General features: G+C 62.6%; 54 protein-coding genes and 2 tRNA genes. 30 read left to right on the top strand and 26 right to left on the bottom strand.

Annotated features, from left to right (window positions below):
• The first annotated feature begins 88 nt into the window (after positions 1 to 88).
• A complete protein-coding gene (locus FQ755_RS37040) occupies positions 89 to 769 on the top strand; it encodes a TetR/AcrR family transcriptional regulator (RefSeq protein ID WP_144163177.1) in 681 nt (226 codons plus the stop codon).
• Positions 770 to 774: 5 nt separating this feature from the next.
• On the opposite strand, the gene FQ755_RS37035 is transcribed toward FQ755_RS37040, so the two are convergent.
• Together FQ755_RS37035 and FQ755_RS37030 are read right to left on the bottom strand one after the other, a co-directional pair.
• Positions 775 to 1860, bottom strand: a complete 1086-nt coding sequence (locus FQ755_RS37035; protein WP_186308764.1) for an aspartyl protease family protein — start codon at positions 1858 to 1860, stop codon at positions 775 to 777.
• A gap of 253 nt (positions 1861 to 2113) precedes the next feature.
• Positions 2114 to 3175: an acyltransferase family protein gene (locus FQ755_RS37030; RefSeq protein WP_144163173.1), complete on the bottom strand. Its 1062-nt coding sequence runs from the start codon at positions 3173 to 3175 to the stop codon at positions 2114 to 2116.
• A 232-nt stretch (positions 3176 to 3407) separates the two neighbouring features.
• Between FQ755_RS37030 and FQ755_RS37025 the strand changes: the two genes are divergently transcribed.
• The 3 genes from FQ755_RS37025 (at position 3408) to FQ755_RS37015 (ending at position 5521) form a co-directional block, all read left to right on the top strand.
• Positions 3408 to 4412, top strand: coding sequence for a TraB/GumN family protein (locus tag FQ755_RS37025; protein ID WP_144163171.1), 1005 nt, complete (start codon positions 3408 to 3410; stop codon positions 4410 to 4412).
• Positions 4413 to 4551: 139 nt separating this feature from the next.
• Positions 4552 to 4839: a hypothetical protein gene (locus FQ755_RS37760; RefSeq protein ID WP_186308763.1), complete on the top strand. Its 288-nt coding sequence runs from the start codon at positions 4552 to 4554 to the stop codon at positions 4837 to 4839.
• Positions 4840 to 5008: 169 nt separating this feature from the next.
• Positions 5009 to 5521, top strand: a complete 513-nt coding sequence (locus tag FQ755_RS37015; RefSeq protein ID WP_144163167.1) for a cupin domain-containing protein — start codon at positions 5009 to 5011, stop codon at positions 5519 to 5521.
• Positions 5522 to 5679: 158 nt separating this feature from the next.
• On the opposite strand, the gene FQ755_RS37010 is transcribed toward FQ755_RS37015, so the two are convergent.
• Positions 5680 to 6447: a tetratricopeptide repeat protein gene (locus tag FQ755_RS37010; RefSeq protein ID WP_144163197.1), complete on the bottom strand. Its 768-nt coding sequence runs from the start codon at positions 6445 to 6447 to the stop codon at positions 5680 to 5682.
• Positions 6448 to 6753: 306 nt separating this feature from the next.
• Between FQ755_RS37010 and ribBA the strand changes: the two genes are divergently transcribed.
• From ribBA to FQ755_RS36990, 4 genes are all read left to right on the top strand, one after another.
• Entirely contained in the window at positions 6754 to 7881 is a 1128-nt protein-coding gene (gene ribBA, locus FQ755_RS37005) for a bifunctional 3,4-dihydroxy-2-butanone-4-phosphate synthase/GTP cyclohydrolase II (RefSeq protein WP_144163165.1), read from the top strand.
• A gap of 85 nt (positions 7882 to 7966) precedes the next feature.
• Positions 7967 to 8479 (top strand): 6,7-dimethyl-8-ribityllumazine synthase, encoded by a 513-nt coding sequence (ribH, locus tag FQ755_RS37000; RefSeq protein ID WP_144163163.1) that lies wholly within the window; start codon positions 7967 to 7969, stop codon positions 8477 to 8479.
• Entirely contained in the window at positions 8476 to 8910 is a 435-nt protein-coding gene (nusB, locus tag FQ755_RS36995) for a transcription antitermination factor NusB (RefSeq protein ID WP_144163161.1), read from the top strand. Before ribH ends, nusB begins: the two co-directional genes overlap by 4 nt.
• A 130-nt stretch (positions 8911 to 9040) precedes the next feature.
• Positions 9041 to 10234, top strand: a complete 1194-nt coding sequence (locus FQ755_RS36990; protein WP_144163160.1) for a pyridoxal phosphate-dependent aminotransferase — start codon at positions 9041 to 9043, stop codon at positions 10232 to 10234.
• Positions 10235 to 10429: 195 nt separating this feature from the next.
• Here the strand turns inward: FQ755_RS36990 and FQ755_RS36985 are convergent, their stop codons facing one another.
• Positions 10430 to 11581: a transglycosylase SLT domain-containing protein gene (locus FQ755_RS36985; RefSeq protein ID WP_144163158.1), complete on the bottom strand. Its 1152-nt coding sequence runs from the start codon at positions 11579 to 11581 to the stop codon at positions 10430 to 10432.
• Between the two features lie 583 nt (positions 11582 to 12164).
• On the opposite strand from FQ755_RS36985, the gene FQ755_RS36980 reads away from it, so the two are divergent.
• On the top strand, positions 12165 to 13733 hold the full coding sequence (locus FQ755_RS36980; protein ID WP_144163156.1) for a UbiD family decarboxylase: 1569 nt from the start codon (positions 12165 to 12167) through the stop codon (positions 13731 to 13733).
• Positions 13734 to 13882: 149 nt separating this feature from the next.
• Here FQ755_RS36980 and FQ755_RS36975 read toward each other — a convergent pair whose 3' ends face one another.
• The gene (locus FQ755_RS36975; RefSeq protein ID WP_144163154.1) at positions 13883 to 14182 is read right to left on the bottom strand and encodes a hypothetical protein; all 300 of its coding nucleotides are present in this window, start codon (positions 14180 to 14182) and stop codon (positions 13883 to 13885) included.
• Between the two features lie 395 nt (positions 14183 to 14577).
• The gene (locus FQ755_RS36970) at positions 14578 to 14922 is read right to left on the bottom strand and encodes a hypothetical protein (RefSeq protein ID WP_144163152.1); all 345 of its coding nucleotides are present in this window, start codon (positions 14920 to 14922) and stop codon (positions 14578 to 14580) included.
• Positions 14923 to 15008: 86 nt separating this feature from the next.
• Here FQ755_RS36970 and FQ755_RS36965 point away from each other — a divergent pair, with 86 nt between their 5' ends.
• Both FQ755_RS36965 and FQ755_RS36960 read left to right on the top strand, forming a co-directional pair.
• On the top strand, positions 15009 to 15968 hold the full coding sequence (locus tag FQ755_RS36965) for a Rossmann-like and DUF2520 domain-containing protein (RefSeq protein ID WP_409937811.1): 960 nt from the start codon (positions 15009 to 15011) through the stop codon (positions 15966 to 15968).
• A gap of 167 nt (positions 15969 to 16135) precedes the next feature.
• Positions 16136 to 16699, top strand: a complete 564-nt coding sequence (locus FQ755_RS36960) for a YggT family protein (protein ID WP_144163148.1) — start codon at positions 16136 to 16138, stop codon at positions 16697 to 16699.
• A 103-nt stretch (positions 16700 to 16802) separates the two neighbouring features.
• On the opposite strand, the gene FQ755_RS36955 is transcribed toward FQ755_RS36960, so the two are convergent.
• Positions 16803 to 17798, bottom strand: coding sequence for a hypothetical protein (locus tag FQ755_RS36955; protein ID WP_144163146.1), 996 nt, complete (start codon positions 17796 to 17798; stop codon positions 16803 to 16805).
• 363 nt (positions 17799 to 18161) lie between these two features.
• A complete protein-coding gene (locus tag FQ755_RS36950) occupies positions 18162 to 19049 on the bottom strand; it encodes a hypothetical protein (protein WP_313957493.1) in 888 nt (295 codons plus the stop codon).
• 725 nt (positions 19050 to 19774) lie between these two features.
• On the opposite strand from FQ755_RS36950, the gene FQ755_RS36945 reads away from it, so the two are divergent.
• Together FQ755_RS36945 and trmB are read left to right on the top strand one after the other, a co-directional pair.
• Positions 19775 to 19848 (top strand) — tRNA-Gly (locus FQ755_RS36945).
• 166 nt (positions 19849 to 20014) lie between these two features.
• Complete coding sequence (trmB, locus tag FQ755_RS36940; protein WP_144163142.1) at positions 20015 to 20833, top strand: tRNA (guanosine(46)-N7)-methyltransferase TrmB; 819 nt, start codon at positions 20015 to 20017, stop codon at positions 20831 to 20833.
• Here the strand turns inward: trmB and FQ755_RS36935 are convergent.
• The 3 genes from FQ755_RS36935 to FQ755_RS36925 form a co-directional block, all read right to left on the bottom strand.
• Complete coding sequence (locus tag FQ755_RS36935) at positions 20830 to 21666, bottom strand: undecaprenyl-diphosphate phosphatase (RefSeq protein WP_144163140.1); 837 nt, start codon at positions 21664 to 21666, stop codon at positions 20830 to 20832. The genes trmB and FQ755_RS36935 overlap by 4 nt on opposite strands.
• A 79-nt stretch (positions 21667 to 21745) precedes the next feature.
• On the bottom strand, positions 21746 to 22330 hold the full coding sequence (locus FQ755_RS36930; protein ID WP_144163138.1) for a DUF1439 domain-containing protein: 585 nt from the start codon (positions 22328 to 22330) through the stop codon (positions 21746 to 21748).
• A gap of 89 nt (positions 22331 to 22419) precedes the next feature.
• The gene (locus FQ755_RS36925) at positions 22420 to 22722 is read right to left on the bottom strand and encodes a YkgJ family cysteine cluster protein (RefSeq protein ID WP_409937809.1); all 303 of its coding nucleotides are present in this window, start codon (positions 22720 to 22722) and stop codon (positions 22420 to 22422) included.
• Positions 22723 to 22958: 236 nt separating this feature from the next.
• On the opposite strand from FQ755_RS36925, the gene hemN reads away from it, so the two are divergent.
• The 4 genes from hemN (at position 22959) to FQ755_RS36905 (ending at position 27580) form a co-directional block, all read left to right on the top strand.
• The gene (hemN, locus tag FQ755_RS36920; protein ID WP_144163134.1) at positions 22959 to 24344 is read left to right on the top strand and encodes an oxygen-independent coproporphyrinogen III oxidase; all 1386 of its coding nucleotides are present in this window, start codon (positions 22959 to 22961) and stop codon (positions 24342 to 24344) included.
• A gap of 130 nt (positions 24345 to 24474) precedes the next feature.
• Positions 24475 to 24559: transfer RNA gene (locus FQ755_RS36915), tRNA-Leu, on the top strand.
• 133 nt (positions 24560 to 24692) lie between these two features.
• On the top strand, positions 24693 to 27131 hold the full coding sequence (locus FQ755_RS36910; RefSeq protein ID WP_144163132.1) for an ATP-binding protein: 2439 nt from the start codon (positions 24693 to 24695) through the stop codon (positions 27129 to 27131).
• Positions 27132 to 27142: 11 nt separating this feature from the next.
• Positions 27143 to 27580, top strand: a complete 438-nt coding sequence (locus tag FQ755_RS36905; protein WP_144163130.1) for a response regulator — start codon at positions 27143 to 27145, stop codon at positions 27578 to 27580.
• 37 nt (positions 27581 to 27617) lie between these two features.
• Here FQ755_RS36905 and FQ755_RS36900 read toward each other — a convergent pair whose 3' ends face one another.
• The 4 genes from FQ755_RS36900 to FQ755_RS36885 form a co-directional block, all read right to left on the bottom strand.
• The gene (locus FQ755_RS36900) at positions 27618 to 29252 is read right to left on the bottom strand and encodes an ATP-binding protein (RefSeq protein WP_144163128.1); all 1635 of its coding nucleotides are present in this window, start codon (positions 29250 to 29252) and stop codon (positions 27618 to 27620) included.
• A 121-nt stretch (positions 29253 to 29373) separates the two neighbouring features.
• Complete coding sequence (locus FQ755_RS36895) at positions 29374 to 30018, bottom strand: biliverdin-producing heme oxygenase (protein ID WP_260859038.1); 645 nt, start codon at positions 30016 to 30018, stop codon at positions 29374 to 29376.
• A gap of 156 nt (positions 30019 to 30174) precedes the next feature.
• A complete protein-coding gene (locus tag FQ755_RS36890) occupies positions 30175 to 31551 on the bottom strand; it encodes an amino acid permease (protein ID WP_144163124.1) in 1377 nt (458 codons plus the stop codon).
• Positions 31552 to 31831: 280 nt separating this feature from the next.
• The gene (locus FQ755_RS36885) at positions 31832 to 33259 is read right to left on the bottom strand and encodes a PLP-dependent aminotransferase family protein (protein ID WP_144163122.1); all 1428 of its coding nucleotides are present in this window, start codon (positions 33257 to 33259) and stop codon (positions 31832 to 31834) included.
• Between the two features lie 203 nt (positions 33260 to 33462).
• On the opposite strand from FQ755_RS36885, the gene FQ755_RS36880 reads away from it, so the two are divergent.
• From FQ755_RS36880 to FQ755_RS36855, 6 genes are all read left to right on the top strand, one after another.
• The gene (locus FQ755_RS36880; RefSeq protein ID WP_144163120.1) at positions 33463 to 34602 is read left to right on the top strand and encodes a mandelate racemase/muconate lactonizing enzyme family protein; all 1140 of its coding nucleotides are present in this window, start codon (positions 33463 to 33465) and stop codon (positions 34600 to 34602) included.
• 111 nt (positions 34603 to 34713) lie between these two features.
• Positions 34714 to 35754, top strand: a complete 1041-nt coding sequence (locus FQ755_RS36875) for an ABC transporter substrate-binding protein (protein WP_144163118.1) — start codon at positions 34714 to 34716, stop codon at positions 35752 to 35754.
• A 79-nt stretch (positions 35755 to 35833) separates the two neighbouring features.
• Positions 35834 to 36817: an ABC transporter permease gene (locus FQ755_RS36870; RefSeq protein WP_144163116.1), complete on the top strand. Its 984-nt coding sequence runs from the start codon at positions 35834 to 35836 to the stop codon at positions 36815 to 36817.
• Between the two features lie 10 nt (positions 36818 to 36827).
• Positions 36828 to 37652: a glycine betaine/L-proline ABC transporter ATP-binding protein gene (locus tag FQ755_RS36865; protein ID WP_144163114.1), complete on the top strand. Its 825-nt coding sequence runs from the start codon at positions 36828 to 36830 to the stop codon at positions 37650 to 37652.
• Positions 37653 to 37783: 131 nt separating this feature from the next.
• Entirely contained in the window at positions 37784 to 38488 is a 705-nt protein-coding gene (locus FQ755_RS36860; protein WP_144163112.1) for a pseudouridine synthase, read from the top strand.
• A gap of 167 nt (positions 38489 to 38655) precedes the next feature.
• Positions 38656 to 38844 (top strand): hypothetical protein, encoded by a 189-nt coding sequence (locus FQ755_RS36855; protein WP_144163110.1) that lies wholly within the window; start codon positions 38656 to 38658, stop codon positions 38842 to 38844.
• 102 nt (positions 38845 to 38946) lie between these two features.
• Here the strand turns inward: FQ755_RS36855 and FQ755_RS36850 are convergent, their stop codons facing one another.
• Entirely contained in the window at positions 38947 to 39975 is a 1029-nt protein-coding gene (locus tag FQ755_RS36850; protein ID WP_144163108.1) for an NAD-binding protein, read from the bottom strand.
• A 67-nt stretch (positions 39976 to 40042) separates the two neighbouring features.
• Here FQ755_RS36850 and FQ755_RS36845 point away from each other — a divergent pair, with 67 nt between their 5' ends.
• The 3 genes from FQ755_RS36845 to FQ755_RS36835 all read left to right on the top strand — a co-directional run bounded on the left by FQ755_RS36845 (position 40043) and on the right by FQ755_RS36835 (position 43121).
• Positions 40043 to 41074 carry a CDP-6-deoxy-delta-3,4-glucoseen reductase gene (locus tag FQ755_RS36845; protein ID WP_144163106.1) on the top strand — a complete coding sequence of 344 codons (1032 nt, stop codon included), beginning with the start codon at positions 40043 to 40045 and terminating at the stop codon, positions 41072 to 41074.
• Positions 41075 to 41430: 356 nt separating this feature from the next.
• Positions 41431 to 42615: an acetylornithine transaminase gene (locus FQ755_RS36840; protein WP_144163104.1), complete on the top strand. Its 1185-nt coding sequence runs from the start codon at positions 41431 to 41433 to the stop codon at positions 42613 to 42615.
• A gap of 17 nt (positions 42616 to 42632) precedes the next feature.
• Entirely contained in the window at positions 42633 to 43121 is a 489-nt protein-coding gene (locus tag FQ755_RS36835) for a GNAT family acetyltransferase (RefSeq protein WP_144163102.1), read from the top strand.
• 119 nt (positions 43122 to 43240) lie between these two features.
• Here the strand turns inward: FQ755_RS36835 and FQ755_RS36830 are convergent, their stop codons facing one another.
• The 7 genes from FQ755_RS36830 to FQ755_RS36800 form a co-directional block, all read right to left on the bottom strand.
• A complete protein-coding gene (locus FQ755_RS36830) occupies positions 43241 to 43957 on the bottom strand; it encodes an ABC transporter ATP-binding protein (protein ID WP_144163100.1) in 717 nt (238 codons plus the stop codon).
• Positions 43957 to 44733, bottom strand: a complete 777-nt coding sequence (locus FQ755_RS36825) for an ABC transporter ATP-binding protein (RefSeq protein ID WP_144163098.1) — start codon at positions 44731 to 44733, stop codon at positions 43957 to 43959. Before FQ755_RS36825 ends, FQ755_RS36830 begins: the two co-directional genes overlap by 1 nt.
• A 79-nt stretch (positions 44734 to 44812) precedes the next feature.
• Entirely contained in the window at positions 44813 to 45982 is a 1170-nt protein-coding gene (locus FQ755_RS36820) for an ABC transporter permease subunit (RefSeq protein ID WP_144163096.1), read from the bottom strand.
• A 24-nt stretch (positions 45983 to 46006) separates the two neighbouring features.
• Complete coding sequence (locus FQ755_RS36815) at positions 46007 to 46957, bottom strand: branched-chain amino acid ABC transporter permease (RefSeq protein WP_144163094.1); 951 nt, start codon at positions 46955 to 46957, stop codon at positions 46007 to 46009.
• 226 nt (positions 46958 to 47183) lie between these two features.
• Positions 47184 to 47933, bottom strand: coding sequence for a hypothetical protein (locus FQ755_RS36810; protein WP_144163093.1), 750 nt, complete (start codon positions 47931 to 47933; stop codon positions 47184 to 47186).
• Positions 47934 to 48471: 538 nt separating this feature from the next.
• On the bottom strand, positions 48472 to 49431 hold the full coding sequence (gene ispH, locus FQ755_RS36805; protein WP_144163091.1) for a 4-hydroxy-3-methylbut-2-enyl diphosphate reductase: 960 nt from the start codon (positions 49429 to 49431) through the stop codon (positions 48472 to 48474).
• Between the two features lie 2 nt (positions 49432 to 49433).
• Positions 49434 to 49889 carry a peptidylprolyl isomerase gene (locus FQ755_RS36800; protein ID WP_144163089.1) on the bottom strand — a complete coding sequence of 152 codons (456 nt, stop codon included), beginning with the start codon at positions 49887 to 49889 and terminating at the stop codon, positions 49434 to 49436.
• Positions 49890 to 50307: 418 nt separating this feature from the next.
• Here FQ755_RS36800 and radC point away from each other — a divergent pair, with 418 nt between their 5' ends.
• From radC to nadB, 4 genes are all read left to right on the top strand, one after another.
• Positions 50308 to 51042 (top strand): RadC family protein, encoded by a 735-nt coding sequence (gene radC / locus FQ755_RS36795; protein WP_409937810.1) that lies wholly within the window; start codon positions 50308 to 50310, stop codon positions 51040 to 51042.
• A 277-nt stretch (positions 51043 to 51319) separates the two neighbouring features.
• Positions 51320 to 51553 carry a 50S ribosomal protein L28 gene (rpmB, locus tag FQ755_RS36790; protein ID WP_007180631.1) on the top strand — a complete coding sequence of 78 codons (234 nt, stop codon included), beginning with the start codon at positions 51320 to 51322 and terminating at the stop codon, positions 51551 to 51553.
• 10 nt (positions 51554 to 51563) lie between these two features.
• The gene (rpmG, locus tag FQ755_RS36785) at positions 51564 to 51731 is read left to right on the top strand and encodes a 50S ribosomal protein L33 (protein ID WP_074263557.1); all 168 of its coding nucleotides are present in this window, start codon (positions 51564 to 51566) and stop codon (positions 51729 to 51731) included.
• 214 nt (positions 51732 to 51945) lie between these two features.
• Positions 51946 to 53544, top strand: coding sequence for an L-aspartate oxidase (nadB, locus tag FQ755_RS36780; protein WP_144163088.1), 1599 nt, complete (start codon positions 51946 to 51948; stop codon positions 53542 to 53544).
• Positions 53545 to 53722: 178 nt separating this feature from the next.
• On the opposite strand, the gene nadC is transcribed toward nadB, so the two are convergent.
• The 3 genes from nadC to FQ755_RS36765 form a co-directional block, all read right to left on the bottom strand.
• Positions 53723 to 54634: a carboxylating nicotinate-nucleotide diphosphorylase gene (gene nadC, locus FQ755_RS36775; RefSeq protein WP_144163086.1), complete on the bottom strand. Its 912-nt coding sequence runs from the start codon at positions 54632 to 54634 to the stop codon at positions 53723 to 53725.
• Positions 54634 to 55773 (bottom strand): quinolinate synthase NadA, encoded by a 1140-nt coding sequence (nadA, locus tag FQ755_RS36770; RefSeq protein ID WP_144163084.1) that lies wholly within the window; start codon positions 55771 to 55773, stop codon positions 54634 to 54636. The genes nadC and nadA overlap by 1 nt, the downstream gene beginning before the upstream one ends.
• Before the next feature lie 168 nt (positions 55774 to 55941).
• The gene (locus tag FQ755_RS36765; RefSeq protein WP_144163082.1) at positions 55942 to 57138 is read right to left on the bottom strand and encodes an acyl-CoA desaturase; all 1197 of its coding nucleotides are present in this window, start codon (positions 57136 to 57138) and stop codon (positions 55942 to 55944) included.
• Between the last annotated feature and the right edge of the window lie 96 nt (positions 57139 to 57234).

The following is a 57234-nucleotide window of genomic DNA, read 5'->3' as shown; positions in this document are numbered from 1 at the left end:
AATCGCCGGACGAATTTATGGAACGCCGTTCCATAGTAATATTGGAACAACGTTCCATAAGTGTCAAGCTGAGACATGGTTAAGAGACATGGTTAAAAAAGCACGTAGCGCGCAACGGCGGGAGGACTCGCTTTCGCCGGATCGAATCATCGAGGCGGCGATCGAACTGTTGGACAATAGCGGGGAGAGAGGGCTCACGTTCCGCGCGCTATCCGAGCGGCTCGCCACCGGTGCGGGCGCGATCTACTGGCACATCGCCAGCAAGAGCGATCTGCTGACGGCGGCGTGCGACTCCATCGTGGCTCGCGCAATGAACGCGCCCGTCGACGATACGACGCCGCAAGCCGCCATCCGGGCATTCGCTTTGGCCATGTTCGACGCCATCGACGCGCATCCGTGGGTTGGCTCGGCGCTGACGCGTGCTCCCGGCCAGTTGCCGATGGTGCGGGTTCTCGAACGGCTGGGGCAGCAACTGCGCACGCTTGGCGTGCCGGACGATAAACAATGGACAACGGTGTCCGCGCTGCTGAGCTACATCCTGGGCGTCGGCGGCCAGAACGCGGCGAACACGCATTTCGCCCTGCAGCAAGGTCTCGATAGATCCAACTTTCTGGACGAAGTGTCGGCCGGATGGTCCCAGCTCGATCCGAACGACTACCCGTTCACCCGCAGCGTCGCCGCACAGCTACGCGCTCACGACGACCGCGTCGATTTTCTCGCCGGAATCGATCTCATGCTGCGCGGCATCGAGTCGGCGAGCGATCGTTGATCCGATTACCGACTCGTGGCCGACGGCGACGGGGCAGCGGGCAACGTGAATAATTTTCGCGTCGGCAAGCCATCACGAGAAACACTTATACGCGGCGCGGTGCGACCCTCGAGCGACACCGTGCGCGTCGCATACGAAATCCACACCTTCCGCGATTTGAGAAAATCCATACCGAGCAGCATGTCCACTCCAGGGGTGGACGCGTCCTGCACGAGCACCGGTCCACGTGGATAAGTCGCGCTTCCAATCTGGATCGTTTCAAACACGTGGACGTGTCCATTGACGCGAACACCCTTCGCACCGCCAATCGTCGCGGCCCGCTCCTGCTCGAGAGTGGCTCCGTCGACGCCAGAACTGATCGCCGCATCACGCGTCGCCGAGGTGCGAGAGGAGCCCGTGTCGATCAAGGCGTGAACCGGATGACCATTCAGCCGCACCGGAATCATGAGCAACGCGCGCAGCGAATTGGTCGAAGGTTGCTCCAGTTCGAGCGTCTGCACCACGCCCGTCGCGGGCGCGAACGGGCCGTCGCAGAGGCTGTACAAAGTCATCGTCTGATTCGGAAAATCCAGCATCACGTTATACCGTGATAGAAGATCGGCGCCGATCGAGCCTGACGGCGCGTCTGGATCGAGGTCGTCTGGACCGAAAACATTTGCCGTAACCAGGTGCACGTCTGCCCAGTTTTGCGTGCCAAGCTGAATCAGGCTGGCAATCATGAGGTGCTGCGGTTCAAGCCTGCCGCCGATTCCGTTCACGATACCAATGCGTTTTTGATCGTAAGGTAACCGAAGCATCTCGGCAGCATGTGGGGTCAAGGTGCTCATGCTGGTGCCTGTGTCGATCAGCATCGACATCGGGTGACCGTTGATGCTGACAGTGGTGACGAATCGACGGCCCACCTCGCGAATAGGCAGTTGCGCCTCGACGGTTATCGGGCACTGACGGGCCGCTGCGGGCGTGTCGTCGGACGCGCATCCGTAAAGAACGGAAGCGGCGAGGATGAGCAACACAAAGGATAGGGAGGTTGAGCATGTGTGCCTGAACGAAGATGCCAAGCCGTTCGCCAGCGATGTCTTTGCGCTGCTCATCCTCATCGTCAGTTTCCCCCGGTACCGAATCGTTGCGGAATGGTCGGCGCTTGCGCGCGTTATCTGGACTTGATCAAGTATTCCGATACTTTCAGCGAGCCGCGGTCGCGTTGCCCTTCACGCCGCCGATCGGAGTCTGAGACGCGTCGCAACTATTCCACATATCCAGTCCGCGCAGTTGATGTGCTGAACAACAGCGCGGTGTTCGGCGGCCGCCCCCCGCGACCACGGAGGAACATTAGTATCGGCAGTCTCAAGAACTCCGGATAAAATCTCCTGCAGGAAGCCGCTTCTGTCCGCGAAATATCCGCTGTACAGGTTCATCAAAAAATTTCAATGCAATCCACGAAACCAGTACAACCACACAGAATTCAAATATCGAAAAAAGCCACCCCATCGCATTTGAGCTAATGTGCCTCATGATTTCCTCACCGATCCGAAGTATCGGCCCCTGCATTATATACACCGGGTAAGAAATGAGACCGATTTGCCGCAGAAACACCTCAATTCCGCTAGATATGGTTATTCCAGAACCTATATACACTATTGCGGGAAAAACAATCGAAACATATATTAAACTGCAAACCTTATAGTTCGACCAGTTTGCCAGAAGAATTAAAAGAAATGCCAAGATCAAAATAATTCCCGCCACCGCATTTTCTTTGGATTCGGGCCTGAATCTATACATCGCCACACCGGCAAAAAACGGGAACATCACCCTAATAAATCCTAACGACCATCCTTTCTGGTTAAACCCTCCAGTGATACCACCCGCATAAGCAACCAGAAAGAACAGCGCGAGCCAGCTTAATACCAAAACCAAGATAAGGACGGTGTTAGTTAGCTTCCGGACGATAGAAACGTACACCAGGTTCACAAAAGCCTCAAAGGTGAGGGACCAGCTTGCCATGTTCAGAGGGTAAGCCGTTTGCCACTGCGGAAATACAAATGACGGAAGAACCAGGAGGCCAAGCGCACTTACCTTGAGAAGTTGCAACATCGTAATATTATTTTTAAATATAACGGCCAGCAACGCCATAAATATCCCAATTGAAGTGCTCAAGAATACGAGGGGATAAAGGCGCCTGATTCTTACTACGATGAACTCCCCCGTTTGCATCTGACCGGATAGAATTTTACGCTCATAGGCATATGCGACAACGAATCCACTTAACGCGTAGAAAAAATCTACCGCCAGGATCGTATAGGGAAGCGCATTTAAGGTGTGCTGCTGAACCAGATGAAAAATAAGTACGATTATCGCTGCCAGCCCTCGCAACCCATCGAGAAGAACAAATCGATTGACGCTTTTCATGATTTTAGCCAGATCGAAGACTCAGATTGCAGGAAGCTCCGCAGCGAGGCGCATGATTTGAAATCTGCACACGCTGCTCGCTACGCGTTCATGGATCAGCTGTCGAGAAGAAATCACAGTTCGGCCCAATGCTAAAAGCATATGCTGGAAGATGTTATGAAAGTGTGCGAAACCATACATTCGCCAAATCTTGGCCGTACAGAGATACGGCTTCGGCGATCGTGCCCGGTCAATGACTGCTTTTGAAGCCGCTCAATGGCGCTTGCGGTTCGACGCGAGCCCATCGCCCCGCCCCACCCCAAAACCCCCGCCCCACAACGCTATACTGACAACGCTCCACAGCATCGCCCACCGGCGCAAACCACAGCACCGCCGCCCCGCACCCGAACGCGCCGGAAAGCAGCAAAAGCCTCATCCTGTTCGCAACACCTATAGAGATTTCCGCATGCTCTGGAAGATTGAAGGCTCCGAGACACATATTCTCGGTTCGATTCACTTCGCCAACCTGGATCCGCATCGATTGCCGACCACGGTGGCAGAGGCATTCAGGATCTCCCATCACATCGTCTTCGAAGCGGACTTGTCGGCGCCAGCCGACTCCGCATCATTGCTGCTGCCGAATGGCACGACGCTCAAGGACTGCGTGAGCGACGCCACCTATGCGAAGGCTTTTTCGCACTGGTTGCGACTCGGGCTCCCCTTGGACAATCTGTCCCGCTTCACACCCGGCGCGGCGGCTCTGATTCTTCACCTGAATCATGCGGCGAAAAAAGGCTATGTCGTCGAACGAGGCCTGGACCGGGTTCTGTGGGACGGCGCGGTCCGCGAGGCCAAGCGCCGTGGCGCGCTTGAGACCGTCGACGCCCAGACCGGCGCATTGACGTCGTCGCCAATGGCCGAGCAGGCGTCCATGCTGGAGTATTTTGTGAACGGCGACCTGGATTTTTCGGGCTTGTCTTCAAGAGTCCGCGCGTGGATGCACGGCAACACCGTGCCCTTCGACACCGCCTTGACCGAACGCCGTCGGCGCTGGCCGGTCATGTTCGAAAAATTGATCGACCAGCGCAACATGAATTGGGTGCCCGCTATCACCAAAATGGCCGGCGACAAGGAGCGGCGACTCATCGTGGTCGGAGCGCTGCATACGGTCGGGCCGGTTGGCTTGCCGCGCATCCTCTCGAAGCATGGGCTGCGTCTGCGCCCTCGGGCCTGGCACCTGCCGGCGTCGCTTCGTTAAACGAGGTCCGGCCAATGGGCCGCGCCCGGCGCCATCATTTTGAAAGCCGCATAATCTACTATAGATAGAATCCGTCGCGGCTCGCGCTCTCGCCTGTCGAAGCCAACGCGCCGCGCGTCCGAACCCGGAGGCTCACATCATGAAGATTGCGAAAGTCGTAGTCGGAATCGCCGCCCTTGTCGGCGTCACAGTCGCGTATGCCGACGGGTTCGACATCACGCGAGACATGTCGAACGGACGCGAAATGCGCCTGCTCGAACATACGTCCCAATGCGCCGGCGGCCCCGGCGCGTTTGTCTATAGCAACGGCAAGCAGGTCGATCAGACCTGCAACGTGCGCCTGACGCCGGCGGGCGCGAGCGTCCAGTTGACGCCTTTCGACCCGCGCATCTTCATCCCGCGCGACACGCTGTACCCGAACTCCTAAGCGCAAACTTTCGGTCGGCCCACGGGAACGACGCTTGCTCGCCAATACTTGCCCGCCTCGCCGCGTCATTGAAAACACTTGATCTATAGTGTGCTTCACGCCACCGCGAGAAAGACGCGGCCTGCGCGGCACGCCTGGACACCGCGGCGAAACGACAAGGAGAGTCTCAATGACGGGAGACGGCATCAACCGACGCGACATGCTCGCGATGCTGGGCGGAATGGCATCGATGCTGGCGATGGGAAACGCAGAGGCAAGTCCCATCGACACCAACCAGACGCTTTACACGCTGCCGGAGGACATCAAGTTCGTCGCGCAGGACGGCGCACCGCCGAAGAGTGTGGAGAGCGCGTTCCTGTACAGCAACCCCTCGAAACCGGGCATTTACTACGCGCTGTTGCGCTGGTTTCCCGGCTACATGAGCGCGCCGCACAGCTACGCCTCGGACCGCCTGTGCGTGGTGTTATCGGGCACCTGGTGGATCAATAGCGGCGCCGACTTCGATCCCGCGCACACGGTCCCGGTGAAGGCGGGAACCTTCGTGCGCCGTATTGCGCGGACATGGCATTACGACGGCGTACCGAAGGGCGAAGCGGAACCGGTGACGATAGCAATCTGCGGCATCGGCCCGGTAGACATCCGCCTGGCAGAACCGGCAAAACCGCTGGTACGAGCGGTATAACAAGGGGGCGAGCCCGCTTTCTTTGGTTGCTTGCCTTGCTTGCTTTCTTCGCGGCGGCAAAGAAAGCAAGGGCCGCCCTGCACGGCGATAACCAGGCAGACCCGGCAAACCACCAAGCCAGCGAGGAAGGCCAACAAACCAAAAAGCCAAACCTTCCTTCACCGCCGGGAAGGCCCTCCAGCCAGCCCCGCTTGCGCCCTTAAAACCCATTCCCGATTATGCTCTCTGGCATGCCGAGGCCAATGCCTGGCATCCTGTGCGATCTCCGCATAAAGACTGCGAGCCCGCAGAACATCCGCCTCATCCGCTTGCCTCGCAAGCCAGTCGGCAAACAAACACCGCGGCGCGGCATCACTGGCACAGGCAAGCGCCTGCTCAAACGCCGCCCGCGTTCCAGGGGCATCAAGCGCCGCGAGCGTTCGCGCATACAGCAAAGCCGGCTCAGGCTGCTGCCGCGCCTGCGGATTAGCGGAAAAAAGCCGCTGCAAGCTCGCATCCGCCGCACCAAACTGCCCGACGGCAAACTCCGCCTTGGCCATCCCCAGCAACAAGGCCGGGTCAGTCGCAAAAGGCCCATTCGCAGCCGCCTGATAATGTTCGAGCGCCTCTTTGGGTTGCCCCGCTTCCAGCAATGCCGCACCCAGGCGCATCCGATGCTCGACGGTCGGCGCCCGATCGAAATTAACCCGCGCCTCGCGTACCGCCCGGTTGGGATCCACCAGTTGCGAAATCGCCCGCGTCGCAGCCCGCCCACCGCGCGATTCGCGCAGGCCCGGCAAATAAATCGCAAACAGATACACGAGGCTGCCCAGCAACGGAAAAGCAAACAGCAACAGCAGCCAATACATATTCTGGTGAGTACGCACCACGTGCACGGCAAAAAACAGCGCAATGATGACGTGAAGACCGATTCCGAAAAATGACATGTTTATTCGACTTGAGACACACGCAAAGCAATCAACGGCCGCGCGCCGCATAGAAAGCGCCGCAGCCACCACAGGAACATCATTCGGACGCGCGTACATGAGCCGCGCCCTGCAACGAATCGTAATCCGCTGATTTACTGCATGACAGATGCAACAGTCTACCGAATGCCGGGTAGAGTCAGCTTTCGCCGGATTACAGCCGCCTGATGCCGTCCGTCCCGCTGCCAAACGGCCTATCCCATCCGGATGAACGACGCCGGCCCGCGCGTGGCGTAAAATACGCGCTTTCCCGAACTTCTCGCCAACATGACGCTCTCCTCCACATTAGAGATCATCGCCGAACTGAAAGCCGGCCGGATGGTGATACTCGTCGACGAAGAAGACCGCGAAAACGAGGGCGACCTCGTCATCGCCGCCGAATTCGTCACTCCGGAAGCGATCAACTTCATGGCCCGCTATGGCCGGGGGCTCGTCTGCCTGACGCTCACCCAGGAGCGCTGCAAGCAGTTGAACCTGCCGCTGATGACGTATCGCAACGGCACCCAGTACGGCACGGCGTTCACGGTCAGCATCGAAGCGGCGGAAGGCGTCACCACGGGCATTTCGGCGGCGGACCGCGCCCGCACCATCCTCGCCGCCGTCGCGCACGACGCGCGCGCCGAGCATATCGTGCAGCCCGGTCACGTGTTCCCGATCATGGCGCAGCCCGGTGGCGTGCTGGTGCGCGCCGGCCACACCGAAGCCGGCTGCGACTTCACGGCGCTGGCGGGTCTGACGCCGGCCGCGGTGATCTGCGAGATCATCAAGGACGACGGCACCATGGCGCGCCTGCCCGACCTGATGGAGTTCGCGCAGGAACACGGCCTGAAAATCGGCACGATCGCCGACCTGATCCACTACCGCAGCCGCACCGAATCCATCGTGGAGCGCATCTGCGAGCGCACCATGCAAACCGCGCACGGCCCGTTTCGCGCCGTTATGTACCTCGATCAGCCGAGCGGCCAGCCGCACATCGCGCTGGTGCGTGGCAAGCCCGCGCCGGACCGCGAAACGCCGGTGCGGGTGCACGAACCGCTGTCGGTGCTGGATCTGCTGGAAGTCGGCACGTCCACTCATTCGTGGACGCTGGACGCCGCCATGAAAGAGATCGCGGAACGCGATCTCGGCGTGGTGGTGCTGCTGAACTGCGGCGATTCGAAAGATCACCTGATCGACGTCTTCAAGGCATTCGATTCGAAAGACAAAGCCGACGCGCTCAAGCGCCGTCCGGTGGACTTCAAGACCTACGGCATCGGCGCGCAGATTCTGCGCGAACTGGGTGTCGGCAAGATGCAGGTGCTGTCGAACCCGCGCAAGCTGGGCAGCATGTCGGGCTACGGTCTCGAAGTCACCGGCTTCGTGCCGATGCCGGGCTGCCCCAGCCAGACGCCATAACCGCCTTGACCGGCCTGCACAATGCAAGGCCGGTCCGACCCATCACGCGCCTTGGCGCTTACTCAAACAACACTACGGACTGACTATGGAAATCGGACAATACCAACCGAACCTCGACGGCGACGGCCTGCGCATCGGCATCGTCCAGGCGCGCTTTAACGAGCCCGTCTGCAACGGCCTCGCGGATTCGTGCATCGAAGAACTCGAACGCCTCGGCGTCACCGGTGAAGACGTGCTGCTCGTCACCGTACCGGGAGCGCTGGAAATCCCGCTGGCGCTGCAAAAGCTCGCCGAAAGCGCCCAGTTCGACGCACTGATCGCGCTCGGCGCGGTAATTCGCGGCGAGACCTACCACTTCGAACTGGTGTCGAACGAAAGCGGCGCCGGCATCACGCGCGTCGGTCTCGACTTCGGCATTCCGGTTGCCAACGCCGTGCTGACAACCGAAAACGACGAGCAAGCCGTTGCGCGCATGACCGAAAAGGGCCGTGACGCCGCGCGCGTGGCCGTCGAAATGGCGAACCTCGCGGTCGCGCTCGAACAGCTCGGCGGCGACGACGAGGAAGAAGACGAGGACGACGAAGAGGAACAGGCATGAAGAGCGCTCGCCGACGTTCCCGCGAACTGGCCACGCAGGGGCTGTATCAGTGGCTGCTGTCGGGCGCGCCCGGCGGCGAGATCGACGCGCAGTTGCGCGGCGCGCAAGGCTTCGACAAGGCCGATCTCGAGCATCTGAACGCGCTCCTGCACGGCGTGATCCGCGACTCGGAAGCACTGTCCGCCGACCTCACGCCGTGTCTCGACCGCCCGATCGAGCAGTTGTCGCCGGTCGAACGCGCGGTGTTGCTCGTCGCGGCATTCGAGCTGAAGAATCACGTCGACATCCCGTACCGCGTGGTCATCAACGAAGCCGTCGAACTCGCCAAGACTTTCGGTGGCGCGGATGGCTACAAGTACGTGAACGGCGTGCTGGACAAGCTGGCGGCGCAACTGCGCGTCGACGAAACGCAGGCGGCCCGCAAGCACTAGGCCGCCGCGTTGTTGCCAAACCCTGCCAGGCCCAGCCGCACCCTGCCGCGCCTGGCAGGATCGCAGCGGGCATGTGTGTCTTGCATGACGCCCGCCGCGGTTTCGAAATTGCACTTACTGTACTGACCGTATGAACTCCGTGACCGAACCATTGGTGCGGCTCGCTGCGCGCGTCGACGCCATCCAGCCTTTCTATGTGATGGAGCTGGCCAAGGAAGCCGCGCTGCTGGAGCGCCAGGGGCGCGACATCATCCATATGGGAATCGGCGAGCCCGATTTCACGGCCCCCGAGCCGGTCATCGAAGCGGCCGCGAGCGCGCTGCGCCGTGGCGTCACGCAATACACCAGCGCGCTCGGCCTGCACGCGCTGCGTGAGGCGATCGCCGGGCACTATCAGCAGGCATATGGCATTCGCGTCGATCCGGCGCGAATCGTGGTCACCGCCGGTGCTTCGGCCGCATTGCTGCTCGCGTGCGCGGCGTTAGTCGACCGTGACGACGAAGTGCTCATGCCCGATCCCTGCTATCCGTGCAACCGGCACTTTGTCGCCGCCGCGGAAGGCAAGCCGGTGCTGGTGCCGAGCGGCCCCGCCGAACGTTTCCAGTTGACCGCTGCGGACGTCGAGCGCCTCTGGAACGAGCGCACGCGTGGCGTGCTGCTCGCGTCGCCGTCGAACCCCACCGGCACCTCCATCGAGCCGGCGGAACTGAAGCGCATCGTCGAGGCAGTGCGTGCGCGCGGCGGCTTCACGATCGTCGACGAGATTTACCAAGGCTTGAGCTACGGCGAGCCGCCGGTCTCCGCGCTGTCGTTCGGCGAGGATGTGATCACCGTCAACAGCTTTTCTAAGTACTTCAACATGACCGGCTGGCGACTCGGCTGGCTGGTGGTGCCGCCCTCGCTGATCGGGGCGTTCGAGAAGCTCGCGCAGAATCTCTTCATCTGCGCCTCGGCGCTGGCGCAGCACGCGGCGCTTGCGTGCTTCGAACCGGACACGCTGGCGATCTATGAAGCGCGCCGTCTCGAGTTCAAGCGGCGCCGCGACTTCATCGCGCCGGCGCTCGAATCGCTGGGGTTCGCGGTCCCGGTCATGCCGGACGGCGCTTTTTACGTGTACGCGGATTGCAACCACGTCGCCCATGCGGCCGCCGGCGACAGCGCCGCGCTCACCAGAGCGATGCTTCACGACGCCGGTGTCGCGCTGGTGCCGGGCATGGATTTCGGCGTTCACGCGCCGCGCTCATATATTCGCCTTTCCTATGCGACGGCGTATGCGAAGCTCGAAGAAGCGGTCGAGCGTTTGCATGGGTTCTTCGGGCGCTGAGCCGAATCGTCGGGTCAAGGACCGGCCCGCCAATGCTCGCAAGTTTGGGGACCCCCGGCGAGCATCATCCTGGTAAGCGAGAAGCATCAATGCCATGAAAAAAGGCACCCTCGGGTGCCTTTCGTATTGGTGTGCCGCTTGTGCCCGTCTGGAACTGACCTGCTTGGCGCAGCAGCAACGTCGGCAAAAAATCGCTCAGGCACCCAGCTCCGCCGTCGAGGCACGCTTGGTGGCCGTCGCGCTGGCGTCGTCGTCCTGCTCCGGGGCCTTGACCGGCGTGTTCACCGTCAACGGATGCGCCCCGTCGAGCGTGACCTGAACGCGCTTGGCCGGTGCCGCAGCAGCCGGCGCCGCCACTGACGCCGTAGTGGTGACCGGTGCCTGCGGTGCGTTGATCGGCACCTTGCGGCCACGCGCCACGTCGCGCAGACGGCTGCGTTCAGCCATCACTTTCGCGCCGTAGCCGCCATCGTCCTGCGTGGACGAGCCGACGTACAGACGCAGACCGCCCGGCAATGTGCCGCCGCGCGCGATGCAATCCTTCAGCACGAGCGCTCCAACCTTGATGTTGGCAAGCGGATCGAGCGCGGCGCTTTCGCCGCCGAAATACTGGAACTTGTCCGAGTGAACCTTGGACATGACCTGCATCAGGCCCTGCGCGCCCACGCCGCTTTCGGCATACGGGTTGAAGCCCGATTCGATCGCCATCACGGACAGCAGCAGGAGCGGATCGAGACCGACTTCGCGACCGGTGTCGAACGCCGCCTTGACGAGCTCGCTCACCGGTTCCTGCGCGACGCGGTAGCGCCGGGCCAGGTAGGAAGCCACCAGATCCTGCTCGCGAGTGGAGACCAGCACGCGGTCGTCGCGTGCGTCGGCCGCCACACGCTGCGACGGAATCAGACGCGCCAAGGCGTTGATGCTTTGCACGGAATGCGGATCGAGCGCGTTGAACGCGGTGACACCGAGACCGCTGGTGCCGCTGCCGTCGAAGGCGCCGTCATAGCTCGTGTTGCTGGTTGCGCCATTGCTGGCGTCGCTGCCGGCCGCGTCGGCGGACAGCGGATCGTCGGACGGCACGCCATTGGAGGGCGCAAACGACGGCAGCGGGTTGCCCTGCAACAGACGGGCGGGACCGGCCTGCACAGCGGCAGAAATGACCGGCATCAGCTTGGCAGCCAGCGTACCGCGCAGGGTGGGCAACAGCCACAGCGCGAGCGCCAGCAGGATGGCGGAACCGCCAACAATGCTGAACAGGTGATGACTCACACGCGTACCGCGACGCAAGACTGCGCGCATGGCTTGCGCGAGCTTCTCGTCGGGACGCCACATTAACCAGGCGTTCATTCAGATCTCCCATCTTGCATGATCTGCGAACCCCACCGGTCGAGCCGGCATCAAAACACGTTCGCAGAGTCAAGACGTCGCGTGCTCTGGTTAGGGCAGCAGCGGCGTCGGGAATACGGCATAACCGTCGGTGGGGAGCCATCTCGGAACAACTCGGCGCCGCGCTTAAAAAGCACGAACGCAAAGGCTCCCACGCGAAAAACCAGCGCCAGGTCGCGCTGGTGAGAACTGCAACAAAGGCCGTCAAATACCGTGCAGGGGGGTCGGTAAGCGGTGACGCGTTGCGTCGTAAGGACCGGGGGGCGGTGGTAAAAAGGTTCACGCCCTGCAACCAATGTGTCCGGATTCTAGCAGGGTTTAATAGATCGTCAACACTATAGAACCGCAAATCTATAACTAATTGTAATAATGAACAGTGTTCAGGTGGTCGAAACCCGCGCACCATGCGCCTCTCCGGTCAGTTACAGATTCAGTGCCGGAGCGTGCGCTAAGTAACGCAGGTAAAATCGACAATAGTTCATGCGCGCCGAAAGCCTGTCGCGCCCCACTTTCCCGCCGCCCGACGCGGCTCCGCTCCTGACCGATGAAATACAAAGACCTGCGCGACTTTGCTGGCCGCCTTGAGACGCTTGGCGAACTACGCCGTATCCCGCAATACGTCTCCCCCGTGCTGGAAATGACCGAACTGTGCGACCGCGTGCTACGCGCCGGCGGCCCCGCGCTGTTGTTTGAGAGCAGGCAGACGCATGCGTTCCCGGTACTCGGCAACCTTTTCGGCACGCCGCGGCGGGTCGCGCTGGGCATGGGGATCGACAGCGGCGACGAGGACGGTGATAGCGGCGCGCTAGAGTCGCTGCGCGACGTCGGCCGCCTGTTGTCGGCCCTCAAGGAGCCGGAGCCGCCCAAGGGCCTCAGGGACGCCGGCAAGCTGCTGTCGCTCGCCAAGGCGGTCTGGGACATGGCGCCGAAGACGGTCAGCTCTCCGCCATGCCAGGAAATCGTCTGGGAAGGCGCCGATGTCGACCTCGCCAAACTGCCCATTCAGACCTGCTGGCCGGGCGACGCGGGGCCGCTGATTACATGGGGCCTGACCGTCACGCGCGGCCCGAACAAGAGCCGCCAAAACCTCGGCATTTATCGCCAGCAATTGATCGGACGTAACAAAGTCATCATGCGCTGGCTCGCCCATCGCGGCGGCGCGCTCGATTTCCGCGAATTCGCGCTGCGCAATCCCGGCCAGCCGTACCCTGTCGCCGTGGTGCTCGGCGCCGATCCGGCCACGATCCTCGGCGCGGTCACGCCAGTGCCGGACACGCTCTCCGAATACCAGTTTGCGGGTCTGTTGCGAGGCGGCCGCACCGAGCTCGCCAGGTGCATCACGCCCGGCGTCGATACCTTGCAGGTGCCGGCGCGCGCCGAGATCGTGCTGGAGGGCTTCATCTATCCGCAGAAAGGTACGCCCGCGGCCGCTCCGGCCGGCGCGCCGCCGCGGCCCTCGAAAGGCGCCAGCGCCGCGTATGAGCACGCGCTCGAAGGCCCCTATGGCGACCACACCGGCTACTACAACGAACAGGAATGGTTCCCGGTATTCACCGTCGAGCGGATCACGATGCGCCGCGACGCGATCTACCACTCCACCTACACCGGCAAACCACCGGATGAGCCCGCCGTGCTAGGCGTGGCGCTCAACGAAGTATTCGTGCCGCTGCTGCAGAAGCAGTTCAGCGAGATCACCGATTTCTACCTGCCGCCGGAAGGTTGCAGCTACCGGATGGCGATCGTGCAGATGAAGAAAAGCTACCCCGGACATGCCAAACGGGTGATGTTCGGCGTATGGAGTTTCTTGCGGCAATTCATGTACACGAAGTTCATCGTCGTGGTGGATGAGGACGTGAATATTCGCGACTGGAAGGAAGTGATCTGGGCCATCACGACCCGCATCGATCCGGTGCGCGACACCGTGCTGGTCGATCGCACGCCTATCGATTATCTGGATTTCGCTTCGCCGGTAGCGGGACTCGGCTCGAAGATGGGTTTAGACGCCACCAATAAATGGCCAGGCGAGACGGATCGAGAGTGGGGGCGCCCCATTGAAATGGACGCGGCGGTGAAACGGCGCGTCGATACCTTATGGACTGAACTAGACCTATAGCGCATCCCTTCTACCGCAAAATGAAAACGGCGTAACGCAGGCAATGGAGCCCGCATTACGCCGTTTTGTTTTCTTCGCTAACCTTGGGCACCAGCAGGCTGTGCGTCAGAGACTTGCAGCCTCCTCAACGCACAACTTGCCCGCTGCTATTAATAGTGACGGTAGCCGCCGTGGCCATAACCGCCATGTCCGTAATAACCACGGCCGTAATAGCCGCGATGATAGTACGGATGGCCGTAGTAGCCATAACCACCGCCCACCACGACAACCGGCGGCGGAGCATAGACCGGCGGCGGCGCGTAATAGGCCGGCGGCGGTGCGGCATAAACCGGATAAGCCGGCGCCACAGGAATACCGATCCCGATACCTACCGACACGTGCGCCTCCGCAGCGGAAGCGAAGCCCACACCCAGTGCAGCGGCAACAACAAGCGGAATAATCTTTTTCATGTTTCTTCTCCAAGCGCGGCCGGATGACCGTGTCGCATGACATGCATGCTATGAGATTCAATGTATCGAAAAAGGATCGGTAACGGTGTGCCCATTTGTTGCAAATTGCAATTGGTGTATAAGCACTGAAATGCGCAGCGATTTGTTGCCGCATGCGAAAAACCCGCAACCTCTCGAAAACTAAGGGTTTGCGCCGAACCAGCCGCTGCCCCACGTGGGTTTTACCGGTTGCCGGGACCTCGGCGCACTCATACCGGTAATCTTTAATTACAAATTCACTTCAATCGCTGCCGCACTGAAGGCCGGCCGAAACGCAGCAAAACGCGAAGCCACACTGTAAACGTGAAATGCCCGGCGCGGTGGCCGGGCATCCCTTGCCCTTAAAGGGGTAGTCCTCAGCCCACTTTTACATAAGTGAACTCGCGTGTGACATTGGGCGGAACATACGCGCCACTGATCTTGACGCGTGGCGTGAGGCGCTTTTTTTGATCCCACCAGCGGCGGCGTTGTGAATGAGTCAAGAACCGCAAGTGCTTTCGGTAAGAAAAGATGCTCATAACCACCTCCCGAATCTGACTGCGCGACATAAAAAATTCCGACAGCAACCCTTCACTTCTTCGACCAAAATCATTGTGAGCAGTTTTTGGGCCTGCGGGCATCGCGCGGGCGGATAACCCACTGCGCGCGCCATATGGCGCCAAAATTGATCTGAGGATAGCGCCGTCACGCCTGCCGCTCATCGCTCCATCCGGTCTGCCGTTCGCCTTCGGCTCGCGACCACTATATGAATGCGCGATACTCCAGTTTTATTCCGTTCATGTTTGCTATGCCGCCCAAAGCCGGAACCATGTCTCAGCCTTCCTTGCCGCGTCTCGGCTTCATTGGCGCGGGGCGCCTCGCCCGCTGCCTCGCGCTCGGCTTCGCCCGGGCCGGCTATCCGGTTACGGCAATCGCGAGCCGCACGCCGGAATCGGCGCAGCGGCTTGCCGGTCAGATCGCGCACTGCACGGCCTGCAACAGCCCGCAACAGGTTGCCGACGCCGCCGATATCGTCTTTCTAACCGTTCCGGATGACAGCATCGGTTCGACCGCGAACACTTTGCGCTTCAATGGCTCAGCGGATTCGACCGGGCGTCTGCGCGCGCTGGTGCATTGCAGCGGCGCCTCGCCAGTGGAGTTGCTGGCGCCCGCGCGCGAGCAAGGCGTTTTGGCCGGTGGTTTTCACCCACTCTACCTGTTCAGCGGCGAACTCGCAGATATGGAGCGCATCCGCGGCTGCTCGATCACCATCGAGGCCGACGGCGCGCTCAAGGAAGTCCTCACGGCGCTCGCGAAGGCGCTGGACTGCCACCCGCTGTCGATTCCCGCCGGCGGCCGCATGCTCTACCACGGCGCCGCCCATTACGCGGCCAGCTTTGCGCTGTGCAGCCTCGCGGAATGCGTGGCGCTGTGGCGCACGCTCGGTTTTGCCGAGGACGACGCACTGCGCGCGCTGCTGCCCATGCTCGCCGGCACGATCCAGACGGCGCGCGACAAAGGCTTGCCGGACGCCCTCGCCGGCCCGGTCTCACGCGGCGATACGGGCGTGGTGCGCAAGCAGCTCGCCCTGCTCGAAGAGCTCGGCGGCGACCACGCCGCGCTGTACGGGCTGATGACCCGGCGCGCGGTCGAACTGGCGCGCCGCCGCGCCACGCCGCCGACGACGCTCGACGCCATCTCGGACGCCGTGGAAGAATCCCTCTCGCGAGCGCTGAATCAGGCGTCAGCGGGTACTAGCGTCAAGTAAGCCGTGATAATGTGACGTCCGCTGCGAAGCGCTGACGTCCCGCCGCAAGGCGCGCCCGGCAAGCGCACGGTACTGAAACTCATGAACACGCCGGCGTGCTCACCATGACGCGCCGGCGCCCGGCGTCCGGCTTTCACCGGACGCTACCCTGAAGGAAAGGACACGAGATGTTCGGCGATATCGCCCGTTTTCTGCTCAATACCGTTTTCACCCTGTTCGGCGCGGCGCTGCTGTTGCGCGCGTGGCTGCAAGTCGTCCGCTTGCCACCGTATAACCCGGTTTCGAACGCCGTGCTGCACGCCACCAACTGGATCGTGCTGCCGTTGCGGCACATCGCGCCGAGTACGCGCCGCATCGATTGGGCGAGCATCATCGCCGCCCTGATCGCGGCGGTTGTCTATGTGATGCTGATGGTGGCCGTGACCGGCGTCGACCCGCTCGCGCTGTGGCCCACCTTGCTGATCGTGGCGCTGCTGACCGTCGTCAAATGGGCGCTCAACCTGATCATCTGGTTGACCATCCTGATGGCGCTGCTGTCGTGGCTCAATCCGCGCTCGCCGGCCATGCCGATTCTGTTTCAGCTCACCGCGCCGTTTCTGAATCCGCTGCGCCGGGTGATTCCGAATCTGGGCGGCATCGACCTCTCGCCGATCCTGCTGTTCGTGATCGTGCAGGTGCTTTTGATGATCGTCACGCGGGCCGCCGTGCAGCTGACGTATTTCGTGATTTGAGACTCCGAGCGGGCCCGCTCACGCCGGGCCGTTTTGCGCGTAGATAGTGCGGTTACGCGGCGCGGCACGCCGCCGTAGCCTCATGTGGCGTTTTTTTTGCGCCTCAAAACCGGTAGCCGATGCCGCCCAGGTAGATGTCGCTGTCCTTGTCGTAAGTGGTCATGACGCGGTTCCACGAGGCTCGCGCGATCCAGTGCTTCGTCAGGCTATAGGCCGCCGACATCGTCAGCAGGATCGACACCCGGCCGCCCGTATCCTGGCCGTCCGGGCTGCGGTGCGTGTCGACCGCGAAGTACGGGCCGGCGCCGACACCCAGGGTCAATTTGTCGTCGAAGAAACTGCGGCGCAGCCACGCCTGCGCAGCCACGCCGTCGCGCGTGTTGAGCGGCGTATGGCCTTCGTCGATCCAGCTCAGCGTGCCGTCGAAATACGCGCCGAAGCCATGCCGGTACTCGACGCTTTCCGCCATCGCGCCCGGCGAGCTCAAACTGTTCACCTCGGTCCAGCCGGCCAGTGCGGTGATCTGGTCGCCGCTCGACACACTCTGCCTGGTTGCGCCGCTGAGCGCGCCGTGGCCGTTCGGCGCATCGAGTTCATAACCGACGCCGAACAGAACACTGGTGGTCTTATAGCTTTGCGTCGCCAGCACCTGATTGACGCGCAACTGATAGAAGAAGCGCGCGTCGGTGTACCACGTGGCCGTGATGCTCACGATGGGCGCCCAGCCGTGACCGTCGACATAAGGCTTGCCGTCGTCGTGGGCAATCGTGTCGAAGAAATTGTAGATACCGACGCCCGCCGCCAGCGACAGCCGCCGGTCGAAGAACGACGCGCGGCGCCAGTACTGCAGCGCAAGGCCATCGCGATGGTTATCCTGCAGATGACCTTCGTTGAGCCACGAATAGCTGATGGCGTTGTATTCGTCGAGCGCCTGCAAATAGGTAAAGCCCCACGAGTATGAACCCTCGCCCGGCTGATCGGCGCGCAACGCGCCGCCAAGCAGAGAGAATTCCTGGGCGTGAGCCGCGCACGCGAGCGTCAATCCGCACAACGCGGCGGGCCATCTCAGAACAGGGGCGATCCTGCGGTTTTTCTTCACTCTCCGACTCCTGCCTCACCGCGACTTGCGGGCTGCATCGCGCTGGCCGGCGCGACCTGAAATTCTGTTGTCAGAAGAAAGTCTAGGCGGGAATGTGTGACAGGTCTCTGTAATGTGACGCGTTGTGTAAAGCGCTGTAACCGTCGACGCCGGGATGCACGGCCGTGGCGGCAGGTCGATGCACCGCTTCGCCCGAGGGCGCGGTGCTCCGTCGGAGACGTGGCTGGAAATCTACTGTTATAGAAAGATCACGCGCGCCGGAGGTCGGCGCGGCAATTAGCGCCGCTGCACGGCATACATCGCGCAGCGGCCAGCGCCACCGTCTATATAAGAAGACGGCGGCGTAATGATGCGATGCGTTGTTTACTGCTGCGGCGACACCTGGCCGTAGGCGACGGCGCTGTTGTTCGCCGTGTGCAGCGTGTACAAAATCGTGCGCTGATACAACGAGCTGGATTGGATCGGCAGGAACACAATCGCCGCATTGCCCGACAGCGTCACGTTCGGCGTCGCGCACGACGTGTTCGTGCCGGTGGTGAGGCTCAGCGTGTAGAGATTCTGGCTGGAACCGGCGGTGGCCAGCAGCATCGTTCCGGAAACCGGGCAGTTGCTCAGCGTGCCGGTGACGGCGCCGCTGCTGGTGATCGTGATGGACGAATTGGTTTCGGCCCACGTGCCGGCCACCGTCGACTGACTCACCGCGAGCGCGTTCGCCGGATCATACGTCCACGCGATGCTCGGCGTGCCGGTGCCCACGGTGTAACTGCCATTGAACGTCTGGTTGGCCGTGAAAGTGCCTGAGCCCGATGTCACCGTGTTCAGGATAAAGGAGTCGAACTCAGCGCCCGACGTCAACGTCCAGGCCGAGCCGCTCGGCGCGATGACGCCGAAGAACTCAGACGTCGCCACCGTGCCCAAGCCGCTCAGGAAGGACAGGTTGTTCTGCGGATCGATGAAGGCCGTTGTCTTTGCAATGCCCGATGTGGTCGACCAGATTCCGACCACGCCGTTGGAGGTTGCCGCAGTGGAGCCAGCCTGCGGGCTGCTCAGACTCGGCAACTGCTCGCCGACGACGGCGGGCGTGTTCGCTGCCGGAGCACTGGCCGCAGCCGGTGCGCTTGCGACGGCCGGTGCCGACGCACTGCTTGCAGCCGGCGCCGCCGCCGAACTGGAACCCCCGCCTCCGCCACCGCATGCCGCCAGAACCAGCGATGCGAGCAGAGATACCGTCAATATTGCTTTGTTTTTCATATTCATTTGTTTTATCAGGCAAGCGCGGCCGCCTAAGTCCGCAAGTCCATGCCAGTTGGTTGGATTGACCTCGATTGTTTCCTGCGAGCACGTATTCGTCGAATTACCCTGGAGATCCGCTTGACAAATTCAGATCACTCCGTTCTCAGTAATAATTTGAAATGGTGCTAAGGATGTATACGGTGTGAATTCACGGATCTTTAATATTTTTTTGGGGTTTTCATTCTGAATGCGGTTTGGGTTGCATTTTTGACGGGGCGATTCAGGCATGCATAGAACGGGCCGCTATGCAAGGTCTGGCGCGGCTTCTGGCTCCGCACTTGTTGCCTCTGTTTTAGCTATGCTTTTTAGATAATTATTCTTGTTCCTATGCGCGGCCTTCAATCGGCACCGTCAATAATCACGTGAGATCCGGGACGTGATTATTGACGGTAAATTTAAATTATTGACTTTGCCGAAACGCGGTGCCATACAACCAGGCGCAGATACCAGACCACATAACACGGCATTGAATTTTTCGTTAATTCAGAGAGTTGCATATGGCGAACCGGATGGGACTGCGCAAGTCAACGGGCAATGTTGCTGGCGCGGGCAAGGGGCGACAGGTTTTCAGGCCACCACGCCCGCAAGACGCTCACGGACCCATCGCCTTTGCCCGTTTCCAACCCGCCCCGCCCGCCTTCATTTGCCTAAACGCCCCGATCCCGCGTAAAATAGCGCGCTCTGCGGGCGTCGTATAATGGTAATACCCTAGCTTCCCAAGCTAGAGCCGTGGGTTCGATTCCCATCGCCCGCTCCACATTCAGCTGACCGTCAGCGGAATTCCAGCACGAGAGCCGCCTCCACGAAGGCGGCTTTTTCGTACTGAGGGCGGTAACGTGGCGATCGGCGCCGTCGCGCCTTCCAGTGCGGACAGCGCCGCCCAGCCGCCCTCACCCTTGCCGCTACCCTTGTAGCCATCGAAGATGACCCACGATCCGAACCACGCCGGCCAGCCAGGCGAGCTCCCCCCGACCGCCGACGACGCCAATCCCGAACCGTCCACGCCGCAAGCCGCTGGCGCTGACGTCGACGACACCACCGGGTCGGGCGATCCGAAAGAAGCGCTGCGTCTGCGCCGCATCCGCAGCTTCGTCACGCGCGCCGGGCGGGTTTCGACCGGCCAGCGCCGCGCCATGGACGAATTCGGTCCGCGTTTCGTGCTGCCCTACACGCCGCAGGAAATCGACTGGAACGCGACCTTTGGGCGCGCGGCGCCGCGCGTGCTGGAAATCGGCTTCGGCATGGGCGCGACGACGGCGGAAATTGCCGCGCATCGTCCCGGTGACGATTTTCTGGGCGTCGAGGTACACGAACCGGGCGTCGGCGCGCTGCTCAAGCTAATGGGCGAGCAGAACCTGTCGAACATCCGCATCATCCAGCACGACGCGGTCGAAGTGCTCGAGCACATGATTGCGCCTGATAGCCTCGACGGCGTGCATATCTTTTTCCCCGATCCGTGGCACAAGGCGCGGCATCACAAGCGCCGTCTGATTCAGCCGAAATTCGTCGCGCTGCTCGTCTCGCGCCTGAAACCGGGTGCGTATCTGCACTGCGCGACGGACTGGCAAAACTACGCCGAGCAGATGCTCGAAGTGCTGGGTGCGGACCCCGCTCTGGAAAACACCGCGGACGGTTATGCGCCGCGCCCCGACTACCGTCCGGTGACGAAATTCGAGCGCCGCGGTCTGCGGCTCGGCCACGGCGTGTGGGATCTGGTCTTCAAACGACGCAGCGGCAGCTAATCTGACCAGTCGAGCGCGTCGCTATATCCCAGCAACAGGATCAGCAGGCCGAAGGCGATCCGATACCACGCGAACACCGTGAAATCGTGCGCCGCGATATAGCGCAGCAGCCAGCGCACACAGGCAAAGGCGCTGACGAACGCGGCGGCGAAACCGAGCGTGAACATTCCCAGCGCATCGGCCGACAGCAGATGCCAGCCGCGCACCAGTTCGAAGGCCGTCGCGCCGAAGATAATCGGCATGGCGAGGAAAAAAGAAAACTCGGTGGCGACCTTTCGATCGAGGCCGAACAGCATGCCGCCGATGATGGTCGAACCCGACCGCGACATGCCCGGAATCAGCGCGAAACACTGCGCGAGACCCACCTTCAACGCATCCCGCGGACCCAGCGCGTCAATCGACTGCACGCGCGCCGGCGCGGCGCCACGGACACGCTGACGCGCCTCCGCCCACAGGATCACGAGGCCCCCCACCACCAGCGCATAGGCCACCGGCAGCGGCGAAAACAGCGCGTCCTTGATGCTCTTTTCGAACAGCAGGCCGAGCACCACCGCCGGAATGGTCGCAATCGCCACGTTGAGTGCGAAACGCCGCGCGTCAGGCCGCGCCGGCAGACCGGTCAGGACATTGCCGATGCGCCGTCGATACTCCCAGCACACCGCCAGAATCGCGCCGAGCTGGATCACGACATCGAAAGTCTTGGCGTGCTCGCCATCGAAATCGAGCAGGCTGCCCACGACGATCAGGTGGCCCGTGCTCGATACCGGCAAAAATTCGGTCAGGCCTTCGACGACACCGAGTATCAGCGCCTTGGCCGCCAGTAACCAGTCCATTTCTTCCCCTCATCGCCAATGGTTGTCGAATCAGGGCGGCTCCGGCAGGCAACGCGCGGCCCTGGCGGCCGCACGCGCGTCATTTCTCGACGATTTGCACGCGTATGCCGTTTGTAAGGATAGTGATTGTACCGGGTTCGTAGTTCGCGCCCGCAAATTGCAATTGCTCGGGCTTGAAGGTGTAGATGGGGTAGTTGGTCAGCAACTGGGTGGCGAGCACCGCGGCGGCTGCGTTGATCTGCTGGGTGTAGGCCTGGGCGCCGCCGCCGACATTCACGCTGTCGACACTCGGCGACTTCAGCACCACGGATTTGCTCGCGGCGTCATAAGCCAGTTCGCTCGACAGGGTGAACACGCCGTCCACCGGCTCGCGCAGGAACGGGCTGGCGAGATGCGCGTCGAGCCGCACCGAGATGCGGTTGCTCTGCGGCAGGAAGCCGACCACCGGGTTGGCCAGGGCGACGTCGAAGACTTGCGACATCGTCCGCTGATACGGGAATTTGCGCTGCACCGCCTCCTGCACCTGCTGCTGCGAGAAGGTGTATTGCGACGGGATGAACGGGAACGTCGACGCCGCACAAGCGGCCAGCGACAGCGTCACGGCCGCAGCCGCGCCGGCTGCGAGCAGGAATCGGCGCCGGGTCGGCGCAACGGGTTGGGTCATGCACATTCTCCGGTTAAGCGGGTCAAAAGCGGGCTGGTCAAAGCGGGTAGGTCAAGCAACCCGTCGCGGGCATCGAATCATGGTCGTGATCAGGCGCCTCGCGCAACAGGTTGCGTCAGCGATTCCAGTTGGGTGAGCCAGGCAAGCGCCTCGGAGCGCGTTGTGCCGCACATTTCCTCCTGCGGCTGCAAACCGGAGCAGCACGCCGGCCGTTCGGGCTGACCGAAGATCGCGCAGCGCAGGTCGTCGCCGAGTTGCACGCAACGCACACCGGCCGGCTTGCCGTGCGGCATGCCCGGAATCGGACTCGAAATGGACGGCGCAATACAGCACGCGCCGCAATCCGGACGGCACGCATGACCGGCAACATGAAACGGAGATTCGACAGTCACCACACTCTTCCTGAAACGTCTCAACACGCACTGGCGATACCGCTGCGGCACGCCAACCCTGCATTGTGCCACCGCAGCGCGTGCGACCTTTTTACGCAATGCAGGCCGGGGACGCTCACGTAAACTTGACAGTTACGAAAGGCCACGTTCAAGAGGCGCCTGCCCGTTGCACGCGGTCTCGTTGACCACCCATGGGCCGCTTCGCGACTCCCGGCGTGGCGCCCACCGAGCCGCCCATGACCACCGCCGACACCCTGTTTCGCCCCGACCTGCTCGCCAAGTACAGCGCGAACGGCCCACGGTATACGTCCTACCCAACCGCGCTTCAGTTCCGCGACGATTTCGCCGCCGCCGACTACCGGCGCGCCGCCGCCGATCCAGGCGCCGCCGCGACCGATCTCTCGCTCTACTTCCACATTCCGTTCTGCGACACCGTCTGCTTCTATTGCGGCTGCAATAAGGTAGCGACAAAAAACCGCGCCCACGCGCGCCCGTATCTGGAGCGCCTCAAGCGTGAACTCGCGTTGCAGGCGGCCTGCTTCGACACCACGCGGCCGGTTTCGCAACTGCATTGGGGCGGCGGCACGCCGACTTTCCTCTCCCACGAGGAGATGGCCGAGTTGATGGCGGCCACCCGCCAGCACTTCACGCTGAATCCGGACGCATCGGGTGAGTTTTCGATTGAAGTGGATCCGCGCGAGGCATCGGCCGAAACCATCGCGCACCTGCGCACGCTCGGCTTTAACCGGCTGAGTCTCGGCGTGCAGGACTTCGATCCGGTGGTGCAGCAGGCCATCAACCGTATCCAGCCGCTCGAAATGACTGCGTCGGTGATGCATGCCGCGCGGGCGACGGGGTTTCATTCCGTCGGCGTCGATCTGATCTATGGCCTGCCGCATCAGAGCGTCGACAGCTTCAGCCGCACGCTCGACACCATGCTCGAACTCGCGCCGGATCGTCTCTCGGTGTTCGGTTATGCGCACATGCCGCAGCTTTTCAAAATGCAGCGGCAGATGGACGCCGCCGCGCTGCCTTCGCCCGCCGTGCGGATGGCACTGCTGCGGCTGGTGGTCGAGCGTCTGACGAGCGCGGGTTATGTGTATATCGGCATGGATCATTTCGCGCTGCCCACCGACGAACTGGCGCGCGCCCAGCAACAACGCACCTTGCAGCGCAATTTCCAGGGCTATAGCACGCGCGCCGAATGCGATCTGATCGGCTTTGGCGCGTCGTCGATCGGCAAGGTGGGCGATGTATATGCGCAGAACGCCAAGGACTTGCCCGGCTACGCGGCGGCGATCGACGCGGGACGCCTGGCCATCACGCGCGGCGTGCGCCTCACCGCCGACGACCGCCTGCGCCGCGACATCATCACTCAGCTGATGTGCAACCTGGAACTACGTTTCGACGAATTCGAGGCGGCCTATGGGATCCACTTCACCGAAACCTTCGCGCCGGAACTGGAACGGCTGCGCGGTTTCGCCGCGGATGGACTGGTGTCGGTCAGCGCGGGCAAGCTGGAGGTATTGATGGCCGGGCGGATGCTGGTGCGCAACATCGCGATGGTGTTCGACCGGTATCTCGGGCAGCAGACCATGGAGCGGTTCTCGCGGACGGTTTGAGGTCCGGCGTGAAGCCGAGGTTTGCGGTCAATGAGCCGCGGACGCCGGCCAACTTGCCCGGCGTCGCATTTTCGGCCATAATCTGCGTCTCCCGCCGCGCGCAACCCCATGCGCACGTGTCGCAAGACAAGCCCAGGTGGTGAAATTGGTAGACGCAGGGGACTCAAAATCCCCCGCCGCAAGGCGTGCCGGTTCGATTCCGGCCCTGGGCACCACCCCTCTTTTCAGCATCGACACGGCTTAGCGTCACTCGCCGTGGCACTCAATGCTTGCCACGCAAGCACGCCCCCCCGCCCTGCAAATTCACGCGTCTATGCGAGAATATCAGCGAGTCCGCACGGAGCGAGCATGACAGACATGACAAACGGCCCGGTCGCGACATCCGACTGCGCCAGCGAGCCCATCCACATTCCTGGCGGCATCCAGCCACACGGGTTCCTCATCAGCGTGGCCGACGACGGCACCGTGCTGCAGGTAAGCGACAACATCTCGGCCCTTGCTGGCGCCACCGCGCAGCAACTACTCGGGCAACCGCTCGAACGCGTCCTAGGGGCGACCGCGGAGCTCGCGCTCAACGCCCTGTGCGCGCTCGAAACCGAAGGCGTCCCCCTTTACGCAGGCTCGATAGACGATCCGCGCAGCGCCAGCGGCCAACCCGCCACGCCGCTCGCGGTTGTCGTGCACCGCCTGAACGGCATCAACCTGATCGAACTCGAACCCGCCCGCGGCACGAACGACGTGTTTGCGTCGATCTACCCGCTGGTGCGCACGTTCATCAACCGTCTGCAGGAAGTGCAGAGCGTCGACGGGCTGGCGGCGCTCGCGGCGCAGGAAGTGCATCGCATCGCCGGCTTCGGCCGCACGCTCGTCTACAGTTTCGATCAGGACGGGCACGGACACGTCCTCGCCGAGGCCTCGGAGCCGGGCTACCCGTCGTATCTCGACCAGCATTTCCCGGCTTCCGACATCCCCGCCCAGGCGCGCGCGCTCTACGTGCGCAACCGCATCCGCCTGATCGCGGATGCCGACTACGCGCCCGCGGCGCTCGTGCCCGCGCTGCATCCGAGCACCGGACAGCCGACCGATCTCACGTATTCGTCGCTGCGCAGCGTGTCGCCGGTGCACGTGCAGTACATGAAAAACATGGGGACATGGTCCTCCATGTCGATGTCAATCGTAGTGCGCGGCAGGCTGTGGGGCTTGATCTCCTGCCATGACGCGGCAGCGCGCGTGCCGCCGTTCGAAGTGCGCACGGCCTGCGAACATATCGCCCAGGTGCTGTCGTTGCAGGTCGAAGCCAAGGAAGATCGCGAAGAGGCCGAATACAGTATCGAATTGCGGCGGCGGCAATCGCGTCTGCTTGCCGCGATGGCCAATACCGAACACTTTATCGATGCCCTCGCCGAAGACCCGAAGGAATTGCTCGGACTGACCGACGCCACCGGCGCGGCCATCGTGTTCGACGGGCGCACGGTGCTGATCGGCGCGACGCCCGCCGCAGCCGAGATCGAGACGCTGGTGAGCTGGCTCGACACCCGGCCCGACGACATCTATTCGACCGATGCTCTCGCGGTCGAGCGCGCTGTGCCCATCGAACCGGACAGTGCCGGCCTTCTCTCGGTATCGATCTCGAAGCTGTTTCGCAACTACATCATCTGGTTTCGCGCCGAAGTGATCCGCACGGTGAAATGGGCCGGCGATCCGCGCAGCAAACTCGCCTCGCTCTCGGCCTCGCTCTCGCCGCGCGAGAGCTTCGACGCCTGGACCGAAACCGTGCACGGCCGCTCGCAGCCGTGGCGCCCCGCCGAGCTGGAAATCGCGGCGGAATTTCGCACGGCGATGCTGGGTATCGTGCTGCGCCGCGCGGAAGAACTCGCGCAACTGGCCATGGAAGTGGGCCGCGCCAACAAGGAACTCGAAGGCTTTTCGTACACCGTGTCGCATGATTTGCGCGCGCCGCTGCGGCATATCGTCGGTTTCGCGGATCTGCTGAGCGAGATGGAATCGTCGCGGCTCTCCGAGCGCGGCAAGCATTTTGTCGAACGCATCGCCACGTCCGCGCGTTTCGGCGGCGAACTGGTGGACGATCTGCTGGCCTTCTCGCAGATGGGCCGCGCGGCGCTGCGTCCGCAAAGCGTCGATCTGCGCGCGTTGGTGGACAGCCTGATCGCCGACGATCTGAAACAATCCGGCGAGCGGCAGATCGAGTGGCGCGTCGGCGCATTGGGCCAGGTCACGGCCGACGCGGTCCTGGTACATGTCGTGCTGCGAAATCTGCTGGAGAACGCGGTAAAATTTAGCGCGCATCGTCGTGCGCCCGACGGGCATCCAGTCATCGAAATCGGCTGTGAGGCCGGTACGGGCGAATTGGCCGAACAGCACGTGATTTATGTGCGCGACAATGGCGTCGGCTTCGATATGCGCTACGTCGATAAACTATTCGGCGTGTTTCAGCGCCTGCATCGTTTCGAGGAGTTCGAGGGCACGGGCATCGGACTCGCCAGTGTCAAACGAATCGTCGAGCGGCATGGCGGTAAAGCCTGGGCAGTCGGCGAGGTCGACAAGGGCGCGACGGTATATTTTTCCTTGCCGAAGGTCTTCACCGCGGAATCGGCGGATTACGACGAGACCGCGGCGGCCGTGGCCCGCCTGGCGGCGTTGACGCCCGGCCAGCCGTTCAGGCCGGTGCCGAAGGACGCTGGAAGAGAAGCCTCGAAAGAGGCCGGGAAAGAAGCGCGTCCAGAGTCGATCGAAGACCCCAATACGGATCAAAAGCAGTCAAGCTAAAGGAATGCAGCGTGTTACGACCCATCCTGCTAGTGGAAGACAATCCCAACGATATCGAGTTGACGCTGATCGCGCTGGAAAAGACGCGTCTTGCGAATCCGGTGGTCTCGGTTCGGGACGGCGCGGAAGCACTCGATTATCTGCGCCGCGAAGGACAATGGGCCGCCCGCACGGACGAGAATCCAGCCGTCATTCTGCTCGACAAGAAGTTGCCCAAGATCGACGGACACGAGGTGCTGAAAGTCGTCCGCGGCGACGAGCGGCTGAAAAGAATTCCGGTCGTGATGCTGACGTCGTCGCGTGAAGAAAAAGATTTACTGCGCAGCTACGATCTCGGCGTGAACGCCTATGTGGTGAAGCCTGTCGAGTTCGACGACTTCATGGCCGCCATCAGCGACCTCGGCATGTTCTGGGCAGTCCTGAACGAACCGCCGCCCTATACCGAGTGATCGGATACTCCCGAAGCACGCTGCTCTATCCAGGCCGTTACTGATAGAGCGGCAACAGGACATGAAACGTGGCGCCGTGTCCGCGCCCGGCGCTCTCGGCAAACACCTTGCCGTCATGCAGATCAACCAGGTGCTTGACCAGCCATAGCCCCAGGCCCAGGCCGCCGACCCGCCCCGCGCCCTCCGCGCCGATCTGCTCGAACCGCTCGAAGATCCTGCCCAGCGCCTCGGCCTCGATGCCCGAGCCGCTATCGCGCACACGCAGTTCCGCCATATTGCCGTTCACGCCGACCGACAGTTCGACCGTGCCGCTCGCCGAAAACTTGACGGCATTCGACAGCAGGTTCCACACGATCTGCTTCATGCGGCTCTCGTCGGCCATCACGAGACAGGAGCGGATCTCGTCCGCCTTGAGGCAAAGCCCTTTCGCCTCCGCTTTCATGCGAATGTCTTCCGCGACGTTGCCGGCCAGCGCACCGAGATCCACCGGTTGCCGGTTGACGGACAGCTTGCCGGTGGCAATCGCGCCGCTGTCCAGCAGGTCGTCGACCATGTGCGATAACTGCCGCGCGTTGCGTTCGATCACGTCGGTTGCACGCATTACGTGTGAGGCATCGCCCGCGCGCTGCAGCAACGCCGTCCACGAGAGGATCGCGCCGAGCGGCGAACGCAGTTCGTGGCTCACCGCCGTGACGAAATGATCCATGGCGCGCGCCGCGCGGTCGCTTTCTTCGCGGGCACGCTTCTCGGCTTGCGCGATGGCCTGCTGTTCGAGTTCGGCTTCCTTGCGACGGGTGATGTCGAGCGTGAAACCGAGCATCGATTTAAGCGCGCCGTCCGGCAGATAACGCCCCGCCGCCCGCACCAGAATCCAGTGCACGGATTGCGCCGGCCAGACCACCCGGTATTCGACTTCGAACGGCTCACGGTTTTCCACCGCATGCAGCATGGTTTCGCGCACGCGGGCGCGATCGTCGGGATAGACGAGGTCGGTAAAGAAGCGCTGTTCGTCGAGCGCCACCTCGGACGGCAGGCCAAGATTGGCCTTGCATTGCGCGGTGCAATCGATTGCACCCGTTTGCGGATCCAGTTCCCACGCGCCGACATGTGCAAACGCCAGCGCCTGCTGGAACTGCTCCTGGTGATCGCGCAGCTGGGCGGCCGCTTCTTCGACCAGCACCTGCCGCAGACGCGCCTGCGAGCGCAGCTTGGCGCGCTCGCGCTGATTGCGCTCGTTGGCCGCGGTGCTGGCGGTGACATCGAGCACACATAGCGCGATCAATTGCCCTTGCGGCGCTCCAGCCGCGACCACACTGGCTTTGACCTGCCAGTAGCGCACGTTGGGGCTGCCGGCTTCCAGGCCGGGCGCCGCCATGTCGTAACGCAGTAGCGGCGACAGACGCGTTTCTCCGGGCGCCAGGTTGTCCAGCGCATCCATGAGCCACGCACGGCGCTCGTCGCGCTGTTGCCCGGAACCGAACTGGTTGATCTCGTAGACGGAGCGCCCTTGAATCTCGGCCAGCGTCACGCCGAGCAGACGCCGATAACGCGCGTTCGCCAGGACGACGACCCGTTGCTCGTCAAGAATGAGGTAAGCATCGGGCAGCAGATCGAACACCGAAGCCGGATCGATGGCGGAGGCTGCAGCCTGTTCTCGGGAAGGTCTGTCCATAGAGCAAAACTTTACCCGAAACGCGAAATGTTGACTGCACGGTTTGGAGCCGCAATGTTCGGTATGCCTGAAATAATTCGCAAACGCGATGCAGCGCGATTACCGTGCGTAACATTCGCGTTCAGGCACCGGCGTGACCGGTAAAAATAGCCGGCGCGATCTCAATTGCCGTCGGTAAAAGTGCAATCAGGCTGTCGAAGGTTTGAATTGCGCCTTCGCAGGCGCGCCGCACGGCAGTCTCGTCCGTGACGTGCTGTTCCAGTGCCTGAACGAAACCGCGCCAGCGCGGACCCACCGGTTCTCCTTCTCCTGCCAGGTAGCGCAACGGATGCGGCGACAGTTGTGCATGCAACTGTTTGTAGAGCACAGCACCGCCCAGTTGCGAACCTTCGACGACATAGCACACGCCCCAGCGGTACGCAGCGTGATGGTCAGCTTGAGCGGGAGGAAATAGACACGGCAGCGGCTCGCTTGATGACACGCGCAACGACGCGATCGTGTCGTGCGCCAGATCGCTTTCGAGTAGCGGCAGACGCCGTACCGGCGTCAGTGTGCGCGGATCTTGTGGGCCGTCCGCGAAACCGGCTAGCCAGTTTTCGATTGGGCCGAGCCACGCCTTGAGCAGCGTCAGATGGTCACGATAATCGGCGATGGTGGGCTGCGCTTTCGCAAGCGGCATCGCGGAATCGAGTATGGCGTGACGTTGCGCGGTCGCCGCGCGCAATGCAGCGAGAACATCTGAAGGATTGGACGAAGATGCGGGCACGGAGAGTTCCAGAGCGGATAACCTCCGTGCATTCTACATAGGCCACCTGCAAACCGGCGCTAGGGTCACGTGGTTGGCGACCTGGTCTGCGTGACACAAGTCACGCGCCTCGGCCGCCCCACGCGCGTCGGCGGGTCAGGCCATGATGGTCATAAATTATCGCGTTGCACGAACCACCGCGCCCGCGCGTCGGCGCTTGACCACATAACCGGCCCACATCACCAGCAACCACACCGGCACCAGCCATACGGATACGGACAGCCCCGGCGTCATCGCAAGAATCACCAGAATCATGGCCATGAATGCGAGGCAGATCCAGTTGCTGACCGGGAACCAGAACGACCTGAACACCAGTGTCTCACCGGCCCGCACCATCGCCTTGCGCGACTTCAGATGCGTGAGACTGATCAGCGACCAGTTCAGCACCAGCGCCGCCACCACCAGGGCCATCAGCACACCGAGCGCTTGCGCCGGAATCAGATAGTTAATCACCACGCAGGCAAACGTCGCAAGCGCCGACAGCCCGATGGCCAGATACGGCACACCGCGCCGATCCACCTTCATCAACGCGCGCGGCGCATTACCCTGCTCCGCGAGGCCGTAGAGCATGCGGCTATTCGCGTACACGCCGCTGTTGTAAACCGACAGCGCCGCCGTCAAGACGACGACGTTCAGGACATTGGCCGTGACGTTCGAGCCGATCTGCGAAAAGATCATCACGAACGGGCTGCCACCCGCGGCCACCTGATTCCACGGATACAACGAAAGCAGCACCACCAGCGAGCAGATGTAGAAAATCAGAATCCGGTAGATGACCTGATTCACCGCTTTCGGAATGCTCTTGCGCGGCTCGTCCGCTTCGGCCGCCGTAATGCCGATCAGCTCGAGGCCGCCGAACGAAAACATGATCACGGCCAGCATCATGAAGAGACCGTGGAAACCGTGCGGGAAGAAGCCGCCGTTGACCCAAAGATTGGTGATCGATGCCTGCGGGCCGCCGTGGCCGCTAATCAGCAGATAGCCGCCGAACAGGATCATGCCGATCACCGCCACCACCTTGATGATGGCAAACCAGAATTCGGTTTCGCCGTAGGCTTTCACATTAGCCAGATTGATGGCGTTGATGCCTACGAAGCACACCAGCGCCGACACCCACGCCGGCACGCCCGGCCACCAGAAATGCACATAGGTCCCGACCGCCGTCAATTCGGCCATGCTGACCAGCACGTAGAGCACCCAGTAATTCCAGCCCGACAGAAAGCCCGGGAAATCTCCCCAATACTTGTAGGCAAAGTGGCTGAACGAACCGGCCACCGGCTCCTGGGCGACCATTTCGCCGAGTTGCCGCATGATCATGAAGGCGATGACGCCGCCGATTGCGTAACCAAGAATCATCGATGGACCAGCCGCCTGCAACACGCTGGCCGAGCCGAGGAACAGGCCCGTGCCAATTGCCCCGCCCAGCGCGATGAGCTGGATATGACGGTTCTTCAGCCCGCGCTTCAGGCCTTCTTGCTGCTGTGGACTATTCAAAATTGCGCCCCACTGTACGGAGGATGTCGATCATCCAGACGAGCCCATGGCTCGGCCTGGCAAAGCCTTCGATTTTAGCTCGTCTGATGGGCCGCTCCGAATGGGAGAAACCCGCGGCGCGAGTTTCGCTACTTCGGCAGTGTCGGTTCATGCCACACCGCGACGATGACCAATGCCGGACCGGGATGCGTAAAAGCGTCACGTAGCATATCGCTTATTAATTCGTATTCCTTTATAAAAGACCGCTAAAGCCATCAAACCGCCGAAGGGTAAAATCACCTCAAGGCGCATAAGAAGAAGCCATCCCACTCTCCAACCCATGATCCAACGTAGTCCGAATAATCGACAACCCGCGCGATAGCGCCTCCGTGGACGGCGCCCCGGTCATGCAAACCCGAATCGCATGCGGCGCAGCATTGCGTCCAATCACAAAGCTATCAGCGGTCTTGACGAGCACGCCCTCCTGCCGCAGCGCCGCCGCGAATTCGGCCGCCCGCCAGGGCTCCGGCAACGGCAGCCACAAATGCGAACTCGTCGCCGCGTGCCGATACGCCACGCCCTTCAGCACCTCGCTCGCCGCCTCATGCTGCGTGGCGATATGCGCCCGCTGCAGGCCATTGAGCCGCTCCATCTCGCCATTCTCGATCCAGCGCGACACCACCTCCGCCATTAACGGCGCGGTCATCCAGCAATCGCTGCGGATCACCGCCGCGATCTTCGAGCACCATGCCGGCGGCGCCTGCAGATAGCCCACCCGCAAGCCCGGCGCGACTGACTTCGACAGCCCCGCAATAAGAAACGACTGATCCGGCATGCGGGTCGCGAGCGGCTCCGGCGGCGCATCGAGCAGCATCGCGGGGACCAGGTCTTCGATCAGCAGCACGCCGTGCCGCTGCAAGATTGCGGCGACTGCGTCGCGCCGCTCGCCCGACATCGTCGCCGTGGTCGGATTGTGGATAGTCGGCACGCAGAAGATGGCGCGCGGATGGAGCGACTTGCAGGCCAGTTCGAGCGCCGCCGGCACCAGCCCCTCGGAATCGATTTCGACGCCGACCAGATGCAGCCGCAATTGCCGCGCGAGCGCGATGATGCCCGGATAGCTCACCACCTCCGCCAGCACCGTGTCGCCTGGCCGCGCGACGGCACGCAGCACCGACGCCAGCGCGTGCTGCGCCCCTTGCGTCACCAGCACCCGCGACGCGCTCGCCGGACTGCCGGCGCGTCCGAGCCACGCCGCACCCGCCAGGCGATGCCGCATCGACCCCGCCTCCGGCGCGTATTGCAGCAGTTCGGCGGCGAGCCGCTCGTCGCTGGCGATGTCGTGCAGCGTCGCGCACAACGCGGCCGCCTCGCCGGTCGACTGCGGCACGTTTTGCCCCAGATCGATCAGCGCCGCCGGTTGCGGCATGCCAGGCCGCACCATGCCGTGCGCCGCGCCCGCCGGCATCTCTCTCGCGCGCGCCTGCGCCACGTAGGTGCCGTCGCCGACGCGCGCATTCGCCAGCCCTTGACGCTCCAGTTCGGCATACGCGCGGCTGATGGTGCCAGTGGTGACGTGAAGTTCACTCGCCAGCGAGCGGTGCGGCGGCAGTTTTTCGCCCGCCGGCAACTGGCCGTTGAGGATGGCCTGCGCAAAGGCTCGCGCAATGACCTGATATTTTGGATCGTTGCCCGCTTGAATCTTGGGCAGCCACGCGTTCATCGCCATGGTGCGATGGTCTCCTTCTTGTCGGCATTGCTATGCCATGGGTGTCATTAACATGATACGCATTCAATTGCACCGCATTGCATGCAGTCATTTACTTTAATTGAAGCGATTGAGTCGCTCGGTGGGCTTCCATAGCATGACGTCATTCCCAATTCAATGTGCCGCCTCGATGCGGCACTGCGGCATCCCTTCAGGAGCGCCCGATGAGCCGTGAGACACCTCGCATCAGCAGGATCGAAGTAACGCATCATCAGCTTGAACTGGACCCGCCGTTTCCGGCCTCGTGGGACAGCCAGCCGCGCCGCAAATTTCCCGCCACCATCGTGCGCGTCCACGACGACGCGGGCCATGTCGGCATCGGCTCCGGCGACGCCATGTACGGCTTTGCCGACTACCAGCACCTGTTCATCGGCACCGACCCGCTCGACCTTGCGCGCCATAGCGCCGTGCTCGACAACATCGGCTTTCATGCCGGCCGCCCGTGGCCGCTGGATATCGCCCTGTGGGATCTCGCCGGCAAGATCCGCGGCGAACCCTGCTGGAAGATGATGGGCGGCCGCAGCAACCGGATTCGCGCCTACGCCTCGAGCGGCGTGCACCGTCATCCGCACGAGATGGCCAACATGGCGCTGCACGTCGTGGAACGCGGCTTTCCGGCGCTAAAAATCCGTTTCGGCCGCCCAAGTCTCGCGGACGATTTCACGGCGCTCGCCGCCGTGCGCGAGGCAGTGGGCAGCCGCCTCGAACTGATGGTGGACTGCAACCAGGGCTGGCGCATGCCGTGGGACACGGCCGCGCCCTGGAGCGTGAGCGAGGCGCTCGAAGTGGCCCGCGAACTGGAAAAGCAGAACGTCTACTGGATGGAAGAGCCGCTGCATCGCGGCGACTACGCAGGCTACGCGGCGCTGCGCCGGGCTACCACGCTGCGCATCGCCGGCGGCGAAATGACCCGCGAACGCTATGAGTTCGACCAAATGCTGGCCCACGATGGTCTCGACGTGTTTCAGCCCGACGTGGCCTGCTCGCTCGGTATGGAAGGCCTGCGCAAGCTGGCGCAGGCCGTGGAAGCGCGCGGCAAGGTATTCACGCCGCACACGTGGGGCAACGGCATCGGCCTGATGGCCAACCTGCATCTGACGGCCGGCGCCGCCTCGGCGCCCTTTATCGAATTCCCCTACGACCCGCCGGAATGGTCGATCGAGCGGCGCGACTTCATGCTCACGCAGCCCATCGACATCGACCACGACGGCTGGCTCACGCTGTCGGACGAACCGGGCCTCGGCCTCGCGCTCGACGAAGACGTGCTCGCCGCCACGCAAAGTTCTCGCAGTACCTACGCCTGACGCCTCGTCTGAGGCCAACCTCAACATCATCACGCAGTTACGTCGCATGAGACCGGAGTAGCGCGGCAAAGCGCGAACTCCGGATCGACACAATAAAAGGAGACAAGACACATGCAGATCAAACCCTGGATGCGCGCCGCCTGCATGGCGCTCGCCGCCGGCGCCCTGTTCCCGGCCGCCGCGCACGCCGGCAGCTGGTGCTCGGCCGGCAAGACGGTGCACTTTGCCGGTGTGACGTGGGAAAGCGGCTCGTTCACCTCGGAAGTGCTGCGCTACATCGCCGAGAAGGGCTACGGCTGCAAGACCGACACCGTGCCGGGCAGCACCGCCGCCACCGAAACGGCCCTCGCGCGCAACGATCTGCAGGTCTGGGGCGAACAATGGACCGGCCGCTCGGAGATCATCGCCAAAGGTGTCGCGGCAGGCCAGGTCAAGCTGATCGGCGACACGCTGCCGGGCGGCACCAACGAGGGCTGGTACGTGCCCGAGTACGTCATCAAGGGCGACCCGGCTCGCAACATCAAGCCGCTCGCGCCGAACCTGGCGTCGGTGGGCGATCTGCCGAAATACAAAGACCTCTTTCAGGATGACGAAGAACCCGGCAAGGGACGCTTTTTGAATTGCCCGGCGGGATGGGACTGCGAGCGCGTCAATTCGCGTCTGCTGAAAGTGCTCAATCTCGACGACAGCTACACGAACTTCCGCCCCGGCACCGGCGCCGCGCTCGACGCCGCGATCACCTCGGCGTATCAGCGTGGCAAACCGATCCTGTTCTACTACTGGCAACCGGCCGCGTTGATGGCGAAATACAAGTTCGTGCAACTGAAGATGCCGCCGTTCGACCAGAAGTGCTGGGACACGCTGCGCGACGACAAGAGCACGACGCAATGCGCGTCGTCGTACCTGGTGTCGCATCTGAAGGTCGGGGTCTCCACGCCGTTCTATCAGGCCGAGCCGGAACTGATGGCGGCTTACGCGAAGGTCAGCTTCCCGATGGATTTCCTGAACAGGACCATTCTGGAGATGACCAGCAAGAAGATCGACGGTCAGACGATGGCAAAGCAGTTCCTCCACGATCACCCGGAAATGTGGAAGCCGTGGGTTCCGAACGACGTGGCCCAGAAAGTTCAGGCTTCTCTCGCAGGCGCCTGATCTGCGGCGACGTCACGACACTTGGTGCTGAACGGGCGGCGCGCTTCGCCGTCCGTTCGCGTGCATCGGAGGTTTGATCATGCATTCGTTTTTTCTACAGCTGTCGATTGCCGACTGGGTGAACGACGTGGTTCAGTCGTTCGTCGCCGCTTATGGTGACAGTTTTCACGACTTCAGCATCGCGCTGCTGCGTTATCTGCTGGTGCCGCTCGAAGGCGCGTTGCGGGCGACGCCGCCGTGGCTGATCCTGCTCGTGGTCGGCGCGATTACGTGGAACGCGACGCGGCGGCTCGGCATCGCCGGCTTCTTCGTGATGCTGCTTTACGCGATCGGCTGCTTCGGTTTGTGGGACAAGCTGATGGAGACGCTCGCGCTGATGCTGGTGGCCACGGTGCTGTCGGTCGCGCTCGGCGTGCCGCTCGGCATCTTCGCCTCGCGCAGCGCGTGGCTGCGGCGCATTCTGCTGCCGGTGCTCGACATCATGCAGACGCTGCCGAGCTTCGTGTACCTGATTCCGGTGCTGATGCTGTTCGGCCTCGGCAAGGTGCCGGCGATTCTCGCCACCATCATCTACGCGCTGCCGCCGCTGATCCGCCTGACCGATCTCGGCATCCGTCACGTGGATGCGGATGTCGTCGAAGCCGCGCGCGCGTTCGGCACGACGCGCTGGCAGTTGCTCACGAACGTGCAGTTGCCGCTCGCGCGCCCCAGCATCATGGCCGGCATCAACCAGACGACGATGATGGCGCTTTCGATGGTGGTGATCGCCTCCATGATCGGCGCGCGTGGACTCGGTGAGGATGTTCTCGCGGGCATCCAGACACTCGATGTCGGCAAGGGCACCCAGGCGGGCATTGCGATCGTGATTCTGGCCATCGTCATCGATCGCATCAGCCAGGGCTATGGGCAGGATCGCCGCACGCGTCGTCTGCTGGCGCTGCGCAAGAAGGCGAAGGCGGTGTCGCGGGTGCCGTACCGGGTCGCGGCCACCGAAACGGGCGCGGCCGACAGCGGCGACGCCACCGCCGGCCAGAGCGGGCTCGAAACCCGCGCAGCAAAGTAAGGAGACCATCATGGCAGCGATAGAAGTCAGACACGTCTACAAGCTGTTCGGCCCCGAGACCGGCCACGCTCGCGTGCTCGACCTGCTCAAAAGCGGCAAGGGCAAGGCCGAAGTGCTCGCGCAGACCGGTTGCAATGTCGGCCTGAACGACGTGAGCCTGAACATCGGCTCGGGCGAGATCTACGTGATCATGGGGCTTTCGGGCTCCGGCAAATCGACGCTCGTGCGCCACTTCAACCGGCTGATCGAGCCGACGGCGGGCGAGATCGTGATCGACGGCTCGGACGTCATCAAGCTCAATCCGCAAGGCTTGCGCGAGTTGCGTCGTTACAAGGTCAGCATGGTGTTCCAGAACTTTGGGCTGCTGCCGCATCAGACCGTGCTCGACAACACCGCGTATGCCCTGCGCACGCGCGGCGAAAGCAGGGCCGAAGCGCACGAGAAAGCGCGCGCCTGGCTCGGCAAGGTGGGCCTGAACGGCTACGGCGAACACTATCCGGACGAACTGTCCGGCGGCATGCGCCAGCGCGTGGGCCTCGCCCGCGCGCTCGCCGCCGACACCGACGTGCTGCTGATGGACGAAGCCTTCTCGGCCCTCGATCCGCTGATCCGCACCGAAATGCAGGACCAGTTGCTGCAACTACAGGCGACGCTGAACAAGACCATCGTCTTCATCACGCACGATCTGGACGAGGCGTTGCGCATCGGCAACCGCATCGCCATCCTGCGCGACGGCACCCTGGTCCAGGAAGGCACGCCGGACGAAATCCTCACGCGTCCCGCCGACGATTACGTGCGGCGTTTCGTCGAGCGGCGCGCGGGCGTGCCGCACTGAGACGGGCGGCCCGGCGGGCGGCCGAGGCGGGACCCGCCGCGCGCCGGGTAGAATGCACGCGAAGCGACGCGCTGGCTGCAACCGCGGCCGGTCCGTCGCCTGCATTTCGCCCTGCCGCTCTCCCGCTCCCCATGAATCTCGAAAGCGTTCTCTTCACCCAGGGCTTTGGCTCGCGACGCCAATGCCGCGCGCTGATCGCCGACCGCCGCGTGACCATCGGCGGCGCCGTCCATGCCGATCCCGATGCCGAAGTCTCCACCGAGGCGCTTCACTTCAGCGTCGACGATGTTACCTGGCCGTACCGCGAACACGCCTACCTGCTGCTGAACAAACCCGCCGGCTATGAATGCTCGCGCGATCCGCAGCATCATCTGAGCGTTTTCAGCTTGTTGCCGCCGCAGTTTGCCGAACGCGGCGTGCAGTGCGTCGGCCGCCTCGATCAGGATACGACCGGCCTGCTGCTGCTCTCCGATGACGGCAAGTTCGTCCACACATTCACGTCACCGAAGCGCAAGGTGCCGAAGGTCTATCTGGCGACCACCCGCCACCCGCTCGACGACGCGCAACTCGGCGCGCTACGCGCAGGCGTGCTGCTGCACGGCGAGCCAAAACCGATCGCCGCGGTCGCCGCGCAGGCCCGCGGCGAACACGCACTCGAACTGACCGTGCTCGAAGGCAAATACCATCAGGTCAAGCGCATGGTCGCGGCGGCAGGCAATCGCGTGGAGGCGCTGCATCGCGAACGGATCGGCGGTTTGAGCCTGCCCGCGACGCTTGCCGAAGGCGCGTGGCAGTGGCTCGACGAAGCCGACCTCGGATCTTTACGGAGCGGGTAAACCGCTAATCCGGCCGCCACGCCCGATGCCCTCGAGACTCCTGTGTGCCGCGTCCCGCAAAGGCTGGCGTTAAGGCCCCGTTAGCGCTGCGGCGCAACATGATCTTCCTGACAAGCCGCCCTATACTCGACTGAACAATGACTAAAAAGGTCTAAGGGAGGGGCGCCATGATCACCAACAATTCGTTCGAGATCCCGGCCGCGATCATTGGGCTTATCTGCATAGCGGCGGTCCTGATCGGCGTGATGCTGGCCGTCATGCACCTGCGGCACAAATATCATCCGAGCCTGATCGGCGCGTTGATCGGCGCGGTTCTGTGCTTCCTGCTGCTCGAAGCGCTGCCCGCGCTGACCTGATCCGATCTGCGATTCGCGTCGCGTGTCGCGTGTCGCGGCTGATCGTGTGAGGCGTTCAGCCGCCAGTGCTGGTGCCTTCATGCCGGCGCCCTCCCGTGGGCGTCACCCCGCCTGCGTCGTCCCCGGCGCGCTGCGCAGGAAATCCGCTACCGTCGGATAGCGCAGGCGTATCCGTAATTCGCTTTTGATCCGCTCGTTCACAAGCCGGCGCGATTCGCGCATGAACGACAACAGCATCGGTTCGAGCTGCGTCTCGGCCTGCGCCCGCGTGATGCGCGGCGGGCGGGCCAGGCCGTATGCATCGGCCACGGCGTCGAAGTATTCGCCCATTTTCAGCGTCGTGTCGTCGCAGGCGTGGACCACCCGGCCGCGTCGGCCGAGCCGCATCATGCGCACCAGAATCGCCGCGAGGTCGTCGGCGTGGATGTGACTCGTGTAGACGTCGTCAGCATCGATCAGCGCCGGCGTGCCTTTTTCGAGCCGCGCGAGCGGCAGACGATTGCCCGCGTAGATGCCAGGAATGCGCGCGATGCTCGCCTGTACGGCGCCGCGCGCGGTGGCGCGGCGCAGTTGCCGTTCAGCCGAAACGCGTCGCAGCGCGCGCGGATTGGCTGGACGGACCGTGCGGGTTTCGTCGATCAAGGCGCCGCCGCAGTCGCCGTAGACCCCCGTCGTGCTGGCGTAAACCATGCGCACGGCTGGCCGCGAACCGGCGGGGCGCCGAACCCCGTCGGGTACAATATCGGCAGTTTTCCGTTCCATCCATGCAGCACGAAGGTGGCGCAGCCGTGCGACCGGCGCCGCGGTGTTGCGTGCGGCACGCAGGCGGCCGGCGCTCAGCGCCGCGAGCAACGCACGGGTGCGGCGGTCGTCGTCACCGGTCTTTTGCGGCGGGGCCAGATGCAGCACGCGTGACGCGAGACCCGCGAGACGCTTCAGGCTGCGGCGCGCATCGAGATCGCCGACGAGCGGCGTCACACCCGCCGCGCGCAATTCGGCGCAACGGGCCGGCTGGGTGGTCAGCGCAAAGAGATGTGCGCGCGGCCGCAACAGTTTGGCGCAACGCATGCCGACGTCGCCGCAGCCCACAATGAGCACGCGCGGCCGGCGCAAGATTCGTGTGGCTTTCATGGTGGACGCATTGTAGCCGTCAGGGACGGCTCGCACCGATTACCGACTTTTCGAACTCGAACACGCTATGGCATTTAATGTAACCCTCCGGCAAAGCGGCCGGCAGTTTCAAGTAGAACCCGATGAACCGGTACTGACCGCCGCCCTGCGCCAGGGAATCGGTCTGCCGTATGGCTGCAAGAACGGCGCGTGCGGCTCGTGCAAGGGCACGGTGGTGAGCGGTGAAGTCGAGCAGCGCCAGCATTCGTCCTCCGCCCTGTCGAACGACGAAAAGACCCGCGGTATGGCGCTTTTCTGCTGCGCTACGCCCTGCTCCGACCTCGAAATCGACATCCGCGAAGTAGCCGGTGTGGGTGACGTGCAGGTCAAGAAGCTGCCGTGCCGGGTGAACGCCATCGAGCGCAAGGCCGACGACGTCATCGTCCTGAAACTGCAGTTGCCCGCTAACGAACGTCTGCAATATCTCGCCGGCCAATATCTCGAATTCATCCTGAAGGACGGCAAGCGCCGCAGCTATTCGATGGCGAATGCGCCGCACGTGGAAGGCCCGATCGAGCTGCATATCCGCCATATGCCCGGCGGCGCGTTCACCGATCACGTCTTCAACACCATGAAGGAGCGCGACATCCTGCGCTTCGAGGCGCCGCTCGGCACCTTCTTCCTGCGCGAAGATTCCACCAAACCCATCGTGCTGCTCGCCTCCGGCACCGGCTTCGCGCCGCTGAAGGCGATCGTCGAACACGCGGTGTTCAAGAACCTCGACCGGCCGATGACGCTGTACTGGGGCGCGCGCCGCAAGAAAGACCTGTATCTGCTCGATCTGGCCGAGCAATGGGCCCGCGAGATCCCGAACTTCAAATTTGTGCCGGTGCTGTCCGAACCGGACCCGAGCGACGCGTGGACGGGCCGCACCGGTTTCGTTCATCGTAGCGTCATCGAAGACCTGCCAGACTTGTCGGGTTATCAGGTGTATGCCTGCGGCGCACCGGTGATGGTCGAATCGGCGCAGCGCGATTTCACGCAGCACCACGGCCTGCCGGAAGACGAGTTTTATGCGGACTCCTTCACGAGCGCCGCCGACCTCGCCAATCCGGTCTAAACGCCGGTCCTGCAACGCGTTGAGCCGCCCTTGTAACCGCGAAGCGCGTCACCGTAAGCTCTGAAAGCCCGCGCGGCGGATCAAAAAAATCCGCCGCAGACGAAATTCATGGTTTACACCGGCGCTCGCGTTGTCGTATTCTTTCGCGCATGAACCGCATCCAGTCCGAACTCCGACGTCGCCGCTCGCTGCTCCCTTAGGGACGCCGCCGGCTTTGTCACGGATTCGCGCCGATCAGGCGCATGTTGTTCGAATCACGAAAGCCACGGCATGCCGTGGCTTTTTTGTTTTTCCGCTCGCGTTTGCCGTTCCTTTTTACTGTTCCTTCATCCCTGTACTGCCCGGAGCCTGCCGCCATGAATTTCAATGAGTATCCCGTCGAGTCGCTGATGTACATCACCAACCGGCCCGAGATCGTTTTCACGCACGGCAAGGGCTCGTGGATCTACGACAACAACGGCAAGCGCTATCTGGATTTCATCCAGGGCTGGGCGGTCAATGCCCTCGGCCATTGCAACGACGGCATGATCGAAGCGCTGAACAAGCAGGCGCAACTGCTGATCAATCCGTCACCCGCCTTCTACAACGCGCCGATGGCCCAGCTCGCCGGTCTGCTCACGCAGCACAGCTGCTTCGACAAGGTGTTCTTCGCCAACAGCGGCGCGGAAGCCAACGAAGGCGCCATCAAACTCGCGCGCAAGTGGGGCAAGAAGCATAAGGACGGCGCGTTTGAAATCATCACGTTCGACCACAGCTTCCACGGCCGCACGCTCGCCACCATGTCGGCAAGCGGCAAGCCGGGCTGGGACACCATCTACGCGCCGCAAGTGCCGGGTTTCCCGAAGGCGGATCTGAACGACATCGGCTCGGTCGAGAAGCTCATCAACGGCAAGACGGTCGCGGTGATGCTCGAACCGATCCAGGGCGAAGGCGGCGTGATCCCCGCCACCCGCGAATTCATGCAGGCACTGCGCGCGCTCACGCAAAAGCACAACCTGCTGTTGATCGTCGACGAAGTGCAAAGCGGTTGCGGCCGTGCCGGCACGTTGTTCGCGTATGAGCTGTCGGGCGTCGAGCCGGACATCATGACGCTCGGCAAGGGTATCGGCGGCGGCGTGCCGCTCGCGGCGCTGCTGTGCAAGTCCGCGGTTGAAGTATTCGAAGCCGGCGACCAGGGCGGCACCTACAACGGCAATCCGCTGATGACGGCGGTCGGCTATTCGGTGATCTCGCAACTGACGGCGCCGGGCTTCCTCGAAGGCGTGCGCGAGCGCGGCGAGTACCTGAAGGCGAAGCTGCTGGAACTGTCGGAAGAGCGCGGTTTCGAGGGCGAGCGTGGCGAAGGGCTGCTGCGCGCGCTGCTGCTCGGCAAGGACATCGGCAACCAGATCGTCGAAAAGGCGCGCAACCTGCAGCCGGACGGCCTGCTGCTGAACGCCGCGCGCCCGAATCTGCTGCGCTTCATGCCGGCCCTGAACGTGACCCACGCGGAAATCGACCAGATGATGACGATGCTGCGCTCGATTCTCGACACCCTGTAATCGGTGAGGAGCCACTCATGACGTCGACGACCACGCCGCTTGCGATCCGCTGCTTCGATGCCGGCGATACGGATGCCGTGGTCGCATTGTGGCAAGAGGCGTTTCCCGAGTATCGGGACACCACCCGGCCGCAGCGCAACCCGCATCTGTCGATCGCCAACAAGATGACGACGCAGCCGGAGCTGTTCTTTGTCGCCGAACTCGACGGACGTCTGGTCGGCACGGTGATGGCCGGCTACGACGGTCATCGCGGCTGGATGTATTCGCTGGCGGTGGACGCGGCGCAGCGACGCCACGGCATCGGCACACGGCTGGTCGCGCACGCGGAGGCGGCGCTGACCGCGCGTGGCTGTCCGAAGGTGAATCTGCAGGTGCTCTGCGCGAAGGACGACATCCGCGGGTTTTATGAAGCGCTGGGCTATCGGGCGGATGCTGTGATCAGCATGGGCAAACGGCTGGGTCAATACGCCGACGCGGCGCCAGCCGCAAGCGGCGCTCCCGCATAAAACGGTCACCGCCAGTCACCGCCCGAAATGACAAAGGCCGCATGCTGAAACAACGCATGCGGCCTTTTTCCTTGCGCAGACGAGAGCGGCGTTTCGCGCCGCCCATCGCCCGTTAGACGTTACTCGCCGAGGTAAGCAGCGCGCACCTTCGGATCGTCGAGCATCTGCTTCGCGTCGCCGGACATCGTCACCAGCCCCGAGTCCATCACGTAGCCGCGATTCGCCGCCTGCAGCGCGAGACGCGCGTTCTGCTCGACCAGCAGCACGGTCATGCCTTCGGAGGAGATCGCGCGCACCACTTCGAAGATCTTCTCGACCATGATCGGCGAGAGGCCCATCGACGGCTCGTCGAGCAACAGCAGCTTGGGCTTGCTGATGATGGCGCGCGCCATGGCCAGCATCTGCTGCTCGCCGCCCGACAACGTGCCCGCGTACTGCGTGGCGCGTTCCTTCAGACGCGGGAAGAAGCCGAACATGCGATCGACGTCGGCCTTGATGGCGTCCGTGTCGTTGCGCAGATACGCGCCCATCTGCATGTTTTCGATGATCGACATGCGCGAGAAAATGCCGCGCCCTTCCGGCACCATCGCCAGACCGCGCTTGAGCAACTCATGTGCGGGCAGGCCCTTGATCGACTCGCCCATGTACTCGATGTCGCCCGCGCCGTATGCCTTCAGCCCGGTGATCGCCTTCATGGTAGTGGTCTTGCCTGCGCCGTTCGCGCCGATCAGCGTGACCAGTTCGCCCTGCGCCACTTCCAGGTCGATCCCCTTGACTGCCTGAATGCCGCCGTAATTGACCTGCAGGCCCTTGATTTTCAACATTGCCGTAGCCATCAGTGGACCCCCGCACCCAGATAAGCCTCAATCACCTTCGGGTCTTTCTGCACATCTTGCGGCAGACCCTGGGCAATCACCTTGCCGTAATCGAGCACTGTCATGTTGTTGCACAGGCCCATCACCAGCTTCACGTCGTGCTCGATCAGCAGGATGGTCTTGCCGTCCCCGCGGATCTTGTCGAGCAGCTTGGTCAATTCGACCTTTTCCGTCGCGTTCATGCCGGCCGCCGGTTCGTCCAGTGCGAGCAGCTTCGGATCGGTTGCCAGCGCGCGGGCAATCTCCAGACGGCGCTGGTGGCCATACGACAGGTTGCGCGAGGTGTAGTCCGCGTATTGCAGCACGCCGACGTACTCCAGCAGTTCGAGCGCGCGTTCCTTGATCTCGCGCTCTTCCTTGCGCTCCGACGGCGTCTGGAACACGGCGCCAATCAGGCCGTGCTTCGTGCGCACGTGACGGCCCACCATCACGTTTTCCAGCGCGGTCATGCCGCCGAACAGACGGATGTTCTGGAAGGTCCGCGCAATGCCGGCCTTCGCGACCTGGTAGACGGCGGTCGGCGTGTAGTTCTCGCCGTCCAGCTTGAAGTCGCCGGAGTCCGGCGTGTATAGCCCCGTGATCACGTTGAAGAACGTGGTCTTGCCGGCGCCGTTCGGGCCGATCAGGCCGTAGATTTCGCCGGCCTTGATTTCCAGGCCGACGTCCGACAAAGCCTGCAAGCCGCCGAAGCGCTTGTTCACGCCTTTGACGGACAGGCGGATGTTGTTATCGCTCATTGAATTTTCTCCTGTCGACGGGAGTTAGCGCTTTAGCGCTTACGCCCGTCCCATGCAGGGCCGTGGCCCTGCGCAGTCCTTAGGCACGCACCGGCTTCTTGCTGTTGCGCTTGGCGATTTTCGCAATCTTGTCCTCGTGCTTCGGAGCCGGCCACAGGCCTTCCGAGCGGTACAGCATGATGAGAACCATTGCGAGACCGTACAGCAACTGACGGATCACTTCGGTATCCACAATTTCATGGCCGAAGATGGCGTTTTGCAGCGGGCCCATGGTCGAACGCAGGAATTCCGGGAATACGGCGAGCAGAATCGCACCGAGAATCACGCCCGGGATATGGCCCATGCCGCCCAGCACCACGCAGGCCAGCACCACGACCGATTCCCAGAAGGTGAACGATTCCGGCGACACGAAGCCCTGGAAGCCGCCGAACATCGCGCCCGACAGGCCGCCGAACGACGCGCCCATCGCAAACGCCAGCAGCTTCACGTTGCGGGTGTTGATGCCCATCGCCTTGGCGGCGATTTCGTCTTCACGGATGGCGGCCCATGCGCGGCCGATCCGCGAGTGCTGCAGACGCGTACATACCCAGATCACCAGCAGCGAGCAGAGCACGAACAGGTAGTAATACATGTACACCGTCGTGAACTGGAAGCCGAGGAAGGTGTGCGTCTGCGCGAGGCTGAAGCCGCCCACCTGCACCGGATCGATCCCCGTGATCCCCTGCGGGCCGTTGGTGATGTTCACCGGACGGTCGAGGTTGTTCATGAAGATCCGCACGATTTCCCCGAAGCCCAATGTCACGATGGCGAGGTAGTCGCCCCGCAGACGCAGCGTCGGCGCGCCGAGCAGCACGCCGAACATGGCGGCGAGCGCCATGGCGATCGGCACGATGATCCAGAACGGCGTATGCAGGCCATGCGGGAACATGGCGCCGATCCACGCGAATTGCGTGGACAGGTGCGGCGACGACAGCAGCGCCGTGGTGTAGGCGCCGATCGCGTAGAAGGCGATGTAGCCCAAATCCAGCAGGCCGGCAAAACCGACCACCACGTTAAGGCCGAGCGCCAGCATCACGTAGAGCATGGCGAAGTCGAGCACCCGCACCCAGTAATTGCCGCCGGCCGCGCCGATGATCATGGGGGCCGTGATGACCAGGATTGCGGTGATGATGCCGACCGTCAGGGTCTTGGTCTTGTTCTTCTCGGGGATGAGCGTCGTGGACGGCTCGATCGGTTGAATTGAGGTCATGTTTTTACTCCTTATGGCCCGAGATCAGGCGCGATCCGCGACACGTTCGCCGAGCAGGCCCGACGGACGGAACACCAGCACGACGATCAGCACGATGAAAGCGAACACGTCCTGATAATTACTGCCGAACACGCCGCCCGTGAGGTTGCCGATGTAGCCCGCGCCGAGCTGCTCGATCAGACCGAGCACCACGCCGCCGACCATCGCACCGCCGAGATTGCCGATGCCGCCCAGCACGGCCGCGGTAAAGGCCTTCAGACCAGGGATGAAGCCCATGTAGAAGTGAGCGTTGCCGTATTCCGAGGCGATCATCACGCCGGCCAGCGCGGCAAGCGCCGAGCCGATCATGAAAGTGGCCGAGATCACGAAGTTCGGGTTCACGCCCATCAGGCTCGCCACGTTCGGATTTTCGGCGATCGCGCGCATCGCACGGCCGAGCTTCGTCTTGTGCACGAGCAGCAGCAGGCCGCCCATCACGAGGAACGCCACCACGATGATCGTGATTTCAGTCACCGAAATCACGGCGCCCGGATTGTTGGGTCCGGCCTTGATCACGTTGAGCGGATCGGTGGGCAGCAGTTGCGGGAACGGCAGCGGATTGCGCGACCAGATCATCATCGCGAGCGTCTGCAGCAGGATCGACACGCCGATGGCGGTGATCAGCGGCGCGAGACGCGGCGCCCGGCGCAACGGCCGGTAGGCCACGCGCTCGATCGTGTAGCCGACCACCGAGCAGACAGCCGCCGCGATGATCAACGCGATGATGAGCGTCGGCACGTGGCCGAGCCCCGGAAAGTGGTTCTGAAGCACGCCTATGGCGGAGAGCGCAACCATCGCGCCCACCATCAAGACATCGCCGTGAGCGAAGTTGATGATGCCCAAGATGCCGTAAACCATCGTATAGCCCAGTGCGATGATGGCGTAAACGCTGCCAAGCACCAGTCCGTTGAGGATCTGCTGGATGAAGATATCCATTTAAAGCTCCTTAGCCCGTGCGACTGGATTCGCGTCCTGCATCGACTGGTGGGCAGTCATGCGGGCCGGAATCGCAACGGCACTGCGGGTACTGATGTAAAAGACCGGTAAGGGTTATCCGCTACCTACTCGGCGTGCGACCGGAAAGTCGCCGCGTCGTCGGAACCGGATGCAAAAACGACACCATTGGGTGGGCCAGCGGTGCCGCCAGGCTGTACTCCCGTCATCACATCTCTACGGCGTCGAGGACCGCGGCTTCGCTGTCCCTGAAGTCGTAAAGCGTAATGGCGCCTTCTTTCAAATCACCCTTGTAGTCGATTGCGAGGCCGCCGGTTACCCCGTAACCGGTGGACGGCGTCGCAGCCAGCACCTTGGGCGCGTCGAATGAATTGGCGCGCTTCATTGCAGCGACGATCACGCACAAGGCCTCGTGCGCGAACGGCGCGTCAATCTGCACCAGCGTGTGGGAACGGTCTTCGGCCTGCGGCTTGAAGTCCATTCCCGGGTTCTCATCCGAAAGCGCGACTTGCGCCTTCGCACAGACCGGGTTGCGCATGGCGAATCCCGCCAGCTTCCCCACCTTGTCGGTACACACGCCGTCGCCGCCAAGGATTTTTGCCCTGATACCGGACGCAGCCGCCTGTTGTGCAGGCCGCCCGTCCGTCGTGTCCGTCCCGCCGGATCGGCTTACGCCCGGCTGGACACTCTTGATCGTGGTGAGGATGGTCCGGACGCCCGAGACCTCGTGGCGCCGGCCGCGGCTCGCCTGCCCTTCGGTGGTGATGTCCGCAGCCGTCAATCGCGCCCCGTTTTCGTTGTAGTTGCCTGAATCGGCAATCCTTCCCATTAATGGGGCCGCATGACCGGCGGCGACGTTTGCGTCGTGATTCGCCTCGTCATCGCGCTTCTTGCTGCCCGCGGTCAGCATCTCAACCGTGGCCTTGACGGACGCGGCGTAAGCAAACTTGACTCGCATTAAGTAGGTCTCCAGCGCCTTGCCAAATTCATTGCTCCAGACCCAGAGGCCTTGAGAACGCGCGCATTGTAACTCCAATTATGCGATGGGCAATATTGTTGAAACGGCAGGGTTTTCCTGCATTGCAACCGCATTTTGCGAGCAATAACCCGCTAAAGGCGCAACCCGGTTGCGACATTTTTTCGTGCATCAGTTGCACCACCGTAGACCCCAGCAGCATCAAGTGTTGCGGCGATCCCGGCTCGCCCCTGATTTCATCGCGCCGCACAATAGGTATTACGTTTCTATATGCCCCCGCTCACTCGCACAATTTTAGTGCATCAAAAATAACCGAGGACGAATATCGGTGAATTAAATGGGGATCGATCGATGGGTGGACGATAAAATAAAATCGTCTGCGGGCAAAAAATTTGTGTCGCCGAGGCGGAAAAGGAGCCTGTTTTTTGATCTGGTACTTATTAACGGGACTCACGGCCAGACAGCGGACACAAAAAAGCGCGCCGAGGCGCGCTTTTCTTACAGAGACACCAGCGAAGTGTCAGGCCGGTAGACCCAAACCGCGCGGCAGCGGGAATGCGATATTTTCCTCGATCCCTTCGAGCGCGCGCACATTGCGCACACCCAGCTCACGCAGACGGGCGATGACGGCCTGCGCCAGCACTTCCGGCGCCGAAGCGCCGGCGGTCACGCCGATGCGGCGCTTGCCGACGATCCACGCCGGATCGATCTGGTCGGGCGAGTCCACCATATAGGAGGGGATCCCGCGCTTCTCGGCGACTTCGCGCAGGCGGTTCGAGTTCGAGCTATTGGGGCTGCCCACCACGATCACCACATCGCATTGCGGCGCCATAAACTTGACCGCGTCCTGACGATTCTGCGTGGCGTAGCAGATGTCCTGCTTCTTCGGCTCCTTGATGGCCGGAAACTTGGCCTTGAGCGCGGCGATGATCTCGGCGGCGTCGTCCACCGACAGCGTGGTTTGCGTGACAAAGGCGATGCGGTCGGGATCGGCGAGCTGCAGCGCCTGCACGTCCTCGATATCTTCGACCAGATACATGCCCTCGGCCGCCTGCCCCATCGTCCCTTCTACCTCGGGGTGGCCCTTGTGGCCGATCATCACGATGTCGAAGCCTTCCTGGCGCATCTTTGCCACTTCGATATGCACCTTGGTGACGAGCGGACAGGTGGCGTCATAGACGCGCAAACCACGCGACTCGGCTTCCGCCCGCACGTCTTTCGACACGCCGTGCGCGCTGAAAATGACGGTGTTGCCGGCCGGCACTTCCTCGAGCTGCTCGATGAAAATGGCGCCCTTCTTGCGCAGATCCTCGACGACATACGCGTTGTGAACGATTTCGTGGCGCACGTAGATAGGTGAACCGTGCAGCTTGATCGCGCGTTCGACGATTTCGATGGCCCGATCGACACCCGCGCAAAAACCGCGCGGTTGCGCCAGCAGGATCTCGGCTTCAGTCAGAGTCGTATCCGTGGTGCTCATGTTTACAGAATCCCGATGATTTTCACTTCGAACGCCAGCGCCTGGCCGGCGAGCGGGTGATTGAAATCGAACAGGGCGGACGTTTCGCCGACTTCCTTCAACACGCCCGCGTAGCGTCCGCCGCCAGGTGCATTGAATTCGACGAGATCGCCCGGCGAAAAATCCTCACCGATCATGCTGTTTTCACGCAGCGTGGCAAGCGAGACGCGCTGCAGCAATTCCGGATTGCGCGGGCCGAAGGCTTCGCCCGATGCTAGCTGAAAGGTCGAATGGTGCCCGACCTTCAAACCCAGCAAAATATCTTCCAGCGGCGGCGCCAGTTGGCCGGCGCCCAGCAGGAGCGTGGCCGGCTTTTCGGTGAAGGTGTTGATGACTTCGGCGCCATCGGCAAGCGAAAGCCGGTAATGGAGCGTGACGTGCGAACCGGGTTTCACTTCAGAGATGTCGATGATGCTCATGCAGTAACTCGTTCAGTCGGGACGCGCTGCACGCGTGCGCCGAAGGCGCAGCCTGTGCGGGTGGCAAACCGTCGGGGTGCCGTGCGCAAAGGTTCTATTGTAAGCCACATATGCAGCGACGGTTTGGACGCGTCATCTGCGCGGCCGCCGCAGGCGAGGACTCTCTCGCCTCTAACTGGAGAACCATCAGATGGACTATTACGCCTGCGTGGATACAACAGCCGATCCTATGGACGACAGCGGCGGGCTGACGCTTGCCGGGCGCGCAACCCCGAAGGCGGGCAGGCGCGGCCGGAGCGCACTCAAAGCCGCGAGCGCGGATGCGGGTGCAAGCTCAGAAACCGTGGAAACGAAAGCGCCCGCGCGGCAAGCACGCCGGGCGAGCGCTCTTCTCACGCCGTCCAGACGCCAGACGGAACTGCTGGCGGCTATCGCGCCGGAATGGACCGCAGCGGAATTGAACCCGCCGCGGCGCGCCAGACGCAGGCGCCCGCACGGCAAGCGCGACATGCCGCGCGAACGCCTGCTCGATTTTGGCCCCGCCACGCTCGCCGACGCCGAACTGGTTGCCTTAGTGCTCGGCTCGGGATTGCGGGGACACAACGTGTTCGGCATCGCCCACTCGCTGTTAAAGCGCTTCGGCTCGCTGCGCGCGATGCTCGACGCCACCCCGTCGGATTTTGACGGACTGCCTGGCGTCGGGCCGGCCAAGACCGCCCAGTTGCTCGCCATCCTCGAACTGGCGCGGCGCTCGCTCGTCGAGAAAATGCGCGAGAAACCGTTGATTGATTCGCCCGAAGCCGTCGAAGACTATTTGCGTCTGCTAATCGGCTCGCGGCCGCACGAGGTCTTCGTGTGCCTGTTCCTGGACGCGCGCCACCGTCTGATCAGCACCGAAGAAAGCTCGCGCGGCTCGCTGACGCGCATGGCGGTGTATCCGCGCGAAATCGTGCGCCGCGCCCTCTCCGCGAATGCCGCGAGCATGATCGTGGCGCATAATCACCCCTCCGGCGCAGTCAAACCCAGCGCCAGCGACCGGCGTCTGACTCAGGTGCTGCGCGACACGCTCGCGCTGATCGACGTCCATCTGGTCGATCATCTGGTGATCGGCGCGCACGAGACGTTCTCGTTTGCCCGCGCCGGCTGGGCGTGAATTGGAGGCCGACTTGCACGCATTTGGGCGCAGCGAAACCCGTCTCGATACGACTGCGCCCAAGCTTCGTCCCGTGGTTGCCCTGCGGGCGGCATCGCAAATAAGGTTTGATTTATCGGCTTTTTTTCTGCTAGAATTCCGGTTTGCCTGTTTCCAACCCTGTTCCGAAGCCATCAAAGGCCTTCCGGCGGATAAGCGACTGAGTCATCATCGCGGCCCTTCCGGATAACTTTCGCGGCGTCCGAACTCAGAATTAGCGTATTAGGAGTGCTCTCATATGGCACGCGTATGCCAAGTAACTGGGAAAGCGCCGATGAGCGGCAACAACGTTTCCCACGCGAACAACAAAACCAAGCGCCGGTTCCTGCCGAACCTGCAAAACCGCCGTATTTGGGTGGAAAGCGAAAACCGTTGGGTGCGTCTGCGCGTTTCGAACGCCGGCCTGCGTCTGATCGACAAGAACGGTATCGACGCTGTGCTCGCAGATCTGCGCGCACGCGGTGAAGCCTAAGGAGTAAATGATGGCAAAAGGCGCACGCGACAAGATCAAGCTGGAATCGACCGCAGGCACGGGTCACTTCTACACCACGACGAAAAACAAGCGCAACATGCCGGAAAAGATGGAGATCAGCAAGTTTGATCCCGTCGTTCGCAAGCATGTGCCGTACAAGGAAACCAAGATCAAATAAGGTCTTGCTTCCTGTTTGTTGACGAAGACGAAAGCCCCGCATCCGTGCGGGGCTTTTTGTTTTTGGCGCGCGTTTTCTTCTTCCTGCACCCCCGCTCGCACCGTTGGCCATTCGGCCAGCTTTCCCTCGCGCCGTGCGGCGCGTATCCTCTCTCGTTTGGCGGTGAGCGGTGACGCGGGCCGCAACGGCTGATCAAGTGACGGAGACGCAGTAAATGAATTTTGATGTGGCAATTGTCGGAAGTGGCCTGGCCGGCTTGAGTGTTGCACTGAATCTGGCAGAGACACGGCGGGTGGCGGTCATCGCCAAGGTTTCCATGACGGAAGGCGCGAGCGACTGGGCGCAAGGGGGCATTGCCGCCGTGCTGGATTCCGCGGACAGCATCGAGAACCATGTCAGCGACACGCTGATCGCGGGCGGCGGTCTGTGCGACGAAGCGGCCACGCGGTTTATCGTCGAGCACGGGCGCGAAGCTATCGAATGGCTGATTGCGCAAGGCGTGCCGTTCACCCGGGACGACGCCGCCGAACTCGGCTTTCACCTCACGCGCGAAGGCGGACATAGCCATCGGCGGATCATTCACGCAGCGGACGCCACCGGCCACGCGGTGGTCGCCACGTTGAGCGAGCGCGTGCGCCGTCATCCGAATATCACGCTGCTCGAAAATCACTATGCAATCGACCTGATCACGTCGGACCGTCTGGGGCTGCCCGGACGCCGCTGTCACGGGCTGTACGCGCTCGATCTGGAGAGTGGCCGCACGGTCACCATCGAAGCGCCGCACACGGTGCTCGCGACCGGCGGCGCCGGCAAGGTGTATCTCTACACCACCAACCCGGACACCGCGACGGGCGACGGCATCGCCATGGCCTGGCGCGCCGGCTGCCGCGTCTCGAACATGGAATTCATCCAGTTCCATCCAACCTGCCTGTTCCATCCCTACGCCAAATCCTTCCTGATCTCGGAAGCGGTGCGCGGCGAAGGCGGCATCCTGAGGCTGCCGGACGGCACGCGCTTCATGCCACAACACGACGAACGCGCCGAACTGGCGCCGCGCGACATCGTTGCGCGGGCGATCGACTTCGAGATCAAGAAGCGTGGCATCGACTGCGTGTATCTGGATATCAGTCACCAGCCGGCTGCGTTCCTGCAGGAACACTTTCCGACGATTCTGGCGCGCTGCCAGGAATTCGGCATCGACATCACCAAAGAGCCTATTCCGGTCGTGCCGGCTGCGCACTACACCTGCGGCGGCGTCGTCACGGATCTGGCGGGCCGCACCGACCTGTCGGGCCTGTATGCCGTCGGCGAGACCTCCTGCACCGGATTGCATGGCGCTAATCGCCTCGCCAGCAACTCGCTGCTGGAGTGCCTGGTAATAGGCCGTTCCGCCGCAGCCGCCATCGAAGCGGAAGGTTTCAGCCCCGCGGCCCACGCGCCGCTACCGGACTGGGACGAGAGCCGCGTGTCCGATCCGGACGAGGAAGTGGTGGTGGCCCACAACTGGGACGAACTGCGCCGCCTGATGTGGAATTACGTCGGCATCGTGCGCACGGACAAGCGGCTGGCGCGCGCGAGGCATCGCATTGCGCTGCTGCGCGAAGAAATCCTCGAGTACTACTCGCACTTCAAGGTGAGCCGCGATCTGCTCGAATTGCGCAATCTGGTCGACGTCGCGTCGTTGATCGTAGATAGCGCCCGCTCCAGGCGCGAGAGCCGCGGCCTGCACTTCAGCCGCGACTGGCCGGCCGCGCTGCCGAAGGCTTTGCCGACGGTGTTGTCGCCGGAAAATGTGCGGAATCGCAACGTTTGAGGCGTGTGGTGCGGTTTGGATGAACGCGGTTTTCTCTCCGTACTGCCGGAATCCTCGGCAACCCGCGTGAAAAGCAACAAGGCCATCGCCCGTCTCAGGTGCGATGGCCTTTGTCTGCCGCAATGGCATCGATGCGTGGAATGCCGCATGTGCCGCATTCCTTGCCCCACGCAAAAAATCAAACAATCCGCATCGAGTAATCCGTGGCGCGCACGTCCTTCGTCAATGCGCCAATCGAAATGCGATCGACGCCGGTTTCCGCAATCGTCCGCACCGTTTCGAAGTTCACACCACCCGACACTTCCAGCACCGCGCGCCCCGCCGTGAGACGCACGGCGTCGCGCATGGCGTCGAACGAGAAGTTATCGAGCAGAATAGATTGAGCGCCGTGCGTCAAGGCCGTTTCGAGTTGCGCCAGCGTCTCAACCTCGATCTGGATCGACACGCCCGCATTCAAGGCAAGCGCGGCATCCATCGCCGCGCCCACGCCGCCCGCCGCCGCGATATGGTTTTCCTTGATGAGGATGCCGTCATAAAGCGCGAGCCGCTGATTGGCCCCGCCGCCCACCCGCACCGCGTACTTCTGCGCGAGCCGCAGCCCCGGCAGCGTCTTGCGCGTATCGAGAATGCGCGCCTGAGTATGGCTGATGGCATCGACGTAACGCCGCGTCACGCTCGCCACGCCTGACAGCATCTGCAGGAAATTCAGCGCGTTGCGCTCGGCTGTGAGCAGCGCGCGAGCCGGACCGCGCAGCTCGCAAACCGGCGTGTCAGCCGACATGCGATCGCCTTCGCGATAGCACCACTTGACCTCGATGCGCGCATCGACGCGGCGCATCACCTCGTTGAACCACGGCACGCCGCACAGCACCGCGTCTTCACGCACGATGATGCGCGCATCGCGCAATTCATCGGCAGGTACGAGGCGGCCGGTTTGATCGCCGGCGCCCACGTCTTCCGCGAGCGCGTCGGCAACGTTACGCGCGAGCGCCGCGTCGAACGCCGCGCCGTACTGCGCGCGCACTTCTGCAAACAACGGCGACACCGCATCGACCGCGTGCCGCACGTGATTCTGTTCAACCGCTGCCATTACGCCGCCCCCACGTTCGAAAACAAAGTCGTGTCTTTTGCGAGATCGCCGCTCGCTTGTACACGTTTTTTGTGGCGCGCCGCGAAGTCGAGCATGCGGTCGATCGGCAGCTTCGCCCGTTCGCCCACCGCGCGATCCACGAAGATTTCGTTGTGACCGCGCTCCAGCACGTCGGCGAGATTCGCCAGACCGTTCATGGCCATCCAAGGACAATGCGCGCAACTCTTGCAGGTTGCGCTGTTGCCGGCCGTCGGCGCTTCGATGAAGGTTTTGCCGGGCGCGGCGAGACGCATTTTGTACAGAATGCCGAGGTCTGTTGCGACGATGAAGTGCTTCGCGTCGAGCCGTTGCGCGGCGTCGATCAGTTGCGTCGTCGAACCGACGACGTCAGCCAGCGCCACAACGCTCGCCGGCGACTCGGGGTGTACGAGCACCTTGGCGTCCGGATATTGCTCGCGCAAGAGGTCGAGTTCGATGCCCTTGAATTCGTCGTGCACGAGACACGAGCCTTGCCACAGCAGCATATCCGCGCCGGTCTTTTTCTGGATGTAGCTGCCGAGGTGACGATCCGGCGCCCAGATGATTTTTTCGCCGCGCGCGTGCAGGTCAGCGACGATCTCAAGGCCGATCGACGACGTCACCATCCAGTCCGCCCGTGCCTTCACGGCCGCGCTCGTGTTCGCGTAGACCACCACCGTGCGATCGGGGTGCGCATCGCAGAATGCCGAGAATTCGTCGGCCGGGCAGCCCAGATCGAGCGAGCAGGTTGCATCGAGATCCGGCATCAGGACACGCTTGCCGGGACTGAGAATCTTCGAAGTCTCGCCCATGAAGCGCACGCCGGCCACGACCAGCGTCTGCGCTTCGTGATCGCGGCCGAAACGCGCCATCTCCAGCGAGTCCGCCACGCAGCCGCCGGTTTCGTCGGCCAGTTCCTGCAGTTCCGCATCGACGTAGTAATGCGCGACGAGCACCGCTTTCTCACGCTCGAGCAATGCGCGAATACGCGCCTTGAGCGCGACCTTCTCTTCTGCCGACGGCACGTCCGGCACCTTCGCCCACGCCTGGCCGATGCCGCACGTCAAACCTTGCGGCTGCGGCCGGTCGTATTCGACGCTCCTGATCGCCTGCTGATTCATGATCCCCTCTGCCCTGCTGATGCGCCGCTTAGCGCCGTGCGTGCGTCGTATCCGTAGCGTCCGACGTTTTATGCGGCCTAAAAAAGCAAAACCCCGCCAATGCGGGGTTTTGGACGTGCTGAAATTTTAATGGATTTCGCGCGTTGTGGCCTTGCTCAGTGCAGTGACTCAGGCATAGCGACGCAGGCGCGTCGCAAACTCCTGCAACGCCTTGATGCCGCTCTGTTCAGCGCGATGGCACCAATCCTGCAATTGCACGAGCAATTGTTCACGCGAAGCATTCGAACGTTCCCACATGGCCGCAAGTTCGTTGCGCAACTCGATATAAGTGCGCAGCTTCTGGCTGTTGGCGAAAATCTGCGGCAACTGACGCTTCTGCGGCTCGTCGAGGCCGGCTTCTTCCTTATGGAACCAGCTGCGTGCACCACGCATCACCTGATACTTCTCGCGCGCACCCACTTCCTTCAGATGCGCCAGTTCCTGACGATAGGCGCGCTTGAGCGCCTTGCCGTAACGGGCCATCACTTCATAGCGATTGGCCAGCACGGCTTGCAAGGTGTCCTGGTCGAGCACGAGCTTGCCGGTCGTCAGACGCGGCGTAGGCGCAATCTTCTTGACCTTGGCCAGACGGAACGCCGACATGATGCGGATGTACATCCAGCCGATATCGAACTCGTACCACTTGTTCGACAGCTTGGCCGACGTCGCATACGTGTGGTGATTGTTATGCAGTTCTTCGCCGCCGATCAGGATGCCCCACGGGAAAATGTTGGTGCTCGCATCCGCCGAATTGAAGTTGCGATAGCCCCAGAAGTGCGCGAGACCATTCACGACGCCAGCCGCCCAGAACGGAATCCAGATCATCTGCACGGCCCACACCGTCAGGCCGACAAGGCCGAACAGCGCGACGTTCAGCACCATCATCAGGCTCACGCCAAGAATCGGGTACTTCGTGTAGACGTTGCGTTCCATCCAGTCGTTCGGCGTGCCGTGACTGAACTTGCGCATGGTTTCTTCGTTCTTCGCTTCCGAGCGGTAGAGTTCGGCGCCTTCCAGCAGCACCTTCCAGATACCGCGCGTTTGCGGGCTGTGCGGATCTTCTTCGGTCTCGCACTTGGCGTGGTGCTTACGGTGAATCGCGGCCCACTGACCGGTCAGCATGCCGGTGGTCATCCACAGCCAGAAGCGGAAAAAATGACTGACGGCAGGATGCAGTTCGAGGGCACGGTGCGCCTGGTGGCGGTGCAGATACACCGTCACGCCGATGATCGTGATGTGCGTCACCACGAGCGTGTACACCACGAGTTGCCACCACGAGAAGCGCAACAAACCGTGGGCAAGGAAATCAAGCAAGGAATTCAACAAGGCAGTTTACCTGTGGAACGAGAGTGACAGGACACCAAAAGACAACACGTAACGAACAACCAGAAGACTAACCAAAAACGCGGTGTCAAGAAAGTG

This window comes from Paraburkholderia sp. BCC1885, from assembly GCF_900996235.1.
Lineage (GTDB): Bacteria > Pseudomonadota > Gammaproteobacteria > Burkholderiales > Burkholderiaceae > Paraburkholderia.
The sequence above is the reverse complement of the archived record's forward strand: the minus strand, read 5'-3'. Positions and strand labels throughout refer to the sequence as shown.

Coding starts and splice junctions, on each gene's coding strand:
- FQ755_RS37040 (WP_144163177.1), top strand. CDS start 89: ATGGTTAAAAAAGCACGTAGCGCGCAACGGCGGGAGGACTCGCTTTCG.
- FQ755_RS37035 (WP_186308764.1), bottom strand. CDS start 1,860: ATGAGCAGCGCAAAGACATCGCTGGCGAACGGCTTGGCATCTTCGTTC.
- FQ755_RS37030 (WP_144163173.1), bottom strand. CDS start 3,175: ATGAAAAGCGTCAATCGATTTGTTCTTCTCGATGGGTTGCGAGGGCTG.
- FQ755_RS37025 (WP_144163171.1), top strand. CDS start 3,408: ATGACTGCTTTTGAAGCCGCTCAATGGCGCTTGCGGTTCGACGCGAGC.
- FQ755_RS37760 (WP_186308763.1), top strand. CDS start 4,552: ATGAAGATTGCGAAAGTCGTAGTCGGAATCGCCGCCCTTGTCGGCGTC.
- FQ755_RS37015 (WP_144163167.1), top strand. CDS start 5,009: ATGACGGGAGACGGCATCAACCGACGCGACATGCTCGCGATGCTGGGC.
- FQ755_RS37010 (WP_144163197.1), bottom strand. CDS start 6,447: ATGTCATTTTTCGGAATCGGTCTTCACGTCATCATTGCGCTGTTTTTT.
- ribBA (WP_144163165.1), top strand. CDS start 6,754: ATGACGCTCTCCTCCACATTAGAGATCATCGCCGAACTGAAAGCCGGC.
- ribH (WP_144163163.1), top strand. CDS start 7,967: ATGGAAATCGGACAATACCAACCGAACCTCGACGGCGACGGCCTGCGC.
- nusB (WP_144163161.1), top strand. CDS start 8,476: ATGAAGAGCGCTCGCCGACGTTCCCGCGAACTGGCCACGCAGGGGCTG.
- FQ755_RS36990 (WP_144163160.1), top strand. CDS start 9,041: ATGAACTCCGTGACCGAACCATTGGTGCGGCTCGCTGCGCGCGTCGAC.
- FQ755_RS36985 (WP_144163158.1), bottom strand. CDS start 11,581: ATGAACGCCTGGTTAATGTGGCGTCCCGACGAGAAGCTCGCGCAAGCC.
- FQ755_RS36980 (WP_144163156.1), top strand. CDS start 12,165: ATGAAATACAAAGACCTGCGCGACTTTGCTGGCCGCCTTGAGACGCTT.
- FQ755_RS36975 (WP_144163154.1), bottom strand. CDS start 14,182: ATGAAAAAGATTATTCCGCTTGTTGTTGCCGCTGCACTGGGTGTGGGC.
- FQ755_RS36970 (WP_144163152.1), bottom strand. CDS start 14,922: ATGAGCGGCAGGCGTGACGGCGCTATCCTCAGATCAATTTTGGCGCCA.
- FQ755_RS36965 (WP_409937811.1), top strand. CDS start 15,009: ATGCCGCCCAAAGCCGGAACCATGTCTCAGCCTTCCTTGCCGCGTCTC.
- FQ755_RS36960 (WP_144163148.1), top strand. CDS start 16,136: ATGTTCGGCGATATCGCCCGTTTTCTGCTCAATACCGTTTTCACCCTG.
- FQ755_RS36950 (WP_313957493.1), bottom strand. CDS start 19,049: ATGAAAAACAAAGCAATATTGACGGTATCTCTGCTCGCATCGCTGGTT.
- trmB (WP_144163142.1), top strand. CDS start 20,015: ATGACCCACGATCCGAACCACGCCGGCCAGCCAGGCGAGCTCCCCCCG.
- FQ755_RS36935 (WP_144163140.1), bottom strand. CDS start 21,666: ATGGACTGGTTACTGGCGGCCAAGGCGCTGATACTCGGTGTCGTCGAA.
- FQ755_RS36930 (WP_144163138.1), bottom strand. CDS start 22,330: ATGACCCAACCCGTTGCGCCGACCCGGCGCCGATTCCTGCTCGCAGCC.
- hemN (WP_144163134.1), top strand. CDS start 22,959: ATGACCACCGCCGACACCCTGTTTCGCCCCGACCTGCTCGCCAAGTAC.
- FQ755_RS36910 (WP_144163132.1), top strand. CDS start 24,693: ATGACAGACATGACAAACGGCCCGGTCGCGACATCCGACTGCGCCAGC.
- FQ755_RS36900 (WP_144163128.1), bottom strand. CDS start 29,252: ATGGACAGACCTTCCCGAGAACAGGCTGCAGCCTCCGCCATCGATCCG.
- FQ755_RS36885 (WP_144163122.1), bottom strand. CDS start 33,259: ATGGCGATGAACGCGTGGCTGCCCAAGATTCAAGCGGGCAACGATCCA.
- FQ755_RS36880 (WP_144163120.1), top strand. CDS start 33,463: ATGAGCCGTGAGACACCTCGCATCAGCAGGATCGAAGTAACGCATCAT.
- FQ755_RS36875 (WP_144163118.1), top strand. CDS start 34,714: ATGCAGATCAAACCCTGGATGCGCGCCGCCTGCATGGCGCTCGCCGCC.
- FQ755_RS36870 (WP_144163116.1), top strand. CDS start 35,834: ATGCATTCGTTTTTTCTACAGCTGTCGATTGCCGACTGGGTGAACGAC.
- FQ755_RS36865 (WP_144163114.1), top strand. CDS start 36,828: ATGGCAGCGATAGAAGTCAGACACGTCTACAAGCTGTTCGGCCCCGAG.
- FQ755_RS36860 (WP_144163112.1), top strand. CDS start 37,784: ATGAATCTCGAAAGCGTTCTCTTCACCCAGGGCTTTGGCTCGCGACGC.
- FQ755_RS36855 (WP_144163110.1), top strand. CDS start 38,656: ATGATCACCAACAATTCGTTCGAGATCCCGGCCGCGATCATTGGGCTT.
- FQ755_RS36850 (WP_144163108.1), bottom strand. CDS start 39,975: ATGAAAGCCACACGAATCTTGCGCCGGCCGCGCGTGCTCATTGTGGGC.
- FQ755_RS36845 (WP_144163106.1), top strand. CDS start 40,043: ATGGCATTTAATGTAACCCTCCGGCAAAGCGGCCGGCAGTTTCAAGTA.
- FQ755_RS36840 (WP_144163104.1), top strand. CDS start 41,431: ATGAATTTCAATGAGTATCCCGTCGAGTCGCTGATGTACATCACCAAC.
- FQ755_RS36835 (WP_144163102.1), top strand. CDS start 42,633: ATGACGTCGACGACCACGCCGCTTGCGATCCGCTGCTTCGATGCCGGC.
- FQ755_RS36830 (WP_144163100.1), bottom strand. CDS start 43,957: ATGGCTACGGCAATGTTGAAAATCAAGGGCCTGCAGGTCAATTACGGC.
- FQ755_RS36825 (WP_144163098.1), bottom strand. CDS start 44,733: ATGAGCGATAACAACATCCGCCTGTCCGTCAAAGGCGTGAACAAGCGC.
- FQ755_RS36820 (WP_144163096.1), bottom strand. CDS start 45,982: ATGACCTCAATTCAACCGATCGAGCCGTCCACGACGCTCATCCCCGAG.
- FQ755_RS36815 (WP_144163094.1), bottom strand. CDS start 46,957: ATGGATATCTTCATCCAGCAGATCCTCAACGGACTGGTGCTTGGCAGC.
- FQ755_RS36810 (WP_144163093.1), bottom strand. CDS start 47,933: ATGCGAGTCAAGTTTGCTTACGCCGCGTCCGTCAAGGCCACGGTTGAG.
- ispH (WP_144163091.1), bottom strand. CDS start 49,431: ATGAGCACCACGGATACGACTCTGACTGAAGCCGAGATCCTGCTGGCG.
- FQ755_RS36800 (WP_144163089.1), bottom strand. CDS start 49,889: ATGAGCATCATCGACATCTCTGAAGTGAAACCCGGTTCGCACGTCACG.
- rpmB (WP_007180631.1), top strand. CDS start 51,320: ATGGCACGCGTATGCCAAGTAACTGGGAAAGCGCCGATGAGCGGCAAC.
- rpmG (WP_074263557.1), top strand. CDS start 51,564: ATGGCAAAAGGCGCACGCGACAAGATCAAGCTGGAATCGACCGCAGGC.
- nadB (WP_144163088.1), top strand. CDS start 51,946: ATGAATTTTGATGTGGCAATTGTCGGAAGTGGCCTGGCCGGCTTGAGT.
- nadC (WP_144163086.1), bottom strand. CDS start 54,634: ATGGCAGCGGTTGAACAGAATCACGTGCGGCACGCGGTCGATGCGGTG.
- nadA (WP_144163084.1), bottom strand. CDS start 55,773: ATGAATCAGCAGGCGATCAGGAGCGTCGAATACGACCGGCCGCAGCCG.